General features: G+C 30.9%; 42 protein-coding genes (2 of these 42 cut by a window edge). 22 read left to right on the top strand and 20 right to left on the bottom strand.

What is annotated here, in order from left to right; translation table 11 throughout:
• The 3 genes in view from L0U72_RS09665 to L0U72_RS09675 are tightly spaced (at most 36 nt apart) and all read right to left on the bottom strand, a layout consistent with a single transcriptional unit that may run on beyond the window.
• Positions 1 to 8,343, bottom strand: partial view of a T9SS type B sorting domain-containing protein gene (locus L0U72_RS09665; RefSeq protein WP_233898996.1) — the beginning only. It extends 14,310 nt beyond the left edge of the window; 8,343 of the gene's 22,653 nt are visible here — the first part of the coding sequence; its start codon is at positions 8,341 to 8,343; its stop codon lies off the left edge, out of view.
• Positions 8,344 to 8,379: 36 nt separating this feature from the next.
• Entirely contained in the window at positions 8,380 to 10,245 is a 1,866-nt protein-coding gene (locus tag L0U72_RS09670; protein ID WP_233898997.1) for a PorP/SprF family type IX secretion system membrane protein, read from the bottom strand.
• Between the two features lie 5 nt (positions 10,246 to 10,250).
• Positions 10,251 to 12,461 (bottom strand): T9SS type B sorting domain-containing protein, encoded by a 2,211-nt coding sequence (locus L0U72_RS09675; protein WP_233898998.1) that lies wholly within the window; start codon positions 12,459 to 12,461, stop codon positions 10,251 to 10,253.
• A 298-nt stretch (positions 12,462 to 12,759) separates the two neighbouring features.
• On the opposite strand from L0U72_RS09675, the gene cmk reads away from it, so the two are divergent.
• Positions 12,760 to 13,449: a (d)CMP kinase gene (gene cmk, locus L0U72_RS09680; RefSeq protein ID WP_233898999.1), complete on the top strand. Its 690-nt coding sequence runs from the start codon at positions 12,760 to 12,762 to the stop codon at positions 13,447 to 13,449.
• Between the two features lie 100 nt (positions 13,450 to 13,549).
• On the opposite strand, the gene L0U72_RS09685 is transcribed toward cmk, so the two are convergent.
• Positions 13,550 to 14,596, bottom strand: coding sequence for an RluA family pseudouridine synthase (locus tag L0U72_RS09685; RefSeq protein WP_233897180.1), 1,047 nt, complete (start codon positions 14,594 to 14,596; stop codon positions 13,550 to 13,552).
• Positions 14,597 to 14,623: 27 nt separating this feature from the next.
• The gene (locus L0U72_RS09690; protein ID WP_101917135.1) at positions 14,624 to 15,205 is read right to left on the bottom strand and encodes a PASTA domain-containing protein; all 582 of its coding nucleotides are present in this window, start codon (positions 15,203 to 15,205) and stop codon (positions 14,624 to 14,626) included.
• Between the two features lie 201 nt (positions 15,206 to 15,406).
• Here L0U72_RS09690 and L0U72_RS09695 point away from each other — a divergent pair, with 201 nt between their 5' ends.
• Both L0U72_RS09695 and coaD read left to right on the top strand, forming a co-directional pair.
• The gene (locus L0U72_RS09695) at positions 15,407 to 16,384 is read left to right on the top strand and encodes a D-alanine--D-alanine ligase (RefSeq protein ID WP_193700028.1); all 978 of its coding nucleotides are present in this window, start codon (positions 15,407 to 15,409) and stop codon (positions 16,382 to 16,384) included.
• 25 nt (positions 16,385 to 16,409) lie between these two features.
• Positions 16,410 to 16,862, top strand: a complete 453-nt coding sequence (gene coaD, locus L0U72_RS09700) for a pantetheine-phosphate adenylyltransferase (protein WP_101917137.1) — start codon at positions 16,410 to 16,412, stop codon at positions 16,860 to 16,862.
• A gap of 211 nt (positions 16,863 to 17,073) precedes the next feature.
• On the opposite strand, the gene L0U72_RS09705 is transcribed toward coaD, so the two are convergent.
• Complete coding sequence (locus tag L0U72_RS09705; RefSeq protein WP_233899000.1) at positions 17,074 to 18,882, bottom strand: hypothetical protein; 1,809 nt, start codon at positions 18,880 to 18,882, stop codon at positions 17,074 to 17,076.
• Positions 18,883 to 19,043: 161 nt separating this feature from the next.
• Entirely contained in the window at positions 19,044 to 19,547 is a 504-nt protein-coding gene (locus L0U72_RS09710) for a c-type cytochrome (protein ID WP_193700029.1), read from the bottom strand.
• A gap of 430 nt (positions 19,548 to 19,977) precedes the next feature.
• Between L0U72_RS09710 and L0U72_RS09715 the strand changes: the two genes are divergently transcribed.
• Positions 19,978 to 20,553, top strand: coding sequence for a helix-turn-helix domain-containing protein (locus tag L0U72_RS09715; RefSeq protein WP_101917140.1), 576 nt, complete (start codon positions 19,978 to 19,980; stop codon positions 20,551 to 20,553).
• A gap of 11 nt (positions 20,554 to 20,564) precedes the next feature.
• Here L0U72_RS09715 and L0U72_RS09720 read toward each other — a convergent pair whose 3' ends face one another.
• From L0U72_RS09720 to L0U72_RS09735, 4 genes are all read right to left on the bottom strand, one after another.
• A complete protein-coding gene (locus tag L0U72_RS09720; RefSeq protein WP_394801459.1) occupies positions 20,565 to 21,248 on the bottom strand; it encodes a phosphonatase-like hydrolase in 684 nt (227 codons plus the stop codon).
• An 18-nt stretch (positions 21,249 to 21,266) separates the two neighbouring features.
• Positions 21,267 to 22,424 (bottom strand): TIGR03364 family FAD-dependent oxidoreductase, encoded by a 1,158-nt coding sequence (locus L0U72_RS09725; RefSeq protein ID WP_233899002.1) that lies wholly within the window; start codon positions 22,422 to 22,424, stop codon positions 21,267 to 21,269.
• Entirely contained in the window at positions 22,414 to 23,676 is a 1,263-nt protein-coding gene (locus L0U72_RS09730) for a DUF5690 family protein (RefSeq protein ID WP_198912857.1), read from the bottom strand. Before L0U72_RS09730 ends, L0U72_RS09725 begins: the two co-directional genes overlap by 11 nt.
• A gap of 71 nt (positions 23,677 to 23,747) precedes the next feature.
• Positions 23,748 to 26,600, bottom strand: coding sequence for a TonB-dependent receptor (locus L0U72_RS09735; RefSeq protein WP_233899003.1), 2,853 nt, complete (start codon positions 26,598 to 26,600; stop codon positions 23,748 to 23,750).
• A 266-nt stretch (positions 26,601 to 26,866) separates the two neighbouring features.
• Between L0U72_RS09735 and L0U72_RS09740 the strand changes: the two genes are divergently transcribed.
• The 7 genes from L0U72_RS09740 to L0U72_RS09770 all read left to right on the top strand — a co-directional run bounded on the left by L0U72_RS09740 (position 26,867) and on the right by L0U72_RS09770 (position 36,492).
• Positions 26,867 to 27,226, top strand: coding sequence for a hypothetical protein (locus L0U72_RS09740; protein WP_233861906.1), 360 nt, complete (start codon positions 26,867 to 26,869; stop codon positions 27,224 to 27,226).
• Between the two features lie 7 nt (positions 27,227 to 27,233).
• Positions 27,234 to 27,620 carry a YchJ family protein gene (locus L0U72_RS09745; protein WP_233861908.1) on the top strand — a complete coding sequence of 129 codons (387 nt, stop codon included), beginning with the start codon at positions 27,234 to 27,236 and terminating at the stop codon, positions 27,618 to 27,620.
• 300 nt (positions 27,621 to 27,920) lie between these two features.
• The gene (thrA, locus tag L0U72_RS09750) at positions 27,921 to 30,362 is read left to right on the top strand and encodes a bifunctional aspartate kinase/homoserine dehydrogenase I (RefSeq protein ID WP_233899004.1); all 2,442 of its coding nucleotides are present in this window, start codon (positions 27,921 to 27,923) and stop codon (positions 30,360 to 30,362) included.
• Positions 30,363 to 30,454: 92 nt separating this feature from the next.
• On the top strand, positions 30,455 to 31,387 hold the full coding sequence (locus tag L0U72_RS09755; protein WP_233899005.1) for a homoserine kinase: 933 nt from the start codon (positions 30,455 to 30,457) through the stop codon (positions 31,385 to 31,387).
• A gap of 72 nt (positions 31,388 to 31,459) precedes the next feature.
• Positions 31,460 to 32,746 (top strand): threonine synthase, encoded by a 1,287-nt coding sequence (gene thrC, locus L0U72_RS09760; RefSeq protein ID WP_233899006.1) that lies wholly within the window; start codon positions 31,460 to 31,462, stop codon positions 32,744 to 32,746.
• A 247-nt stretch (positions 32,747 to 32,993) separates the two neighbouring features.
• Positions 32,994 to 34,766 (top strand): AMP-dependent synthetase/ligase, encoded by a 1,773-nt coding sequence (locus L0U72_RS09765; RefSeq protein WP_233884899.1) that lies wholly within the window; start codon positions 32,994 to 32,996, stop codon positions 34,764 to 34,766.
• Between the two features lie 106 nt (positions 34,767 to 34,872).
• On the top strand, positions 34,873 to 36,492 hold the full coding sequence (locus L0U72_RS09770; protein ID WP_233899007.1) for an RluA family pseudouridine synthase: 1,620 nt from the start codon (positions 34,873 to 34,875) through the stop codon (positions 36,490 to 36,492).
• A gap of 36 nt (positions 36,493 to 36,528) precedes the next feature.
• Here the strand turns inward: L0U72_RS09770 and L0U72_RS09775 are convergent, their stop codons facing one another.
• Together L0U72_RS09775 and L0U72_RS09780 are read right to left on the bottom strand one after the other, a co-directional pair.
• The gene (locus L0U72_RS09775) at positions 36,529 to 37,824 is read right to left on the bottom strand and encodes an MFS transporter (protein WP_233899008.1); all 1,296 of its coding nucleotides are present in this window, start codon (positions 37,822 to 37,824) and stop codon (positions 36,529 to 36,531) included.
• Positions 37,825 to 37,901: 77 nt separating this feature from the next.
• On the bottom strand, positions 37,902 to 38,711 hold the full coding sequence (locus tag L0U72_RS09780; RefSeq protein ID WP_101917151.1) for a M48 family metallopeptidase: 810 nt from the start codon (positions 38,709 to 38,711) through the stop codon (positions 37,902 to 37,904).
• A gap of 174 nt (positions 38,712 to 38,885) precedes the next feature.
• Between L0U72_RS09780 and L0U72_RS09785 the strand changes: the two genes are divergently transcribed.
• Together L0U72_RS09785 and L0U72_RS09790 are read left to right on the top strand one after the other, a co-directional pair.
• Entirely contained in the window at positions 38,886 to 39,752 is an 867-nt protein-coding gene (locus tag L0U72_RS09785; protein ID WP_233861920.1) for an alpha/beta hydrolase, read from the top strand.
• 217 nt (positions 39,753 to 39,969) lie between these two features.
• Positions 39,970 to 42,825: a TonB-dependent receptor gene (locus L0U72_RS09790; RefSeq protein ID WP_233899009.1), complete on the top strand. Its 2,856-nt coding sequence runs from the start codon at positions 39,970 to 39,972 to the stop codon at positions 42,823 to 42,825.
• Positions 42,826 to 42,928: 103 nt separating this feature from the next.
• On the opposite strand, the gene L0U72_RS09795 is transcribed toward L0U72_RS09790, so the two are convergent.
• A complete protein-coding gene (locus L0U72_RS09795; RefSeq protein WP_101917154.1) occupies positions 42,929 to 43,279 on the bottom strand; it encodes a 4Fe-4S dicluster domain-containing protein in 351 nt (116 codons plus the stop codon).
• A gap of 70 nt (positions 43,280 to 43,349) precedes the next feature.
• Here L0U72_RS09795 and L0U72_RS09800 point away from each other — a divergent pair, with 70 nt between their 5' ends.
• The 9 genes from L0U72_RS09800 to L0U72_RS09840 all read left to right on the top strand — a co-directional run bounded on the left by L0U72_RS09800 (position 43,350) and on the right by L0U72_RS09840 (position 52,566).
• A complete protein-coding gene (locus tag L0U72_RS09800; protein WP_233899010.1) occupies positions 43,350 to 44,411 on the top strand; it encodes an acyl-CoA reductase in 1,062 nt (353 codons plus the stop codon).
• 80 nt (positions 44,412 to 44,491) lie between these two features.
• Entirely contained in the window at positions 44,492 to 45,580 is a 1,089-nt protein-coding gene (gene serC / locus L0U72_RS09805; protein ID WP_233899011.1) for a 3-phosphoserine/phosphohydroxythreonine transaminase, read from the top strand.
• Between the two features lie 54 nt (positions 45,581 to 45,634).
• The gene (locus tag L0U72_RS09810) at positions 45,635 to 46,591 is read left to right on the top strand and encodes an NAD(P)-dependent oxidoreductase (protein ID WP_233861927.1); all 957 of its coding nucleotides are present in this window, start codon (positions 45,635 to 45,637) and stop codon (positions 46,589 to 46,591) included.
• 66 nt (positions 46,592 to 46,657) lie between these two features.
• Positions 46,658 to 47,905 (top strand): DUF1015 domain-containing protein, encoded by a 1,248-nt coding sequence (locus L0U72_RS09815; protein WP_101917158.1) that lies wholly within the window; start codon positions 46,658 to 46,660, stop codon positions 47,903 to 47,905.
• A 60-nt stretch (positions 47,906 to 47,965) separates the two neighbouring features.
• Positions 47,966 to 48,676 carry a YggS family pyridoxal phosphate-dependent enzyme gene (locus L0U72_RS09820; RefSeq protein ID WP_233899012.1) on the top strand — a complete coding sequence of 237 codons (711 nt, stop codon included), beginning with the start codon at positions 47,966 to 47,968 and terminating at the stop codon, positions 48,674 to 48,676.
• A 30-nt stretch (positions 48,677 to 48,706) separates the two neighbouring features.
• Positions 48,707 to 49,795 (top strand): exonuclease domain-containing protein, encoded by a 1,089-nt coding sequence (locus L0U72_RS09825; RefSeq protein WP_101917159.1) that lies wholly within the window; start codon positions 48,707 to 48,709, stop codon positions 49,793 to 49,795.
• Between the two features lie 57 nt (positions 49,796 to 49,852).
• Complete coding sequence (locus L0U72_RS09830; RefSeq protein ID WP_241426938.1) at positions 49,853 to 50,668, top strand: ion transporter; 816 nt, start codon at positions 49,853 to 49,855, stop codon at positions 50,666 to 50,668.
• A 15-nt stretch (positions 50,669 to 50,683) separates the two neighbouring features.
• Positions 50,684 to 51,586 carry a tRNA (adenosine(37)-N6)-dimethylallyltransferase MiaA gene (gene miaA / locus L0U72_RS09835; protein WP_233899013.1) on the top strand — a complete coding sequence of 301 codons (903 nt, stop codon included), beginning with the start codon at positions 50,684 to 50,686 and terminating at the stop codon, positions 51,584 to 51,586.
• Positions 51,587 to 51,705: 119 nt separating this feature from the next.
• Positions 51,706 to 52,566 carry a DUF1853 family protein gene (locus tag L0U72_RS09840; protein ID WP_193706481.1) on the top strand — a complete coding sequence of 287 codons (861 nt, stop codon included), beginning with the start codon at positions 51,706 to 51,708 and terminating at the stop codon, positions 52,564 to 52,566.
• 140 nt (positions 52,567 to 52,706) lie between these two features.
• On the opposite strand, the gene L0U72_RS09845 is transcribed toward L0U72_RS09840, so the two are convergent.
• The 6 genes from L0U72_RS09845 to hisA all read right to left on the bottom strand — a co-directional run.
• A complete protein-coding gene (locus L0U72_RS09845; RefSeq protein ID WP_233884881.1) occupies positions 52,707 to 53,624 on the bottom strand; it encodes an EamA family transporter in 918 nt (305 codons plus the stop codon).
• 109 nt (positions 53,625 to 53,733) lie between these two features.
• Positions 53,734 to 54,390, bottom strand: a complete 657-nt coding sequence (locus L0U72_RS09850) for an NAD-dependent epimerase/dehydratase family protein (RefSeq protein WP_233899014.1) — start codon at positions 54,388 to 54,390, stop codon at positions 53,734 to 53,736.
• A gap of 123 nt (positions 54,391 to 54,513) precedes the next feature.
• Complete coding sequence (locus L0U72_RS09855; protein WP_233884878.1) at positions 54,514 to 55,665, bottom strand: class I SAM-dependent methyltransferase; 1,152 nt, start codon at positions 55,663 to 55,665, stop codon at positions 54,514 to 54,516.
• Positions 55,666 to 55,688: 23 nt separating this feature from the next.
• A complete protein-coding gene (gene hisIE / locus L0U72_RS09860) occupies positions 55,689 to 56,273 on the bottom strand; it encodes a bifunctional phosphoribosyl-AMP cyclohydrolase/phosphoribosyl-ATP diphosphatase HisIE (RefSeq protein ID WP_233899015.1) in 585 nt (194 codons plus the stop codon).
• Positions 56,270 to 57,022, bottom strand: a complete 753-nt coding sequence (gene hisF / locus L0U72_RS09865; RefSeq protein ID WP_233897159.1) for an imidazole glycerol phosphate synthase subunit HisF — start codon at positions 57,020 to 57,022, stop codon at positions 56,270 to 56,272. Before hisF ends, hisIE begins: the two co-directional genes overlap by 4 nt.
• A protein-coding gene (gene hisA, locus L0U72_RS09870) for a 1-(5-phosphoribosyl)-5-[(5-phosphoribosylamino)methylideneamino]imidazole-4-carboxamide isomerase (protein ID WP_233899016.1) crosses the window boundary here: on the bottom strand, positions 57,016 to 57,671 show its 3' portion. 58 nt of this gene lie beyond the right edge of the window; the window shows 656 of its 714 coding nt (coding positions 59-714); its start codon lies off the right edge, out of view — the gene reads right to left on this strand; its stop codon occupies positions 57,016 to 57,018. Before hisA ends, hisF begins: the two co-directional genes overlap by 7 nt.

Raw genomic sequence — 57,671 nt, forward strand, 5'->3', positions numbered from 1 at the left:
TTTAAATTTATCAACTATAACCAAACCAAAAGAAGCCGTTACTTCAATTTCTCCATTCGATTCTCCAATACATTTTGGATGAGAAACTAAACTTGCCGTTGCCGTAAAACTCTGACCAGCTTTAACCTCAACAATAACATCCGTAGAACAATTACTTCCATAACTTACAGATACCGTGTGAGAACCTTCTGATAAATTTTCAAATTTCCCTGTTGTATTATTTGTTTTATTAGTATCATCTAAAGTATAAGTATATGTTTTTGGCGATACTAAAGCAATATCTGGCGATAAAGTAAAACTTCCTTTTCCTTCACAATTATAGGTAATTGTTGGTGCATTAAAAGTTGGTTTTGCTGGTAAAGCTTTTATTGTAATTGGATTTGTAACTGTGTTTAAATCTAAAGAACAACCTTCATAATCGACTACTTTCGTTAAATAATCTCCTGCCGATAAATTTGTTACTGTAACCGTATTTGTATTATTTCCTAAAACTGGTGTGAAATTTGCATCAGTTGTAAGTTTATAATAAAAAGTATAATTTCCTGTTACTGGGTCTGGTGTTCCTCCCGTAGGATTTGTAAACGTAATACTTCCTCCTGATACGCCACAAGCTAAATCAGTAGATACAGCTTTACCATCTTTTAATACTGATGGAACTTTAATTTCTTGCGTTTTTTCTGCGGATGCACAAGTATTTACATCCGTAACTTTAATTGTATAAGTATCTGCAACTAAATCTTTAAATTCATAGTTTAATGAATTTCCTGTTTGTGGTTGCACTGATGTTGTTCCCAATAAACCTGTTAAAGTTACTGTGTAATCTGTTGTTCCTCCTGAAACTGTTACATTTATTGTTCCTTTTTCACCAAAACATTTAGGTTGTATAGCCGTTACAGTATCTATTGTCGGGTTTGGTATTTTAGTTACTTTATTGGTCGTAAATGCTTGACAATAATCCGTTCCTAAAGTTCCTGTTCCTCCATTATCTCTTACATAAATATCCCAAATTCCTGCGGTAATTGTTGTAGGTTTTACACCAAAATCTGCATCTTTTACTGCTGTATTTTCACTTACAACCGCATAAACATAATTTACGCCACTTCCTCCTGATGCTGTAATTGTTAGATCTCCAGGATTACAAGTTTGCTGTGTTGTTGTTGCTGATACTTTTAATTGTGGATTAATTATAACATCTTCTGTTTCTGAACAACCAAAACCATCAGTTACAGTTACTTTATATGTTCCTTTTGATAAATTTTCAAACGTATATTTATTTGGCGTTGTTGCATCTGGAGTTTGTTTTAATCCATCATCAATACTAAATTGATAATTTTTATTTCCTTCTGTAACATCTACGGTAATTGTTGCATCACTTCCTTTATGACAAACTGATGGTGTTGCGGTAAATTTAATGTCTTTTGGTGCTTCAACTTCTACATCTATTGGTGCTGACTTACAACCTAAAGCTCCAGTTTCAGGACCATTTCCTAACCACGTAGCTACAATTTTATATTTTCCTACGGGTATATTTGTAAAGCTATTAGGTCCTGTATAACTTGATATTGTTTTTTTAGTAGGAAATGAATTTCCTGAACTATCTAATAATTCATAATCTAAAGCTGTAAAATAATTATTTTTCACTTTTGGCGTAATAGTACTTGTTGATGTATTACACCTAATTAGTGTAGCCGTTGCTTCTATTTCTATAACAGGTAATTCAACTACTTTTTTATTTAATTCTATCTCACAATGTTCTTCTCCTGTGGCTAAATCTAGTTGGTTTTTTCTTATTTTTATTTTATTATCTCCTATAATAAGACCTGTAATTGTATAAGGATTCCCAACAGACTCCGTCCAATTTGCTCCGTCATCTAATGAGTATTCAAAATTTGCTGGGTATAACTCATCACCAGTATTTTTTTTAATAAAAGCTTCTACTTTTACACTTCCTGTTTTTTCTCCTGCACATACAGGCACAGGGTAAGGTTCTATTATTTTTGCTTTAAAGAAATTGTATTTCTCAAAGCCTGAATCATTATATTTATAAAAAAGCATACAACCCTCTGCTGAATATATCGCATAGGTAAAATTAATCGAAGTCAGTGTAGTTTGACCATTAAAATAATACCTAGCAGGAATATTATAAAACTTATTAGCATCTACCCCTGTTTGTGCAGGTTGTCCCGTAATTACATAAATATAACTAGGGTCATGAGGTTTTAGTACTACATCAACAGTTGTTCCATCGCCACAATTTTCGGTGTATTCATAATCTTGTGTATGTTTTGGCTTTTTTATAGTAACATCATCTAAAGGAATACTACAACCTTTTGCATCTACTACTTTTGTGTTATAAGTAGTATCTTCATAAGTATTATAACCATTTAAAGGCAAACCAGATACCTCATTCCCTTGTACTACTGTATAATCAGTATCACTATCTTTTTTATAGTAATAGGTATAAGATGCTGTACCTCCTGTTACTCCTGAAAAAGTTATTTTACCTGTACCAGGCATACCATTACCTGGTGTAAATGGAACAGTACCAGTACCATCATACGCTTTTATAGCATCAACATCTCCCTCACAATTTGAATCCGTACCCTCAGCCAAACCACCAGTTAAAGAAACTAACGCCTCAATTTTTTGAGTTATTTCTGCGGATGCACAACTATTTGCATCAGTAACAATAATTTTATAAGTATTTGCATCTAAATTAGGAATGGTAGCAGCATTTCCGTTTGATGCTATTGTTACAGGAGTTCCACCATTTACGGTATAACTAAACGGTGCTTTTCCTTCGGATACTTCAAAAGAAATACTCGCTTTTGTATTTACTGTACAATCTAATTCTGTTGCAGTTATATTTGTTATTATTGGGTTATCTGTTTTTGTAATTGTTCTTTGTATTTTTAATTCACAAAAACCAGTATTCCCACCATTATCTCTTATATAAATATCAAAATCTCCTGCCGATAAACCACCACTTTTTGTCGATGGATTCGTTATTGGTTTAAAATCGGTAGTTGTTGGTGTTGCATCTTTTAGAACAACAGCATATACATAATTTGTAGTTGTTATATTTCCTCCTTTTACATCTGTAATTGTAAAAAATCCTTTTTTACACGTTTCAGGTGTTGGTGTTACTGTAGCTGTTAACTTCGGATAAACAGTAAGCGTACTTACTGGCGATTCACAACCGCCCCCATTTTTTGTTTTTACCTGATAATCTTTAGCCGTAGTAGTTGGCAATGCTAATCCGTTGGTAGTATCAAATACAAACGTTGCATTATTTGATGTTTGCCAAGTAGCTCCATTATCAATACTAAATTGATATGGCGCTGTTCCTGTTGCTGTAATTTCAATTTTAGGGTCGGTACAGCTATTTGTAACTGTTGCCGTATGTGTTGCATTTGCTGGAGCTTTTACCTCAACCTCTTTAATATCACATTTTAATCTATTGATATCTATTTTTACAGCATCAATAAAGTTACCAGTACTTTTAACATTTGTAAATGTACTTACAGCATCAAAAGCAATTACCGTTGTTGTTTGACCTGCCGGTACGGTATAACTTCCTGAATACTTTTTCCAAGTTTGCCCATCAGACATCGTTTCTTCAATACTAGCAGTGGCAAGACTCTTCCCTATTTTAACAGTAGCTACATCACGTCCTAACCTACCTCTATGGGCTACAGACCAATTAATTACATCACCTGGTTTTGTACAAAATTCTTGATATAATGAACCTGTATCATTTGCATTTAATTCAGCAAAATAATTCCCCTCATAATAGGGTACATTTTCAAAATTATTTTTATACCAAAGTTCTATTTCATTATCATTTGCTGTGGTATTCCAACCAGCAGTGAAAGATTCATCTTTTATTTGAGGGTATTTACCAGTAAAAGAAGCATCTTCAAAACTTCCATTTTCAAAAGGATTATCGGTACAACCACATTCATCACATTTTCTACTATCAAGTAGCATTACTTGATATTTTGTAGCACTTACTGCTACATTAGCATATACATATTGATTACTTGTATTTGCATTTTGCCAAGAAGCGCCACCATCAATACTAAATTTATAAGGTGGTGTTCCTCCTGATGCTTCTACAGTAATTGTTCCTCCTGTTGTACAAGTTGCAGGTGTTGTAACACCTGTATTTATTAATTTTAATTCAGTTGGTTCGCCTATAATTCTTTTACCTAAATTAATTTTACAAGTAAGTTGATTAGGTGCTGTTCCTATTACTTCTCTAATCTTTAAATGATGTTCTTTTGCCTCTAACCCTACAATTCTATACGGATTATCTCCTGTTTCTTCCCAAGTAGTTCCACCATCTATAGAGTATTCATAACTTCCTCCTTGAAAACCACTTGCATTAATAGTTATTGTTCCATTATCTGAACCAGAACAATCACTATCTGTTTGACTCATAATACTTCCACTAAATGGCTGTCCAGAAACATTTACATCAATAGTTCTTGTACATGATTTACCATATTTTACCGTAAAAGTGTGACTTCCTTTAGCTATATTTTCAAATACATTACTAGTTTGAAAATTTGTACCATCGATACTATATTTATAAGAAGAATCATTTGGCATTATAATAACAGTTCCTGTAGTTCCACAAAGTAATACCTCACTACTTAAATTTGGTTCTGTTGGTAAAGCATCAATAGTAACGGTATCTAAAGGTAAAGAGCAACCATTTTTATCTTCTACTTTTGTAGTATACGTTCCTTCTTTAAGAACAATTGCTACTGTTCCTGAGGTTACTGATGTAAAATTAGTATCCGAAGAATGTTTATAAAAATAAGTGTAAGGAATTGTTCCTCCTGTTGGTGCAGTAAATTTAATTTTTCCTTCTGGATTATTTTGAGTACCTGGCGTACTACATTTTAAACCTCTAGGTTCTGCTTTACCTGCCGATAAACCTCCAGTTTCTGTAATTGCAATATCTAATATTTGATAAGTACATGAATACCCATTTTTAGTTGCTCTAATATAAACGGTATATGTATTTACGTCTAAATTAGTAAAATCACCTGTATTTTTCCAAGTAGTATTATCAATACTATATTCTAGAGTATAATTTAACGTATTCGGATTATTGGTAACTGTTATAGTTCCTTTTTTATTACAAACTACGGGAGTTGGTACAGTTTTAAAAGTTAAAGGTGCTTCTACGCTAATTGTTTGTGATGCTTTTGCGGTACAATCATTACTATCAAAAACTAAAAATTCATAATCTCCCTCATCACCATTTGCCACAGAATATGTATTATCTGTAAAAAAGGCAGTACTTGGAATATTTGCAATATCGGTATATAAACTTATTCCTTTTTTTACCCAAAGCACATATTTATATTTTTCTCCTCCAAGAATATCAATCGTTCCTCCTGCTCCTGCTAAGGTTATTATTCCATCCGATGAACCTGCATTACAGGTAATATCTTTAGTTTTGAGGGCTGTTAATGTAAGTGGTGTCGGTTTGATTACCTTTGTTATTACTTCTTCAGAACAAGTTGCGGTTGTTACCTTTACTTTATATAATCCTTCATTTGTTACATTAAAGCTAGTATCTTTATTAAGTGTTGGTGTTTGAGTTTCGATAACACCTCCAAGATTATCTAGTAATGTATAAATATATGGACCTTTTACAGCTCCTTTTACTTGGGCTATTATATTTACATTATCATTACATCCTGTATTAAATTCAGAATCTACAGTTAAGTCTATTATTTTTTTTCTAATTCTTATTTCTGAATCAAAACTACAAGCAGTACCTGTTGAACCTTTTAATTTAATTGTTAACTTATATTTTCCTACTTCTGATAAATTCTTAAATTCATTACTATCTTGAAAACCAATCGTAGTAGTTCCACTAGGATACGTTAATTGATATTCATAACGATCTGGCACACCATTTACGATAATACTTCCATCGGTTCCACAAACAATATGTTTTTTATTAAATGTTGGATTTAATGCTCCAGAAAACACATTAAAATAATACGTTTTTGGACATTGCCCATCGTATAAAACTTCTAATTTATATTGTCCTTTTTGGCTAAATTCTTTTGATAATTCTCTTCCTGTTTTTGTTCCTATTTCATCCCAAGAACAGCCTGTTGCAATATTCGCACAATTACTTGTTGTTGTTGGTAATTCTGTTGGTTTGGTTGGATCACATGGTTTTGTTTCATCTAATTTAAACCATTTTACGGTCGTTGCTAAACTTGCCCCGAATGGTAAATTTATTGTTTTAGATACCCCTGTTCCACATAAATAAATTTCAGCAAGTTCTTCTGTATTACTTGTACAGCTTGTTAAAATTTGATCAGCAAAAGGTTCTAAAGGATTTGTCGCTAAATTATCACCTATTACCTCTATAGTTTCTATTCTATCAGTACAACCATTTGGTGCTATTGCTGTTACCTGATAAGTTCCTGCTTCTATTGCTTTATAATTTTGAGTTGTAGCTAATACTATTGCTGGTTTTGCAATATTTATCCACTCATACGAGTCAAAACCTGCTCCTGCACTTAGTTCAACATCGCCACCACAAAGTAATTGTATAGAACCTTTACAATTACTTGTATCTATTACAAAATTTGTTGTTCCTTGAACTCCTAAATTACACGTAGGTTCTAAACCGGCATAACTTGCTGTTGTTAAGGTATTATATCCAGGAACATAACCTGGGTTTGAAGCATCTAATGTTGAGTCATCTCTTTCATAAGTGGCAACTGCTTGATTTTCAACTTTATTCGCACAAGCATCTCTTAATTTACTACAATCAGAAGTTGCATTTACTTTTATTCTTATCCAATGTTCAGTACTATTTATTTTAACGAAATCATCGGGTACGGTAAAGGTTAATTTTCCACCGCCTCCATTTAAAGTTGTTGATGCTTCGTAGGTATAACTTATACGAGAATCAGAAACTTCAATATTGCCAGGAATATCTTTAAAATCTACTGTTGTTTTTAACTCATCAACGATTACGGTATTTTTCGCATTATCAGTACCAATATTTTGAAAGGTAATATTATAATACACCTCACCTCCTAAGGCTACTTCTGATGTAATAGGTGTATTTGTAGCATCTACGGCTGTTTTCACTAATTTAATTTCAGGCTCGATTACCTCGATTGACATCGCACTTAAAAAAGGGTAATAGAAATCACCTCTAGAAGTAAATTTAACATCTGCTGATGTTTGATTATTCGCAATAACACTATTGTTGGTATTTTTTATTTTAATTTGATCAACATCAAAACCAAAAGTATTTGTACTTTCTGGGTTTTTACCTGTTAGATAAGAATCATAAATAGTTATAGTATTATTAAAAAAATTATTAGCTGGATTTAAGTTATTAAAAAGAGGGTTATAATTCCCATACTTATCTTTAAATTCATATTTATCATTACTCCTACGTCTATCGCCTTCTAAAGCACCTATAATTTGTTCTGCTTTAACATTTCCTGTTGGAATTGTTTTAAACCCTGAATAATTTATAGGAACTTCTGTATTAGTAACATCTGCGTATCCATCAAAAATTGAAATATTTTTTCTTGTTTCACTTTCATTTTCATAAACAACAATCATCGTCCAACCTGCTGCCGAACCTGTTCCTGCTGCTTTTCCTTCTGTCGCTAATATATTCGCGGCAGTATATATTCCATTAGGATTTGATTCTGCCTGTACTAAAGCTGTTATATCTTTAAAACAGGTATAAGATCGTGTTGTACTACTTAAAATTTCTCTATCATTAATACTTGCTCTAATATCAACATAACTAGACGAAGAAGGTAATTTTAATTTTACATTTTTATAATCATCTGATGCTCCATTATATACTCCTGCCCAATATAAACCAGCATATACAACACGTGAACAAGTAGGCAAATTTAAGGTTGCACTACTTGAAGAAAAAGTATCATCTCTACCGTCTCTATTTTCATCAACAAATTTATCTATATCAATGTAATATAAATTATGTTCATTATTATCTTCATTATCATGATAAGGTACATCAGTCCCTATCTGCCAGCCTTGTGGTGTTATATTATAATTCCATACCCAATTTGGATTATATTTATTCAATATATTATTAGCAATAAAAGTCATATTACCTGTAACATTTTGAAAATGACGTAATTCAAAACCATTTGCTTTTTTTTGTGCATTTAAAGGCAATGATTTTCTATTCATTACTTTATCATACCCTGTAAAAGTTTCTGGATATAAAGGTGCTTCTTCTTGCATAATTTGCGAGAACGAAATTACTGTAAAGAATAAACTGGCTAATAAAAGTATTTTTTTCATCATATTGATAAAATTTATTGTTGGGGTAATCTAAAATTATTTTATACGTACTATGGTTTTACGATCGTAAAACGCGCCGTTTAAATTATTGTTATACAAACGAATAGCTTCTTCTTTGCTATCTACTTTAGCGATATATACATGCATATATCCTGTGGTCGGATTTATAAAATATCCTGCTTTGATATCATCATTTCTTAGTTCATCAACATTTCTATCGGCTAATGATTTTTTTGAATTTACGTATACTTGTAAATAATATCCTGGCTCAATTCCTTGTGAGTTCGACATAGTTCTTACTCTAGCGGGTGGTTGTTTTTTAGGTTCTTTATACGAATCACCTGCTTCACCGATGGTTAATTTAACCACATATACCGGATCTTTTCCGCTATTTAATTTTATTGATGATTGATCATTTTTATCATTACTTTCAAATAAACGTGTTTTATCGTTAAAATCGTCTACTTTTTCGATGGCATCTACTTTTTTGGCATATCTGTCAATATACACATAATACCATTTATCGGTAGGATCGAAGATATATTTAGCTTCTGCGCCTAATCTACTCCATTTTTCTATTAAAGCATCGACATTTTCTTTATTTCTGTATCTATCGGAAACCACGTAATACATCGTACCTCCACCTCCAGAATGTGTAATTGTACTTTCACGCCAAGGTGCTTTATTTCTTCTTTTTAAGGAAGTATCTTTTTCATCTCCTTTGATTTCTTTGGGTATAAATGTTTTTGGTTCTTCTATTTTTTGTTTGATTAATGGTGGTTGATTTTTCAAAATTCGAAGCACCTCATCTACTTTTTCATTTAATACATTAATAGAATCTTGAGCCTGTTGAAGTTCATCTGATAAATCATGATGTTCTTCATCTTTATAATCGGTTTTCTTTTTCGTTTTTTTAGGTGTTCTTTTTGGCAATGTTACATTTACGTTACCTGTTCTTCTTTTTGGTCTATTTCTGATGTAATTTTTTTGTCCAAAATTATAGGTTAATCCAACTTCATTGGTTGCTGCAAATTCATTTTTTTCGTAACTAAAACCGATGGATAATTCATCAGAAATATTAACACCTAAACCTGCGGATATTCCATATGTTTTATCGTATCCTGCTTTTATCCAACCTGCTTTTGGTAGGTCTAAAATAAGACTTCCTGAACCATTAAATCCTTGTTCCCCAGCTTTTGATGCGACTACTAAAGCTCTTAAATCGGCACGTTCAAAAATACCTGCGGCATAGCTAAATTCATAAGAATACATAGCGTGTGCCGAAAAGGTTTTTTGACCAAAATCGGTCGCTACTTCACTTTTTTTCAAATTAAAATCGACTAAATTTTCAAAGAACAGACCAACATCAAAACTACCAAAAGATAGTGTTACTGCAGGTTGTAACATCACCATAGGAATATCTTGAAAGTTTGATAAAAACAAATCATCCTGATCATTTACAAGAACTCTCGCCCAATCAATACTACTTCTACTATATAAGAAATTAAATCCAAAAGTTAAATCCATATTTTGATTTAATTGGATTTTTTGTGCATAATTTGCGATTGCTCCAAAATCTTTCATTGCTCCAACTTCTTGTTGATACACTACAAAACCAGCTCCTACGCTTTCACGCATTTTCCCTGAATAGGAAAGTAAATGCAATCTTGGATTATCTTCAAAATCGATATTACTATTGCGCACAATTCCTGTTAAAGCCGTTTTATTTTCTCGCAAAGCGGAAAAAGTAGGCACCGTTAAAAAACGGTTAAATTTCATAAAGTTTCGAGCACTAAAAGAATTATAGTTCTGTCCATTATTCCCTAATATTTGCCCTACTGATGTTACGCTAATTAGAAAAATAAAAAGTACACTAATTTTTTTTAATATGTTGACTATCATTTTCATTAATATAACACGGATATTGTTCCTGCTTTTATAATTTGATTATCACGAATAATTTTATAATAAAAAATTACTTGATTTCCTAAATCTTCTAGCGGCCAATCATTTTTATAATCGGTTGTTTTTACTATTAATTTACCTGTTGAATCATACAATTCTACAGTTATTTCTTCTTGAAAAGCATATCTATTGGATATTTTCCAAGAATCATTTTTACCATCTCCATTAGGAGTTATTACGTTTGGTACAACTTGCTGATTATCCTGTTCAATTGCTTCAATTGTTTTTTGCACAGAACAAGAACCTACTGTCGCAATTACGGTATAAAAACCTAGCGTATTTACGGATAAATTTTCAGTTGTTCCTAGTAAATTAGCATTATTTTGATTTTCACCTGTACCTTTATACCACTTATACGATTCTGCTCCGCTAGCCGTTACAACAACTTCTTCTCCTTCAGGAAGGACTATTTTTTCTGAAGGCGTTACCGTTATCGCAGAATCATCAAACAAAACTACTATTTTTTCTTCAATTATTTTTGAACAACCAAAACCGCTCATTTTCAAGCTATAAGTTCCGATTTCGGTAACTTCTAAATCAGTAATATTGGTAGCGATTAGTGTTTTTTCTGTTGAATCTGCTACTGATTGAAACCATTCATAGGTATATCCTGTTACTAATTCATCAATCGTATAAATAATTTTACCTCCTGAACATAATGAATTTGATGCTGAACTTGCTGTTATCGTAGGGATTTTAGCAATCATTTTAATATCCAATTCATTGGAGGGCATTTTATCCAAACCACCGTGACTAACTTGTATCGTGTACACACCCGATTGTGTATGTGAACTACGTGTTAATTCTTTATTGGTTGCCGATGGAATATCAACTTTATTAAACGTCCATTGGTATGATAATAATGCTAATTGTTCGGGTGTTAAAACATATATTTCATCATCCGAGGCAACAACATTTACTTGTTTCAGACTCAAATCGACTCCTGACGCATTACATTCTTCATAATTTTCATCAGCAATAATAACAGGCAAAAAAGATTTTACACCTAATACGCTCATTATTTTTGAAGCCGTAGATACGGTACATCCTCCAGTACTTGTTTCTACAATATTTGCGATATATTCTCCAGGAACACTAACTTCGATAGAAGTTCCTCCAATACCAAATAATCGTTTGGTATCTTTATACCATTCAATAGTATAATCGGCTGTTCCGTTTACGGTAATCGACAAATCAACTTTTTCTCCTAACAACAGTACTGATACTAAAGGTGTTTCATTAGAAACAGTTACTGTCGCTGTAACTTTTGATGTTAATTCTACTTCATTTGAAGCGGTAATACAAGAAGTTCCTGTATCAATTTCTAAATAATAATTTCCCAATTGCCCTACTGTTGGTGTTGTATATGTTGCTGATGATGAGGATTGCACTAAGTTGGTATTAAAGTACCAATTATAGATATACGATGGATTTTCAACATTTGCTTCGAACGTATGTGCTTGATCGCCACAAATTTCAACGACATCTGGTCCTTTTATTTTTTTTTCTGATTCGGTAACAACAAAAACATCTATTAATGTTGATTCTTTAAAACCACACGCACCGTAATCAATTTTAACTTGATATTTCCCTGGTGTCGAAACTTCCAATACAGGCTGAGTTGTTGTAGCAACGATACCGCCATCTTTAAACCATTTATAATCTCCTTCCTGATTCGTGTTTAATGTTAATTCAGAGGTATCACCATCACACAGAAACACATTTTTAAAATCATTTAAAATAAATGTTCCTGAAATCATTTTATAAGCTTCAAAAGAATCCGATTCGGGACTAATCATCGCTGGTGAAGTAGCAACTAATCTAATTTTATAATTTTTACCGTACGAATTATCAGGTAATTGAAAACTTCTTGAAAAGGTAAATGTTTCATTTTCTGTGGCTACTGTCGCTAAATTTACGGGAGCATCCCAAGTTCCATTACCGTCAGATAATTCTATTGTGAATTCATTATCCGAAGCAAATACCGTCGTTGAATATTTAAAAACAACTTTATAATCTGTAGGAATCTCTGTATCACAAGCTGACACGAACTGTATTTCTGGCTTTAACAGCTCTTGAGAAAATAGTATCGTACTGGCAAAAAAGAGGAATATCCCTAAAAGTATATGTATGCTTTTAATTATTCTTTTCATTTTAAATTATACTTAAAAAATATTGTACTTAAGGGGAAAGGGAAAGCAAATATAAACTTTTAATATAACAAATTATAATGATATTTAAAATCTATCTCGAACATACAAAAAACAACTCAAAAAAGCAAATAAAACCATAAAAAATAAGCACTTAGCTTCTCTTAAAAAAAACTTAAACTTATGTTAAATCTTGAATAAAAATGAACATTATTATTTTAAAAAACCTTTCTTAAAAAATAAAAATCTATTGTATATTCGTAACTATATTTATATTTTTTTATTTATATATTTTTTTAATATGACACAAAAAATCACCATAGCTATTGATGGCTTTTCATCAACAGGTAAGAGTACTATCGCCAAACAATTGGCCAAAAAACTAGGCTATATTTATGTTGATACAGGAGCTATGTACCGAGCTGTTACGCTGTATGCAATGCAAAAAAATTATATTTCAGATACGCATTTCAACCATAATGATTTAATTGCTGATTTACAAAATATTTCGGTTTCTTTTGTTTATAACGATGCCTTAGGTTTTGCAGAAATTTTTTTAAATGGTCTGAATGTTGAAAAAGCGATAAGAAGTATTGAAGTTTCTCGTTTGGTTAGTAAAGTTGCTACGATTTCGGAAGTTCGAAAAAAGCTGGTGAGCGAACAACAGGAAATGGGAAAAAATAAAGGAATCGTAATGGATGGTCGTGATATCGGTTCGGTTGTTTTTCCTGATGCCGAGTTAAAGTTATTTATGACGGCTTCTGCGGATAAACGAGCGACACGCCGTTATAAAGAATTATTAGATCGCGGTGATACAGTAACTTATCAAGAGATATTACACAATGTTCAAGAGCGTGATCGAATTGATGAAACTAGAGCTGATTCTCCGCTGATTCTTACCGATGATGCGATTGAATTTGACAACTCAAACATGGGATTAAAAGACCAATTTGAACGAATTATGACACTAGTTGAAATGAGATTACACTAAAATTTATTTTAATTGATAAAGTATTTATAACGTTTTCATGAAGTAACAAGGGGTTTCAACCCCTTGTTTTTTTTTATATAATTTCATTTAAAATAAGAAATTATTCTTCGTCTAATTCTTGTAATTTAGAATTTTCAGAATAGGTACGCCATTTTGCTAAACAGGCTTCTATATCTGCAGGAATTTCAGTATTAAACTGCATAAATTCTCCTGTTTTCGGATGCGTAAATCCTAATGTTTTGGCATGTAATGCTTGTCTTGGCAATACTTTAAAACAATTGTTTACAAATTGCTTATATTTTGTAAAGGTTGTTCCTTTTAAAATATCGTTACCACCATAACGCTCATCATTAAATAAGGTATGTCCGATATGTTTAAAATGCGCTCTAATTTGATGTGTTCTTCCTGTTTCCAACTTACATTGCACCAAGGTAACATAGGTTAAACGCTCTAAAACTTTATAATGTGTTACGGCATGTTTTCCGTAATCGCCTTCTGGAAACACGTCCATTTGCAAGCGATTTCTAAAACTACGTCCGATATTTCCTTCAATAGTTCCTGTATCTTCTTTTACATCTCCCCAAACGATGGCATAATATAAGCGTTCGGTTGTTCTATCAAAAAATTGTTTTGATAAATTCGACATTGCGTATTCATTTTTAGCGACAACTAATAATCCGCTAGTATCTTTATCGATACGATGCACCAAACCAGGGCGTTCGTTAGAGTTTTTTGGTAAATTTTCAACATGATGAATTAAGCCATTCACCAAGGTTCCTGAATAATTTCCATGTCCTGGATGCACGACCATTCCTGCGACTTTATTAACCACAATTACATCATCATCTTCATAGACAATATCGATTGGTAAATCTTCAGCTACCAATAAATTTTCCGCAGGCGGATATGCCAAAACTACACGAACGATATCGGTTGGTTTTACTTTATGATTCGCTTTTACAGCCACTTCATTTACCAATACATTTCCTGCCTTAGCGGCTTGTTGAATTTTACTTCGTGTTGAATTTTCAATGAAGTTCATTAAAAATTTATCAACTCTTAAAGGCTCTTGCCCAGCGGTTGCTACAAACTTGTGATGTTCGTATAAATCGTCATTTTCTATTTCTAAATTTGTGTCTTCCTGCATGAATCTCTTATATATATTTTATATCAATTAGTTACCATTTCCATCTCCTAAAATTAGAGTGATGGTTGTTTTTTTAGGTAATTTTGTTCCTGGCGTAATTTTTTCGCCCTTATATTTCAATCCTCTAACAACATCTTTTCCGATATCGTTTACCAATGTAACTTCTTTCCCGACAATAAAACCTTGCGATTGTAAGTGTGTTGTTGCTTGTCTTTTGGTACGTCCGTTTAGGTTTGGCACTTCAATATCTCTATATTTAGACGGATTTAATGTTAAGTATAGTTTTCTTTTTTCTTTGACAAAATCACCTACTTCTGGATTTTGTTCTATGACTGATTTCTTTGGATAATCAGGATTATAGGTTGCGCTATCAATAATGATAAAATCTAAATTAAGTTCGTCTAATTTTTTTTCAACTGCCGATAACGACATTTTATGCAAATTAGGAACTTGTATTTTTTGGTCGTGATTTGTTGTCACACCTAACCACCATTGCAATACAAAGACAAGTATCAGTAATGAAACAATAGCGATTCCTATTTGTATAAAAAAGGTTTTACTTTTTAGGAATTGCAATAAATTTTTAAGTTTTTCTGAAAAATTACTCATATTATTTTTTGATATTTTTTTTGATATATTTTGATATTTTTTTTGGAGATAATTTTTTGTATTTTTTTTTGATACGTTTGCAAATTTACAGTAAAAATATTAGTATTTTTAATTCATAAAGACTTAAACTAGTTTTTTTGGTAAGTTTGCATCTTTAGATGTTCAATTTCTTACAATATAAAAAATTCAAACACAGTAAAAGTGAAAAAAAATATAGCTATTATTATGGGTGGATATTCTTCTGAAGTAGCAATATCCTTACAAAGTGGTGCGGTTGTTTACGAGCATCTCGACAAAGAAAAATATAATGTATATAAAGTACATATTTTAAAAGACAAATGGGTTTTAGTTGATAAAAAAAACCTAGAATTCCCTATTAATAAGGATGATTTTTCTGCGGATATAAAAGGTAAAAAAGTCATTTTTGATGCTGTTTTCAATGCAATTCACGGAAATCCAGGTGAAAACGGTACTATTTTGGCTTATTTTGATTTAATCGGAATTAAACATACGTCTGCTCCTTTTTATCAAATGGCATTAACCTTTAACAAACGAGATACGTTAAGTGTTGTAAAAAATTACGGAATTTCAACAGCCATTTCGGTATATTTAAACCAAGGTGATCAAATTAATGTTGATGAAATCATTAAAAAAGTTGGCTTACCATGTTTTGTAAAACCTAATAATGCGGGTTCTAGTTTTGGTATTTCAAAAGTACATACAAAAGCTGAATTTATGCCTGCTTTAGAAATGGCGTATCAAGAAGATTCGGAACTATTGATTGAAAGTTTTTTAGATGGTACCGAGGTTTCGGTTGGTGTAATTCAGCACAAAGGTATTACGAGGGTTTTGCCGATTACGGAAATTGTTTCTGAAAACGATTTTTTTGATTATCAGGCAAAATACGAAGGAAAATCGCAAGAAATAACACCTGCACGCATCAGTAAAAGTCAAGAAAATCGTGTTATCGAAATTTCAAAACGAGTATATGACGTATTAAATATGCGTGGTTTTTCTCGTTCGGAATATATTTTTGTAAATGATGAGCCTCATTTTTTAGAAATGAATACGGTTCCTGGATTAACCGAAGCGAGTATTTTACCGCAACAAGCAAGACATGCTGGTATTTCATTAACTGAATTATTTGGTGATGCCATTGAAACTGCTTTAACACATTAAAAAATGACGTTAATTAATTAAAAATATGAAAAAAGCAGTTTTCCCTGGGTCTTTCGACCCGATTACCTTAGGACACGTTGATATTATTGAGCGTGGCGTTACCTTATTTGACGAATTAGTGATTGCTATCGGGGTAAATGCCGATAAAAAATATATGTTTTCATTGGAAGAACGCAAGCGTTTTATTGAAGAAACATTTAAGAATCAGCCAAAAATTAAGGTTGTTATTTACAGCGGATTAACCGTAAAATTTTGTCAGGAAGAAAAGGCTCAATTTATATTACGAGGTTTGCGAAATCCTGCGGATTTTGAATTTGAAAAAGCCATTGCGCACACGAATCGAAAATTATCAGAAATAGAAACTGTTTTTTTATTGACATCGTCTGGAAAAAGTTATATTTCATCGTCTATTGTTCGTGATGTTATCCGAAATAATGGTGATTATACAGGTTTAGTTCCTGATGCGGTTCGCGTTTGATTTTCGATAAAATTTTAAATAAGAGCTTGTTTAAATTTCATCTAAAAAAAATATAGTTGCAAAAATTTTTAGAATAAAATTTAAACAGGCTCTAAGAAATAATAATTTAGATCAATAAAAAAACTATCAGTTCAAGTGGTTTTTATTCAAAAAGAATCACTCGAATGATAGTTTTTTATTTATTTTATTATCATAAAATAAATTATAATTTTTATAGGGTTAAAATTGCCAAACTTAGATTATTTATTTTTTGTTCATTTAGTTTCAAATCGGCTAAAATAGTTGGTGAATATGTCATGGCATTTTGATATTCTTTATCAAATAATTGTTGATAATACGCGACACCTTCTTGCAAATTTTTAGCAAATGTTTTTAGATATTTAATTTCTTTTAGAGAAGCTTCCGCGGTGGTTTCTTTTACTTTTTTCTTTAAAAAATCGATATAAATTGTTAATTCTTTGATGAAAAAATTAGGTCTTTCATTCGTCGTTACGTTTTTAGATTGTCCGTAAATTGCCTTTGTAATTTCGTTTAAACTCATCATTTTAGAGAAGTAAGCGATATTTGGTCCAGGGCAAACCGACACTCCAGCACCTTCAGTTTTGGTATCTAAATCGTAGGCTAATAAAGCAGAAGTTCCTAAACCAACACAGGTACAGCTTTTTTCGGTTATTTTGTTGAATTTTTCAGTATACTCTTCTTTTGATATTTTTTTTGATAATTTTTCGGTATCTAATTCTTTAATTTTCAGATGTTGAAATTGCCTTGATGCGGTACAAACACCTTTTTCATTAAATTCTTTATTTAAGGCGACAAATTTCTTTGGACAAGCACTTCCAGGTCTTCCTTTAACGATATTTGAGGCTTTTTCTTGGTCTTTTGTATTTCCTTTTAAATTATTAAATGGCACGCCTAACGGAGAAATATCACTTAAATAAACATCGTCTTCTTTGGCTTTAATTAATTTATGGAGTGTTTGTTTATCAACCGTTGTTGCTTCTGGAACTAATAAAAAAGGCGTTCCCCAGCCCACAGAATCGATATTATAATGCTCCAATAAAAACTGATGTTCATCGGCAGTTCCTACGCCTCCTTGTGCCGAAATTTTAAAGGTTAAATCTTGTGTTGGAATTGTATATTCTTTTTGTTTTAAGGCGTTAAAAAGTAAACTTTGAATTGATTCATGCAATTCTTTTCGTTTGATTTTGAATTCTTCTAAAACAGGTCCTAATAAATAACCATCGGTTGCAAAAGCGTGTCCGCCACAGTTTAAGCCCGATTCGATACGATATTCTGATACCCAAATTCCTTTTTTCGCCAAAAATTTCCCTTGAATTAATGCCGAACGATAATCACTTACTTTTAGAATAATTCTTTTTTTAATAGCACCTTTTTCATCAGGATAAAAATCTTTAAAACGTTCTAAATAAGCATATAATCGAGGATTCATTCCTGCAGAAAAAACGACTGATGAATTAACATCACTATTTGCAAAACCTCTTAAAGCGGCATGTGCATCGTTATATTCAATGCCTAATTTTTCATCTTTTTGATAATTATCTTTATCAATTTTGGTCATGATATTTACATCAATTTGCCCCATTGATAAATTTTCTTTTAACCAATCAGCAACTTTTTTAACATCAAAATTAGTACTTGTTACTTTTAAAAACTCTTGTTTTAATGATGATGAATCTGGAAGGTCTTCAAAAAATGCCGTAATATCTTGTTTTGTTTGCGTGATATTCTTTTTAAATTCTTCAAATTTTTCTTCAGAAAGTGTTTTCATCAAATTCAAATAAGAAGTAACTCTTTCAGCTCTAAAATCTTCCATTTTTTCGGTGATTTCATCGTATGGAATTTTAAATTTTAAAGAATACATTTTTCGTATTTTTTCCAACAAAATATCATCAACTAACGAAATAACAGAGTCTATTCCGAATCTCGAAACTTTTAAGGGCGAATCTATGGTGAATCCAATTCCCATCACTGGAATATGAAATGAATGTGTTTTTAACATACTTTATATATTATAGTTTAAAAAACGCAAGCTATTAGTATCTAAAATAGTATCATATGATAAATATCATACAAAAAAAACACAAAAAACCTTTTCAAAAAAGCTACAAAATTGCAACTATATTGAAAAGGTTTTATTTTTTAAATCTAAAAAAAGATAATTTATATTGTTCTAAAATATTCTAAAACCTGCCTTGCATCTTCTTTTGTTAAATGCTGATTTGCCATTGGAACGCCTTTAAATTTCACTAATAACTCTTTAGCGATAGGATCTTTTTTAAGCATTTCTTCAGGATTTAAAATCATATTCATTACCCATTCAGGCGAACGTCTTTCTAAGATTCCCGCAGGACTTGGCCCAATAAATTTCTTACTTGCTTTATGACAAGAAGAACATTTGTTTTTAAATACTGATTTTCCTTTTTCAGCCATTGCCTTATCAATAGTTGTGGCAAGTTCTAACGATTTTACAGGACCAATTCCTTTATTTTTTAAATCGATAATCCCTGGTTTTTCTACCTTCTTTTCAGGTGCTTTTTCAACTGTTTTTTCAACTGCTTTTGTTACTGTTTTTCCAGAGCTATATGAAGGCGCTTTTTTCTCTTTTCCGCCACAACTCATAAATAATGCTACTAATAGTACTAAAAATACGTTTTGTAATTTCATCTGATTTTGTTTTATAGTATTTGTTAATTTTTGATTTTTTTTAGCTACTTATTTACGCTTTCGTACCTCAAATTTAAAAAACTCGATTCCTTAAAAACATGACAAATGTCATAAAAAGATAACAAAATGTTATCAGCTATAAAATATTTTTTCTTTAAAGAATATTAATTTTACATTATATAATTAAACAGTAACACTATTCCTATAATTATTGAAAATGATTATTTTTATTACATATATGATAAATATCATAAAAAAACATACTATTATTTAGAATAAAAATAAATTATTTTAATTTAAATTATTTTTTAATATAAATACACATCAACTAAAATGATAGTTATATCAATAAAAAACACGCTTTATTGATACGAAAAGAGCTTGTAAAAATTTTAAAATAACAAAAAGCCTTATTTTAGCAGAAAAAAGCATGAATAATTTTTTAATTGGTATTGGTAAACGCATCAAAATCATCAGAAAAGAACAAAAATTGACTATTAGCGAAGTTGCTTCAAACGCAGGTGTATCGAATGGCTTAATTTCTCGAATAGAAAATGGAAGAACAATACCTTCTTTACCTGTTTTATTAGAGTTAATAAATGCTTTAAAAATTGATGTTAGTACTTTTTTTAAAGATATAGAAAATTCTCAATCAAGAAAATATATTCATATATCAAAAGAACAACAGCAATTAATTGAAAAAGAAGTTGAAGCGGAAGGATTTACTTACAATCATATTTTTAGTAAAAGTTTATCTGCCATGGGTTTTGAAGCTGTTATTTTAAATATAAACCCAAATTCTAAAAGAGAAAAAGTAGTTACTGATGCTTGGGAATTTAAATATATTATTAGCGGAAGTTGTACATACTATATTGGTGAAGATGAAATTGTTGTAAATAAAGGTGATTCGTTATATTTTAATGGAAAAATACCTCACGTACCTTTTAATCATACAGCACAAGACTGTACAATGCTTGTGCTGTATTTTTTTATTGATGCTAGTTAAATTTCTTATTCTTATAAAATATCTTTTAAATTTACCAACGATTCTAAAATATACGTTGGTTTTTCTTTTTCTAATTGTGCTTTTGTTTGTGCTCCTGATAAAACACCTACTGTAATTCCACAGCCTGCATTTTTCCCTTCTTCAATATCAATAGCAGAATCACCAGCTTTTAAAACTTTTGAAGCATCAGTTACACCTAATAACTCCATTGCTTGAAATATCATATCTGGGTGCGGACGTCCGTTTACAACATCGCTTGCTGTAATTAGAGCATCATAATGTATTTTTTCATCCCACTCTAATTTATCTAATAATAAAGTAGCTGTTTTTCTATCATACCCTGTATTTAGAACTACTTTTATACCTTCCGATCGTAAATCTAATAAAACATTTTCAACTCCTTTTATCGGTTTTACTTCTAAATTGGCGTACGCAACTGCTAACAATTTTTTAAAATTTTCAAAAATTATTTGAGAATCTTTTAATTTATCAGACTTTAAATGTGTTAAAACATCTTTAATTGCTTTGTGTTTTTCTTTTCCTGCACCATATTCTAAAACAGTTTCTAAAGAAACCTCAACATTAAAATTTTGTATTGCTTTATGTAATGTTTTATATACTACGTTTTGCTCGTCTACTGTTGTTCCTGCCATATCAAAAACAACCATGTCTATTTTTCTATTTGTTTCACTCATCATCATCATTATTATTTATTAGTTATTAAATATTTTATTGATATTTTCTTTTGAAAACCCAGCACTTCCTGTCATTCCTTTTCCACCGATACCCGTTACAACATGCACATTATCACTTACAGCATATTCAAAAATATCTTTTTCTTTACATTGACTGTAAAAACCTGCCCATTTATATTGAATATCGTAAGTAGGTAAGTCTATTATTTTTTTAGCTTCTGCAATCATAAAATTATCAATATCCTCATTTAAGTCAAAACCTAAATCATCGCTATTTTTTGCAGTGGCATATTCGTGAGAATCTCCTAAGATTACCGAACCATCTGTAGCTTGTTTAAATAAAATATGAACTCCATATTTTTTTTGAAAACTATCAGGATCTTCTTTTGCTTTAATTTGATCCCAAGAAGCACATTCTTCAAAAGACTCATACCTTCGGATTGTTGAACCTGTTAAAATAGAACCATCTAAAGTGTAATTTTTTTGAGGTTTGGTTTGCATCATTTGTAATTTAGCAACTACTAAATCACTATTATTATAAATTGATGGATACAATGTTTTAAAATCTACTCCGTTACAAATAATAACTTTTGATGCTTTAAATTCTATATTATTTGAAGCTGTGGCAACTACTTCATTATTTATTTCTTCTGTATTAATAACAGTGGTGTTATAATAAATATCAATATTTTTTTCTGCGGATAAAAAAGAATGTAAACGATGAATCATCGTTTTTGGCTCTACGGTTACTTCTTCAGGAAAAAACAATCCTGCTTTACAATAATCTGCACGTAATCCTGCATATTTATCTAAACATTGTGCCTTTGTTAATAGATTTGAAGTATAATTATTGTTTTTATTAATTTGATGCAATTCTTCAATTAACTGAACCTCTTCATCATTAGAAGCTAAATAAACCGTACCATTTTGACGAATTGTTACGTCAAACTGACTTTGAATATCTTTATAAATAGCTAAACTTTCTCTTCCATAATTTTGCCATTTTTGATTCATTCCCGAAGGTACTACTTGTCCAAAATTACGAACCGTTGCTCCTTGAGGCTTACTATCTCTTTCTAAAATAGCTACTGATAACCCTTTTTTTGCTGCGTGAAAAGCATGAAAAGTTCCTAAAACTCCTCCACCTATAACTATTAAATCATACTTATTGTTCATATACTAAATCTTTTAATTGTACTGGTTTTTTGTATTTGTTTTTAAAAAACTGAAAGCAATAAATTGTTATTGCTAATCCTATAAATGCTAGAAAATATAATGCTTGTGTAAAAAAGGAAAGCCAAGAAATATCTCCTTTTCCAAAATTTTTATAAAGAAGAATCAGAATGCTTCCTAAATATCCGAAGGCATCGGCTATGTAAATTAAGAAGCCTACGTTTCCGTTAATTTTAAAAGTTGCAATCATTCTATCAAAGAAAATTCCGTTAAAAGGTACGTAACAACTGTACAATCCTATTCCTGAAACGACCATCCAAACTAATGGTGTAATAACTTGTTGTTGATATAAATATGTTGATACCAAAATTGAAATACATCCAATAATCAACACATAATGATAATACATAAAGGCTTTATAATTTTTAGTAACACTGCCTATCATCCCTAAAACAACCAATACAATAATCGCTATTGGTATTTCAGAAATACTATAAATAGAGGCATCTGTATAGCCTAAAGAATCCCATATTTCTCTGGCAAAATTGTCTCTAAAATCTCTAATTGATGTTAATAACATAAAGAAAAATACAATGAAAGTTAAAGGCAATGCGTATTTTTTAAACAACAGCTTTCTTTCTTGTTTATTTAATGGATTTCTTACTGCTTTTAATAATTGATCTTCGGTTGTTGGTGGTGGTAATTTTTCTAACATCCAGGCAAAAAATAATAATGGAAGTATAAAAAATAATCCTGTAATAAATGGCATCCAATATTCATCAAACTGAAATTTATCTAACACCATTTTCCCTATTGTTTTAACAGCTCCTGAGGAAACTATAAAACTAGAGGATAAGATTACTCCTAATAATTCGGTAGCTTTTCTTCCTTCTAGATAAGAAAATACAATTCCCCAAATCATTCCTAAAGGTAATCCGTTTAAAAATAAAAAGAGAATATTATAAGGTGCTGGAATAACAGCAAAACCTAACAATGCTAATTCTGCTGAAAAAATAAAACCAACTAAATAAAGCATCCTTTTATATGATTTCATTTCTGAAATTACTTTTATACCTATAAATTTTGATAATGTATAGCCAATCACTTGAGCTACGATTAATAAAATTTTATAATCAACTCCCCAAAAAGCTAAGTTTTCAAATGTTGCTACCGTAAAAGGCTTTCTAAAAGCGTACATACAGAAATAAGTACCAAATGCCGCTATCGAGGCTTGTAATAAAAAACGTAAACGCATGAGTTCTTTTTTTTGACAGAATTTAGCTCTCAATTTCTTGAGAGCCTACTTCCGCGTTTAATTCAAAATACTTAAAGACTAAACTTAACACCAATGTTTCCTTTAACACCGTAGTATTCTACTTGTTTCGGGCGGTCTTGGCTTTTACCGTAATGATAAATAAGGGGGTTATTTAAAATATTATTGAAATCAGTATATATTGTCCATTTTTTTCCTATTTGATAAGATGCTGAAAAATCTAACGTATTATATTTTCCGTAGTACACATCATCAATATCTCTTTCTCCGTAAGCAATGGCATATTTTCCTTTATGATTAAAAGCTAATCGAGTATTAAATCCACCTTTTTCAAAAAATAATTGCGCATTAAATAAACTACCCGCTTGATAAGCCATCGCTACTTTTCTACCACTTGCTTTTGTCATTTCAGAATCCATAAACGTAGCGTTTAATTGTGTTCCAAAATATTTTAAAAAGCCTGGTAAGAAATCAAAACGTCTGTTAATTCCTAATTCTACACCACCAATCCATGATGCTGCTCCTCCGTTTACAGGAGTTGTAAATTCAACACCTTCTTTTCCGTTATAAGTTCCTTGATAAGTATCATTATAAATAATATCTGTAATCGATTTATAAAAAACACCTGCATTTACAACACCTACATTCTGAAAGTAATATTCTCCTAATAAATCAAAATTCCATGAAAATGTTGGATTTAAATCCGGATTCCCTCCTTTAAATTCATTATCATAAGAAATAAAAGTTCCTGATGGAGAAATATCTCCAAAATTAGGTCTTGAAAAACTTCTTGTTGCTGCAAAACGGATATTTAAATCTCTTTGAGGAGAATATTTAACGTGTAACATTGGTAATACTGCCCAATATTTTTTAGTCTTTATTGATTTTTTCAAAGCATCATTTTCAACAACATATCCTGATACTTTTGTTTCAGTTTTCGTTGCTCTTAATCCTCCTAAAATAGTCCACTTTTCAGAAGATTTTAAAGTTCCCATACCATAAAATGATAAATGAGTTTCATCAACATCAAAATTTCTTCCTAATCCACTATTATATTGTAAAGCTGATGAATCATCTTCTAAAACGCTTAAATTTTCTTTATTTGATGTCCAGAAATTATTCATTCCTTGGGTAGATAAAACAGGTCCAAAAGTTGATTGAATATTAGAACCCATTTCATTTAAATAATCTGCACGACCTGGTTGCTGAATAACATATTGAGAAGAATCTGATAACATTGGAGTTTCTCCTGCGCCATTCCATCCGTAGTATAAATCTTCAAAAGTTGCTCTACGATCTTTATCTCTATATTTAGTTCCTACTTTAATTTTGAAGTTATCATTAACAGTATGTTCATAATTTAATGAGGATACAATGTTATCTCTTTCTTTTATTGATATTTTATATAATTCTAAATCTGAAAACTTCATTTGAGTTGCATCCATTTTAAATTTAGAATCGCTAAAAAATCCAAATAAAGCATCGGTATCATTATAATCTAACTTACCGCCATCTGCTTTCCAATAAGCTCTATCATCACCAGCTCCTCCATTTTCTTTAGAACGATTATCTAAATAATCAGCATTAATACCAACACCATCTTGTTTAAACTTTACAACAAAATAACTTTTATCTTGAGCTGTTGGTGTATTTCCGTATTTAAATTCATTAGCATAAGAAGCAATACTCCAATCGAATTTTCCGTTTTCAACAAGATGTCTTCCTCCTATTTCTTTTCCAAAAAGCTCTGTAATTAATTCATTATGTATATTTTGTAATTCTACTCTTGTAGTACTTGTTCCTGAATCAAATTTATCAAAACGAATTCTATGTTTATAATGTTCTTCAGTATCCGATAAAGTTCCATAAACTCCTCTAAAATATATTTTATGAGCAGGTGTAAAATTATATTCCATCGCTGCATTTATACCAGTAGTAATTCTTACCCCATTATAATCTCTTAATTCCATTCTAAAAACACCTTCGTCTCCTTTTCTACGTGCTTCAAAATTATCAGTACCCCAACTTCTATTCCAATAAGAACCGTTTACGATATATCCGAATTTACCATCTTTACTTTTGTTACCAATGGTTAAAGAAGCATTGTAAATTGGTTCACCCGATTTTTCATTAAAACCTCCACCAATATTTACATTTAAAAGTTTTTTAGCAGGAGCTGTTTGTGTGATGAAGTTAACACCTCCACCAATACCATCTGATTCCATATCAGGCGTATATGCTTTAGCTGCTTGTACGTATGAAATTAATTCTGATGGAAAAAAATCAAAAGCCGTTGCACGTGAAGTGGTTTCTTCTTCGGCTGTTGGAAGTCTATTTCCATTAATAGTTGTTGATGTCCAAAAAGGAGGCAATCCTCTTACGGATACAAAACGTCCTTCACCTTGATCTCTTTCAATAGATAATCCTTGAATACGTTGTACTGTTTCGGCTGCATTACGATCTGGTAATTTACCAATACCATCCGAAGCAATCACATTCATTATACTCATTGATCTTTTTTGAATACTTAAAGCTTTCGCTTCACTATTTCTTCTTGATCCTACATTAATAACAACTTCCTTTAATGCTTGTGAAGATGGTAATAACGCAACTACACCTATATTTTTACTAGCACTACCAATGATAGAAACGTCTACTATTTTTGTTTGAAAACCGATATAAGAAATTTCTAATTTTATAGTACCATTTTTCATTTTATTTATCACAAATTTACCATCAAAATCTGTGTAGACTCCTTTTGTCGTTTCTGCTACCGAAACACTAGCTCCTGGTAACGGAAAATTACCATCAGTTATAATCCCTGTAATAATTGATTCTTGTGAAAAAACAGCATTACTAATAAAGAGAATTAGTATCGTATTTAATAAAAGTTTAAAATTATTCATTTGTTTAGTTTTACAATAGTTAAATTACCTGATACAAATCACGCTATTTTTTTACTATTTGTAAACTTTTGAAAGTTAAGAAAACTTTTATAAAAAGATATTTTAATGTTAGATAATTGTTAATTAAGTAATTATATTCTTTAAATTAACAATTCTAATATTAGCTTTTTTACATAAAGTTACGCCTGTTAAAATAAATCATATAATTAGTTCGTACTTTTGTACGCTACATAAACTATAGTAATTTTACACTTATTAATACAATAATGATAATACAAGACTTAGTGGGTAGTTATACTATAATTGGTAATAACCAAGATGCAGAAAAACATTCTTATAAAGGAGTACTTTCTTTACAACTTGATATGAATAATCGAATAGTTGCTAAATGGTTCATCAATAATGAACAAGAACAAACTGGTTCAGGTTTTTTTAATGATAATATATTAGTTATCAATTTTAACTATAAAGGAGAAGATAACAATACTTATAAAGGAGTTGTGGTTTACAAATGTATTTCTAAAGATATTTTAGACGGATTTTGGTCTGAAAAACATGGAAATCCTTTATTTTTAGGAAAAGAACGTTGTTTTAGAATTGATACAGAAAATACTCACTTAAATTAATAATACTATGAAATGTCCTTGTAACCCAAACAAAAATTATACTGATTGTTGTGAAATAGCACATAAAAACATTCAAAATGTTTTAACTGCAGAACAATTAATGCGCTCACGATACAGTGCTTTTGCCTTAGCTAATGTCGATTATTTACATAAAAGCCATCATTCAAGTACTCGCCCATCGAAAGAAGAAAATAAAGAAATTTTACTTTGGACAAAATCTGTTGCTTGGGTTAAATTAGAAATCATCAATACAAATAAAGGTGCAGCTTCCGACATTATAGGAAATGTAACATTTGAAGCTTTTTTCAAAGAAAATAATAAAATTAATAGCATAAAAGAGAATTCTTCTTTCTGTAAAGAAGATAATCATTGGGTATATTTAATAGGAAAATAAATATTTTTTGGATAAAAAAGGATAAAAGATATAGATTCTTTTTAAAAAAAGTTTATATTTGACACCGTGTTAAACAACAGAACAAATATCACTTCTTTACCTATCGTAGCTCCTACGATAAATTCTGTTGGCTTAATTATTTCTACAATTATTATTTCTATTATCATTATTACCCTTTAGGGGTTAATTATACACATATCACTTTCGCACCTATTTATTTTTTCAAATACTTGAAAAACAGGTAAATAACAACTTATATTTTTTATTCTATTATTAAAACATTAAAAACATTTTTTTAAGATGAAAATTTTAAAATTTGGAGGCTCATCAGTCGCTAATAGTGAAAACATTCAAAAAGTAATTCAAATCGTTTCAGCTGCTTCAGCAAAAGATAAAGTAGCTGTTGTGGTTTCTGCATTTGGAAAAACGACTAATAAATTAATTGCCGCAGCAAACAAAGCTGCCAATAATGACCCATCGTATATTGTACTTTTTAACGAAGTTACCGAGCATCATACACAGGTAATTTCCGATTTAATTTTTAAAGAAAAGCAATCAGAGGTTCAAGAAAAAGTAAACACCTTATTTAATCAATTACAAACTTTATTAGAAGGTTGTTTTTTACTAAGTGAAGTTACGCCAAAAACAATGGCTACTATTAGTGGTTTTGGTGAGCGTTTATCATCTTATATAATTTCTGAAGTTGCTAAAAACACTTTAAATGCTACTTATAAAGATAGTCGTCAGCTTATTATTACCTCAAATATTTTTGATAAAGCACAGGTTAAATTTACACTTACCAATAAAAATTGTCAAGATTTTTTTAAAAATAACCCGCATCAAGTTACGGTTTTACCAGGTTTTATTGCCAAATCTGAAAATGGCTTAACCACTACTTTAGGAAGAGGTGGTTCTGATTATACAGCAGCTATTTATGCGGCAGCGTTACAAGCAAACGAACTTCAAATTTGGACAGACGTAAGCGGAATGTATACCGCAAACCCAAGTATTGTAAAACAAGCCTTTCCGATTCCTGAAATTTCGTATCAAGAAGCTATGGAATTATCACATTTTGGCGCAAAAGTTATTTACCCACCAACCATACAACCTGCACTCGAAAAGGAAATTCCTATTGTTATCAAAAATACTTTTGAGCCAAGTAATCCAGGTACTTTAATTGCAAAAGATGTAAAAAGCACCAACCTTGTAAAAGGAATTAGCCATATTGAAGATATTACCCTGTTAACCCTAGAAGGTACAGGAATGATTGGCGTATCAGGGATTTCAAAACGCTTGTTTGAAACACTTTCGAACCAAGATATTAGCGTAGTTTTAATAACCCAAGCTTCTTCGGAACATTCGATTTGCGTTGGAATTTACGATCAAGATGCTCAAAAAGCAACCAAAGCAATTAATGATGCTTTTGAAATTGAAATTGAACGCAAAAAAATAAAACCCGTTATTGTTGAACAAGGCTTGGCTATTTTAGCTTTAGTTGGTGATAATATGAAAAATCACCAAGGATTAAGCGGACAAATGTTTAGCGCTTTAGGAAGAAATAACGTAAATATTAGAGCAATTGCTCAAGGTGCTTCTCAAAAAAATATTTCGGCAGTTATCGATAGTAAAGATGCTAAAAAAGGATTAAATACCTTGCACGAGCAGTTTTTTGAAGAAAAATTAAAACAACTGAATTTATTTGTAACAGGTGTTGGAAATGTTGGTGAACGCTTTTTAGCACAAATACATCAGCAAAAAAAGTATTTGAAAGAACATTTAAAAATGAAAGTTAGAGTGATTGGTATCGCAAACTCTAAAAAAATGACTTTTGATACCAATGGTATCGATTTAAATAATTGGAAAGATGCTTTAAATAACGGAGAACCTGCTACTTTAGATGATTTTTTCAATAAAACAAAAGATTATAACCTACGTAACGCTGTTTTTGTAGATAATACAGCAAATCAGCAAGTATCTGAAATATATGAACAGTATTTACGCAATAGTATTGCCGTAGTTACTTGTAATAAAATAGCGTGTGCATCTAGCTTAGAAAACTACAAAATATTAAAAGCTGTTTCTAGAAAATATAATGCACCATTTTTATTTGAAACCAATGTTGGCGCAGGTTTACCAGTTATTGATACACTTAAAAACTTAATTGCTTCTGGTGATAGAGTTCAAAAAATACAAGCTGTTTTATCTGGAAGTTTAAATTTTGTTTTTAATAACTTTAATGAAAATACTACCTTTCATGATGTTGTTGCTCAAGCTCAAAAAGAAGGATATACTGAACCTGATCCAAAAATTGATTTAAGTGGTGTTGATGTTGCTCGAAAAATATTAATATTAGCTCGTGAAAGTGGTTATGAATTAGAATTATCTGATATTGATAATAATGCTTTTTTACCTGAAAAAAGTTTAAACACGACTAATAATGATGATTTTTACGCTAGTTTAACAGAATTTGAAGCTCATTTTCAAAATATTTTTAAAGAAGCTAACGATAAAAACTGTCGTTTAAAATATGTAGCTGAATTTGCTGAGGGTAAAGCTAAAGTAGGTTTACAGCACATTCCTGCCGATCATCCTTTTTACAATTTAGAAGGAAGTGATAATATTGTGTTATTTTTTACTGATAGATATCCTGTAAATCCTTTATTGATAAAAGGTGCTGGAGCTGGTGCAGATGTTACTGCTTCTGGTATTTTTGCTGATGTAATTCGTATAGGAAATCGTTAATATTATTTTTATATCAATAAAAAATCATACAAACACATCAACTAAAAAATGATTATTATTGTTTTTTAGTTGATTTTAATTGCAAAAAAAAGATGGAATATATAAAAATATTTGCTGCAGCAACAGTTGCTAATGTTTCTTGCGGATTCGATTCTATGGGATTAGCCGTAGATACCATGGGAGATGAAATGACTTTTACCAAAACAATAGAAAAAGGCGTAAAAATTACAGCAATTACTGGTGCTGATGGTTTAAGTTTTGATGCTACTAAAAATGCTGCAGGAGTTGTTGCTTTGGCAATGCTAGAAAAACATCCTGTTGATTTTGGTATTGAAATAACCATGCATAAAGGTTTCTCTCCAGGAAGTGGATTAGGTAGTAGTGCAGCAAGTTCAGCTGGTGCTGCTTTTGGTGTAAACGAACTGCTAAACAGGCCTTTTTCTATATTAGAGTTAACTAAATTTTCTATGATAGGCGAAGAAGCTGCTTGCGGTACTCCAATTGCCGATAATGTTTCGGCGGCTATTTATGGCGGTTTTGTGCTCATCCGAAGTTATGAACCTTTAGAAATCATAAAATTACCTGTACCTAGCGAATTACGATTAGTAGCTATACATCCACAAATTGAAGTAAAAACTAAAGATGCTCGTGAAGTTTTACCTGATAACGTATCTTTAAAAAATGCCGTTACTCAATGGGCAAATGTTGGCGGATTAGTTAGCGGTTTATATACAAACGATTATCAATTAATTAGCAATTCGTTAACTGATGTAATTGTTGAACCTGCCAGAAAACACTTAATCCCTCATTTTGATTTAGTTAAAAGCGAAGCCATTAAAGCAGGTGCTTTAGGTGCTGGAATTTCAGGTTCTGGACCAACTATTTTTGCTTTATGTAAAGGTGATGATGCTGTTAAAAAAGTACACAAAGCCATCCAAAATGCTTATGCTGATAAAAATATTGACTTCACATTATTTTCATCAAAAATAAATACTGAGGGAATTAAAATTTTAGAAACTAAATAAAACAATGTTATCGTAAATAAACAAAGTAAACTTTATTTTGTTTGATTTAAAATGACAATTAAAAAAATAAAAATGAACTATTATAGTCTTAATAAAAAATCGTCAAACGTTAGTTTTCAAGATGCTGTAGTTAACGGATTAGCTCCAGACAGAGGTTTGTATTTTCCTGAAAGTATAACGCCTCTTTCTTCTGATTTCATCAAAAATATTGATAACTATTCTAACGAAGAAATTGCTTACGAAGCAATTAAACAATTTGTTGGTGATGAAATCCCTAAAGATGTTTTACAGAATATTATTAAAGAAACTCTTTCTTTTGATTTTCCTGTTGTTTCTATTGAAGAAAACGTAGCAACTTTAGAGCTTTTTCATGGTCCTACCATGGCTTTTAAAGATGTTGGCGCTCGTTTTATGGCACGTTGTTTAGGATATTTCAACAGAAATAATAACGACCAACTTACTGTGTTAGTGGCAACTTCTGGTGATACTGGTGGTGCTGTTGCCGATGGATTTTTAGATGTAAAAGGTGTAGACGTTGTTATTTTATATCCAAGCGGAAAAGTAAGTAATGTACAAGAAAAACAACTAACAACTCTAGGCAAAAACATTACTGCTTTAGAGGTTGATGGTGTTTTTGATGATTGTCAAGACATGGTAAAAACAGCTTTTTTAGATGCTGAAATTAGCCGTACTTTAACTTCAGCAAATTCGATTAACGTTGCACGTTGGTTACCGCAAATGTTTTACTTTTTCTTAGCTTATAAGCAAATACACAAACAACAAAAAGATGTTGTATTCTCTGTACCAAGTGGAAATTTCGGTAATATTTGTGCAGGAATGATGGCTCAAAAGTTAGGATTACCTATTAAACATTTTGTTGCTTCAACAAATATTAATGATACTGTTCCTAATTATTTAAAAGATGGAATTTATACGCCAAAACCATCAAAAGCAACTATTTCAAATGCTATGGATGTTGGAAATCCTAGTAATTTTATCCGTATTCAAGAAATTTTTGAAAATAATATCGAAGCTTTAAAAAACACATTTTCTTCATATTCATTTTCTGATGATGAAACTCGTGAGGCTATGAAATTAATCCATAAAAATAGTGGATATGTTGCCGATCCTCATGGAGCCGTTGGTTATTTAGGAGCTAAAGAATATCAAAAAATAAATGCAGATGCCTTGTGTATTTTCTTAGAAACTGCACATCCTGTGAAATTTTTAGAGGTTGTTGAAAATACTTTAGATATAACTGTTGCCATTCCTGAACAGATTAAATCGGTTATGGATAAAGAAAAAACAACTATCAAAATGAGTACTTATAACGATTTAAAAAGTTTTTTAAATTCGTAACATTTTTCACATAAAATTATTTTTTAAACCGTTGGTTATTTAAAAATTAGCCAACGGTTTTTTAATTCTTTATCTTTTCGACTAAAAATAAGGGCAAAAAGTAAAAAATAGCTCAAAATAAATTGCTTTAAAAATAATAGTAGCTCTTAAAAAAACCATAAAAAACTAACAATCAAACAGTAAGATTAAATTTGTACAATCGATGGAATTTACCTAATTTGCAATACGCAAAAAAAACAACAACTTTATGTCGATTGAAATCACCCGTCTTTTTGACTTCCCATATCACTTGAAAGAAACTTATAATTTAGATAAAGCTTTTAGCACTAAATATAATGGTACATGGGAATCTATTTCTACTCAAGAATATATTGATAAAGCCAATACAATTAGTAGAGGTTTACTACGTTTAGGCGTACAACCGAATGATAAAATTGCGGTAATTTCTTCAAGCAATCGTACAGAATGGAATATTTGTGATATCGGTATTTTACAAACTGGTGCGCAAAATGTACCTATTTATCCAACTATTTCAAAAGAAGATTATGAGTATGTTTTAAATCATTCTGAATCAACATATTGTATTGTTTCTGATGAAACCGTTTTAGAAAAATTAAATCAAATTAAAGGAAATACAAAGTTAAAAGGTGTTTTTACTTTTGATGCTATTGCCAATGAAAAAAGTTGGAAAGAAATTTTAAAACTTGGTGAAGATACAAGCAACCAAAGCCAAGTAGAAGCGAGAAAAAAGAAGGTTACCTCTGATAGTTTAGCAACCTTAATTTACACCTCTGGAACTACAGGAAAACCTAAAGGTGTTATGCTTTCTCACGGTAATATTGTTGCCAATGTATTGGCGAGTGAAAAAAGAGTTCCATTAACATATGGGCAAGAACGTGGACTGAGTTTTTTACCTGTTTGTCATGTTTTTGAACGCATGATTTTATACTTATATCAATATTGTGGAGTTTCTATTTATTTTGCAGAATCGATTGAAAAACTAAGTGAAAACGCTCAAGAAATTAAGCCACATGTTATGACAGCAGTTCCTCGTTTATACGAAAAAATTTACGATAAAATTTATGCCAAAGGAGCTGATTTAACAGGTATCAAAAAGAAATTATTCTTTTGGGCTATTGATTTAGGACTTCAATATGAACCATACGGAGCGAACGGTTGGTGGTACGAAAAACAATTAAGTATTGCTCGTAAACTCATTTTCTCTAAATGGCAAGCTGCTTTAGGAGGTGAATTAAAATTAATGGTTTCTGGTTCAGCTGCCTTACAACCTCGATTAACCAGACTATTTACCGCCGCTGGAATGCCTGTTATGGAAGGCTACGGACTTACCGAAACCTCTCCTGTAATTAGTGTAAATGACCTTAGAGATGGTGGTTTTAGAATAGGAACCGTTGGTAAAGTTTTAGATGGAATCGACTTAAAATTTGCTGATAGTGGCGAAATTTTAGTAAAAGGTGCTAACGTAATGTTAGGCTATTATAAAGATCCTGAAAAAACTGCAGAAGTTATAAAAGATGGTTATTTTTATACCGGTGATAAAGGAGAATTAGATGCTGATGGTTTCTTAAAAATTACAGGACGTACCAAAGAAATGTTTAAAACTTCAGGAGGAAAATATATTATTCCACCATTATTAGAAGGTGAATTAAAAGAATCTCGTTTTATTGAACAAGTAATGGTGATTGGTGAAGGCGAAAAAATGGCCTGTGCTCTTATTCAACCAAATTTTGATTTTGTAAAAGAATGGGCTTTAAGACATGGAATTGAATTAAAGTCAAATGAAGAATTAATTAAAAATCAACAAGTTATTGATCGTATTGAAAAAGAAGTCGCTTTATGTAATACACATTTTGGAAAATGGGAAACCATTAAAAAGTTTGAATTAACTGCCGATGAATGGTCTATAGAAGGAGGACACCTTACCCCTACTTTAAAAATGAAACGTAACGTTATTAAAGAAATTTATAAAGATTTATACGAAAAAATTTATAGAAGTTAAATTTTTATTATTTGATATACTTTTCAAAAGTGTACTCAAAAAAATTAAAAAAGTGTTGTGATAAGCAACACTTTTTCTGTTTTTATTTATTATTTTATTTAAAATTATGCCTAAATTTATTGAATTTACTTCGGATATTAGTAATATTGAAATTCCTGAAAAATTTGATTATCCTCATAATTATACGCCGCATATTTTAGCCAAAATTGCTTCAGAAGAATTACAAGAATATTTAAAAAATCAAACGGATTTTTCTCATAATTTTCAAGATTTAGGAAAAATGTTTGGCGTTTTAATCGTTAAAAACAAGCAAAATAAAATCGGTTATTTAAGTGCTTTTTCAGGAAAAATTGCTCAAAGTACACAGCACAAACACTTTGTTCCGCCCGTTTATGATGTTTTAAAAGAAAATGGTATTTTCCTAGAAACAGAAAAAGTAAACATTCAAATTAATCAAGAAATTTTAATTTTAGAAAATAATTCAGCGTATCTAAAAACTAAAAAAAACTTCCTAATTCAGCAAAAATCTAACGAAAATTTATTTCAAGAAGAACAAAAAATCCTCAAAAAAAGACGACAACTAAGAAAATTAGAAGCAAAACAAGATAATCAACAAAATATTAATGAAGAATTTTATCTGCGAGAATATCAAATTTATTTAAAAGATAAAATTCGTCCTTTAGAAAAAAAATACACCGATTTTCAGCAGCAAATTGAGCAATTAAAACAACAACGAAAAGAACTTTCAGCATCAGGACAGCAAGAAATATTTAAGCAATATCAGTTTTTAAATGCTGAGAAAAAAACAAAAAATTTAACCGATATTTTTAAAAATTCAACCCAAAAAATTCCCGCAGGTGCAGGCGATTGTTGCGCGCCAAAATTATTACAATATGCGTTTTTAAACAACTTCACTCCTATTTGTATGGCGGAATTTTGGTGGGGAAATCCGTTAGCTACATCAGTTCGAAAACATAAAAATTATTACGATGCTTGTTCTGGAAAATGCAAACCGATTTTAAAACACATGCTTCAAGGAATTGCAGTACATCAAAATCCTTTACTTCTCGAGAATCAAGAAAATACAAAAAAAGACACACAGAAAGACAGAAAGACAGAACTCAAAATTATTTTTGAAGATGCTTATTTAGTCGCTATTAATAAACCAACAGGATTATTATCCGTAGCTGGAAAAGAAATCAGTGATTCAGTGGAAAATCGTATTCAAAAAAAACACCCAAATGCCTTGATCGTTCATCGATTAGATAGGCAAACTTCTGGAATTTTACTGATTGCAAAAACATTAGAAATCTATAAAAAATTACAAATACAATTTATCAACAAAACAATTAAAAAGCGTTACATAGCGGTTTTAGATGGGGTTTTATCCGAAGAAAATGGCGAAATAAATTTGCCATTAAGAGTCAATTTAAATGACAGACCCAAACAATTGGTTTGTGAACTTCACGGAAAAAAAGCACTTACAAAATGGGAAATTATCAAAATTAAAAATGCTAAAACCTACGTTTATTTTTATCCAATTACAGGAAGAACACATCAATTACGAGTACATTCGGCACATTATTTAGGTTTAAATTCGCCCATTATTGGCGATGATTTATATGGAAAAAAAGCAAATCGCTTATATTTACACGCTCAAAAAATTAGCTTTATACATCCTGTTTCAAAAAAAATCGTAACTTTTAAAACTCCTACACCTTTTTAATTATTTCTTAGAACCTGTTTAAAGTGTAGAAAATAATTAAGCGACATATTTTGTTTTTTTCATGGTACTTAACACTAATAATGACGCTAAAAAGAAAACTGCCAAACATAATACACTCCATTGCATCGAATCTGTAATGGCATATAATGCTCCGTAAACCGAAGTTCCTAGAACAATGGCTATTTTTTCCGTAACATCATAAAAACTAAAATAAGTGGCGTTATCTTGCGTATCTGGCAATAACTTTGAATATGTTGAACGAGTAAGCGTTTGAATTGCACCCTGAACCAATCCTAATAAACCGCCTAATCCATAGAAATACATTCCTACATTTTCTTGTGATTTATCCAACGAAAAAGCGAAAAAACATACTAGCATCCAAATGATAATCGTTATTTTTAAAGCAGTGATATTTCCAAATTTCCCTGAAATCCTCGAAAAAATATAAGCCCCCAAAATAGCGACAACTTGCACCAATAAAATAGTCAAAATCATATTAAAAGTTGGTAAATTTAATTCTGATGAACCAAAAATTGCTGCCATTAAAATAATCGTTTGTACTCCGATACTCAAAAAGAAAAAGGATATTAAAAAACGCTTTAAAGTCGGATAATTTAAGACTTCTTTATATACCATTTTTAACTCACTGTACCCTTTCCAGATATAATCGTTATCGGGCTGTTTATTGTAAATATCGTCGGGTAGTTTTTTAAAGGTAATTTGTGCAAAACCAATCCACCAAAGCCCCACCATCACAAAAGAAATACGAGATGCCATACCCGATGTAATCCCAAATAATTCAGGTTTTTGAATCAATATTAAATTGATAATCAACAAAATAACAGAACCAACATAACCATAAATAAAACCTTTTGCACTGGCTTTATCTTGTTGTTCTGGCAAGGCTACTTCGGGTAAATACGCATTGTAAAATACCCAACTTGCCCAAAAACCAATACTTGCTAAAATGGTAAATAAAATACCAATCCAAACAGTAGCAACACCTTCAAAAAAGAATAAAGCGATTACCGATAAACCACCCATCCAACAGAAAAATTTCATAAATTTTTTCTTACTTCCTGTGTAGTCGGCAATTCCTGATAAAATTGGCGAAATAAGTGCCACCACTAAAAAAGAAAATGACAACGCATAGCTATATAAACTATCAGGATGTTCCCAATCCATCCCTAAAAAACGGACTGTTTTTCCTTTGGTTACCGCACTGTAATATAACGGAAAAACTGCCGTACTAATCACTAGTGAATATACTGAATTTGCCCAATCGTAAAACGCCCACGCATTGATTAACTTTTTATCGCCTCTTTTATACATATATCTTAAAATAAAAAAACCGTTCGTAATAACAATAAATTATTACGAACGGTTTGCAATATAAAAAATTTATGATACTATCCTTTTACGCCTCTGTTAAATTTAGCGGCTAATTGTTTTGCTTCTGGCAAATAAGCTCTAAGTGTTCGAATACGTGTTTGATTCGAAGGGTGTGTACTCATAAATTCTGCAGGTGCTTTTCCTTTTGACATTTGACTCATTCGTACCCAAACCTCAGCGGCTTCACGACCGTTATATCCTGCCATTATCATAAAAACCAATCCTAATTTATCGGCTTCTGTTTCATGACTTCTACTAAAAGGCAACATAATTCCGACTTGTGTTCCTAAACCATATGCGGTGTTAAAAAGTTGTGCATTTTTGCTATTCGCCGTTCCTAAAGCAACCGCAGCACCACCTAATTGTTGTAATTGACCAGTAGACATACGCTCTTGACCGTGTTTTGCAAATGCATGTGCAACTTCATGTCCCATTACTGCTGCAATCCCATCTTCATTGGCACAAATTGGTAAAATTCCTGTGTAAAAAACTACTTTTCCACCTGGCATACACCAAGCATTTACGGTATTATCTTCTACTAAATTAAATTCCCAACGATATGAATTTGCTTCTGATGTCATTCCGTTGGCTCTCATAAAACGATCTACTGCTGAAGAAATATTTTTACCAACTCTTTTTATTTGGTTTGATTTTGTAGCGTTTGTAGATAATTTATTTTCCTGTAAAAAACCTTTATACTGTGCAAAACTTGCTGGTAATACTTGCGCATCGCTTACAAAATTAAGACGTTTTCTACCTGTAATTGGCACGGTGCTACATTGTACTAAAAATAAAGCGACCATTCCTAAAGCTATAATTTTTTTCATTTTTTAATTTTTTTGATGATTTTTAGTTGTTATTTATATTTTTAATATTGGTTGTTCTATTATGACACATTTTAAAAATAATGTCACAAAAATAGCAAACTAATTATATCTTTATCCCGATAAAAATCATAAAATCTATTTTAAAATAAGTCTAAAATAAACTTAATAAATTTAATGAAGTTAAAAAATACATTACTGTTTCCTCCAACACTTGTTATTCCAAAACCGATTACTTTTTTAGCAAAGGGAATACAGTTATTCTCGACACATTTAACCGCCAAGTTTGCTACGGTTCTTTTTAGCACTCCTGTAAAATTCCCAATTCCGAAAAGAGAAAAAATAATGTTTGAAAGCGCACAAAAGAAAACAATTTTTGTGCCAAGTATTGCTAAAAATATCGAAGTTTTATCCTATGGATATTCTCAAAAGAAAGTATTATTAGTACACGGTTGGGCAGGTAGAAGTACGCAATTGTATATGATTGCCGATAAATTATTAGAAAAAGGCTATATGGTTATTTCTTTTGATGGTCCTGCGCATGGAAACTCATCAGGAAAAACAACATCAATGCCCGAATTTATAGCAACTATAACCGAAATTAATAAACAATTTGGTTCTTTTGAAAGTGCTATTGGACATTCTTTTGGTGCAATGTGCTTATACAACAGTGTTTCTACTGATTTTAAAATCAATAAATTAGTGACTATTGGAGCTCCTGATAGCATTTCTAACGTACTTTTTAATTTTGCAAATAGTTTGAAAGTAAAGCCTGTTATCGGTGAAAAAATGAAGCAATTTTTTGATGAAAAAGCACAAACAAATATCGATAAGCATTCTTCAAGTATTGTTGCCAAAAAAATAACGATTCCAACCCTAGTTATTCATGATGCAAATGATGGTGATGTCGCTGTGAATTGTGCGATCAACATTCGTGAAAACTTACAGAAAGGAACACTTTTAATCACCCAAGGATTAGGACACACTAAAATACTACGCAATAAAAAAGTAACTGCTGATATTGTCAATTTTATCAATCAATAACTCATCAACAAAAACTAAAAAAATAACAAATAAAATCCCTGAAAATTACCTAAAATTAGCCTTAAAATATCTTTTTTTTTATTTTTTTCTAAAAAAAATGTTAAAATAACGAGTATATTATTTCAACAGACTCCTTATTAATAATATAACCAATCATTAAAAAAACAGCTTTACCTGTAATTTGAACGTTAAATTATTACTAACTAAACACATTTTTATGAAAAAATTCACTCTTTTATTTTTTGCTACACTATGTAGTAGCCTGCTATGGTCGCAATCACAAATTTCAGGAACTATTGTCGATAGTACTAATGAAGCGCTTCCTGGAGCAAATGTTATTGAAAAAGGAACTTCCAACGGTACAAATTCTGATTTTAACGGAGCATTTAAACTAACCGTTAAAAATGATGCTATTTTAATTATTAGTTTTTCAGGATTTGAAACACAAGAAATTCCTGTAAATGGAAAAAAGAATTTTAAAATCATCTTAAAAGAAGGATTAGAATTAGACGAAGTTGTTATTACAGGTTCTCGAACGCCATCACGAAGCAACACGACAAGTGCTTTACCAATCGATGTAGTATCGGCTAAAGACCTCCAATCAACAGGGCAAACGTCTTTTGATAAAGCGTTACAATATAAGATTCCTTCTTTTAATACGGTTCAAACACCTGTTAATGATGCAACTTCTTTATTAGATCCCTACGAAATTAGAAATATGGGACCTAGTAGAACCTTAATTTTAATCAACGGAAAACGTAAAAATTTAAGTGCATTATTATACACACAAGCCGCTCCCGGACGTGGGGAAACAGGTTCTGATATTTCTGGAATCCCTACGGATGCTATAAAAACAGTGCAAGTTCTTAGAGATGGCGCTTCGGCACAATATGGTTCTGATGCAATTGCAGGAGTTATCAATATTATTTTAAAAGATAATGCTAAAGACGGTTCAGCGACTTTTAGAACTGGAATTACTAGCGAAGGCGATGGCGAAATGCTTGGCGTAAGTTTAAACAATGGTTCTAGTATTGGTGATGATAAAGGTTTTGTAAATTATACGGTTGATATTTCAAAAACAGCGTCTGCAAATCGAGCAGGAACTGTTAGTGCCGAAGGAGAATTTGCTGATTTTTATGATTCAGAAGCAACTACGCCACTTACCTTGGCTGATGTTCAAGAGTATTTAAAAAGAAACTCAGATGCCAATAATATTAATGGAACTCCAACAATGGCAGCTTCTAAGTTTTCAATAAATGCAGGATATTCACTTAGTGAAGCTACTGAAATATATGCAAATGCCGCGTATGTATTCAAAAAAGTAAATTCTTTTGCAAACCACAGAACACCGTATTGGAGAACACTTGACACAAAAGATGGATACCCATATTTAGCAGATTTTTATCCAGGAAATCATCCTACAAATGCTGGCGGTTATGACGGTTATACCCCAACTTTTGAAGGTGATTTAAATGATTATAATGCTACTGTTGGTTTTAAAACCAAAAAAAATGACTGGAATATTGACGTAAGTTTTACCACAGGTGGAAATTCACAAACTTATAGAGTGAGTGAATCTCATAATGGAAACAAAGTATATTCTCCTTCTACTTGGATTGATGCCAATAATAATGGCGATGTTGATACAGGAGAAATAACACAAGGTTCAGAATTATATAGAGAAAATAGTAAGAAATCCTACGATACAGGAGGAACAGCTTTTTCTCATAAAGTAGGGAATATCGATATTTCAAGAATACTTTCAGACCAAGTAAGTGTTGCCTTTGGTACAGAATTTAGATCGGAAGAATTTGAAGTAATCGAAGGAGAATTAGGATCTTATGATGGTGGCGGTGTCGATTCTTTTTCGGGAAATAGCCTTAAAAATTCAGGGAAATTTAGTCGATATAATTTAGGAGGATACGCAAGTTTAGATTGGGATATCAACAAAGATTTCTTGCTTAGCGGAACAGCAAGAGTTGAAAATTATTCTGATTTTGGAAGTACTTTTATCTGGAAATTAAGTTCTCGTTATAAATTTGCAGACGATAAATATACGGTAAGAGGTTCGCTTTCTACAGGATTTAGAGCGCCAACATTACATCAAATTTATACACAAAAATCACAAAATAGTTTCGTTCCAGGACAAGGAATACAAATTGGTGGTTTGGTTAGTAATGTATCATCTCAAAAAGGATTGTTAGGTTTAAAAGATTTAACAGCAGAAGAATCAACTAATTACACCATTGGAATTGGAGGAAAACCTTTTAGAAATTTCTCTTTTACGGTAGATTATTACAGTATTAAAGTAGAAGATAGAATTATTTTAAGCACGGAAGTAAAACCACCTAACACACCTGTTTTCAAAGGATTATCAGATGTTAGTTTCTTTTTAAATGCGATGGATACTCAAACTGATGGTTTAGATGTTGTTCTTGGATATAAAGGAATTGAAATCGGTGATGGTAAATTAGGACTTAATTTATCAGGAAATTATACCATTAAAAATGAACGTGTTGGAAAAGTTAAAAATCCTGCTTTTGTTACTGCTTCAAACCAATCGGTTGTAAATGAAACGCAAGAAGCCTTATTTTTCACTTCAAGACCTGAAACAAAATGGATTTTAGGAGCGAATTATAGTATCGGGAAATTTGGGTTTTCTTTAAACAATACGTATTTCGGTAAAACAAAATTTGCACAATTAGGCTTACAAAATCTGGAAGATATTTTTATAAATGCTTCGGATATTCCTACTGATGCTCTAACCGATGGAGGTTCTGATTTAAAAACAGAATTTACTCCGAAAATCGTAACGGATTTAGGAATAAATTTTACAGCTACTGATAGAATTACCATCGCGTTGAATGTTAATAATATTTTAAATGTATTACCTGAATGGAAATTTACAGATGCGACCACTACAGGACAAGCTATTTTAGATGGAGCTTCTGTTACAAGTTCTCCTTCAAATTTAATTACCTTTAACCAACGTTATTCACAAATGACCTATGATGGTTCACATTTTAGTCAATTAGGAACGATGTTTAATTTATCTGTAAATTACCAATTTTAATATAAAAATTTAAAATTTTTGTTTCTATTTTTTATTTGTTTTTTTAACAAAAAGCCAAAATCATGATGATTTTGGCTTTTTAAATATTCTAAAATTAGAAATATTATTCGTTGTGTAAAAAACGTTTTTTTGCTAACAATTCAGCTTCCGTTTCTACATTGTCATCATCAGGAACACAACAATCTACTGGACAAACTGCCGCACATTGTGGCTCTTCATGAAAACCTTTACATTCCGTACATTTATCTGCTACGATGTAATATATTTCATCTGATATTGGTTCTTGATCAGTATCTGCGTTTTCTTTTTTACCATTTGGTAACACTACATTTCCTTGTAATTCAGTTCCGTCTGCATATTTCCAATCATCTGCTCCCTCGTAAATTGCCGTATTAGGACATTCTGGTTCACAAGCACCACAATTTATACATTCATCAGTTATTATAATTGCCATAATTAATCTGTTTCAGTTTTGTAACTTTGCATTGCAAAAATAGTTCCAAATTAATTTAGAAACAAAATAAATGGATACAATCCAAAATAGAATTGAAGCTTTTATAAAACTAGGTGTCTTTTTAGGACAATTTTCTCAATCGGAAGTTAAAAAGAAAGAAAATATTCCACATAATGAATTATTTTTTGATGGTTTTAAACATCAATTAAAAATAGCCGAAGAAAATAATAAATGGTTTACTACCGATAATTTATTATTTGCAACTCAAAATTGGAGCAACGCATTATCCGAAGAAAAAATACAACAATGGATTACCAATGAAAAACTAGGAACTAATACGCCTCAAAAAGTTGCCATTATTATGGCTGGAAATATTCCATTAGTAGGTTTTCATGATTTTTTATCTGTTTTGATTTCTGGACATTCAGTTGTTGTAAAACAATCATCAAACGATAAACATTTACTGCCTTTTTTAGCCAAATATCTAGAATATATTTCGCCTGATTTAAAAGGAAAAATAAGTTTCACAGAAGATAAATTATCGGATTTTGATGCCGTTATCGCAACAGGAAGCAATAATACGGCCCGTTATTTTGAATATTATTTCAAAGGAAAACCAAACATTATTAGAAAAAGTAGAAACTCGGTAGCCGTTTTAACAGGAAACGAAACATCCGAAGATTTTGAGAGTTTAAGTACCGATGTATTTCGTTATTTTGGCTTAGGATGTCGTTCGGTTTCCAAATTATTTGTGCCTAGAAATTATAATTTTGACGCTTTTTTTAACGGAATGTATCAGCAACAAGAAATTATCAACAACGCCAAATACGCCAATAATTACGATTATAATAAAACCGTATATTTAATGAGTGAATTCGATATTTTAGAAAATGGTTTTTTAATGATTAAAGAAGATGCCAGTTACTCCTCGCCTATCGCCACCATTTTTTATGAATATTATGATACTATCGCCGATTTAAAAATAAAGATTTCGCAAGAAAAAGAAAAAATTCAATGCGTTGTTGCTCGTGATGTTTTCGAAAATGAAATCGCTTTTGGACAAACCCAACATCCCGAATTATGGGAATATGCCGACGGCGTAAATACCTTAGCTTTTTTATCGGAAATTTAAAAAAAAGAACTCGCTATAAAACTCGCCATAAATTTTGCACCTTTGTTATCTCTTAAAAATTATCCATAAAAAAGCACCAAATGAAAAAACATAACTTTAGTGCAGGTCCGTGTATTTTACCTGAAGAAGTTTTACAAAAAGCTTCCCAAGCAATTCTCAATTTTAATGATGATGATTTATCATTAATTGAAATTTCTCACCGAAGTAAACCCTTTGTTGATGTCATTGAAAAAGCACGAAATTTAGTTTTAGAATTATTAAATTTAGAAAATAAAGGCTACACCGCATTATTTTTACAAGGCGGTGCAAGTGGGCAATTTTTAATGACAGCCTATAATTTATTGAACAAAAAAGCAGGATATTTAAATACAGGAACTTGGAGTTCAAAGGCGATAAGAGAAGCAAAACTATTTGGCGAAGTTATAGAAATTGCTTCTTCAGAAGATAAAAATTTCTCTTATATTCCTAAAAATTATACCATTCCTACGGATTTAGATTATTTTCATTGTACCAGTAATAACACGATTTACGGAACGCAAATGAAAAATTTTCCAAAGACAAATGTGCCGTTAATTTGCGATATGAGTTCGGATATTTTTTCGCGTCAATTAGATTTTTCAAAATTTGATTTGATATACGCAGGAGCTCAAAAAAATATGGGTCCGGCAGGAACAACACTTGTCGTTATCAAAAATGAAATTCTAGGAAAAGTGGAACGAGAAATTCCATCAATGTTAAATTATCAAACGTTTATCGACAAAGAAAGTATGTTTAACACGCCTCCCGTTTTCGCAATTTATACCTCGATGCTAACCCTTGAATGGTTGAAAAATTTAGGCGGAATCCCGTTTATTGAAAAAGTAAACGAGCAGAAATCAGCACTTTTATATGCAGAAATTGATAGAAATAAACTCTTTGAAGGAACTGCCCAAAAAGAAGACCGAAGCCACATGAACGCTACTTTTAAACTTAAAAATGAAGCGTTGAAAAATGAATTTGATACGCTTTGGAAACAAGCAAATATCAACGGATTAGAAGGACATCGAAGCATCGGCGGATACCGCGCAAGTATGTACAACGCACTGCCTTTATACAGCGTACAAGCACTTGTCGATGTAATGCAAGAATTTGAAAGAACACAAAATTATAGCATCAGCATCAAAAAGTAAAAGAGTAAAAGAGTAAAAAAAGTAAAGAATAATTAAAGCGTAATTCAGCATACAATGAAAATATTAGCAAACGACGGAATTTCTGAAAGTGGAAAAAATACGTTAGAAAATGCAGGTTTTGAAGTAATTACAACCAAAGTTGCACAAGAACAATTACAAAACTTTATTAATGATGAAGCGATTAATGCAATCATTATTAAAAATAATATTCAAATACATTCCGAACTTATCGATAATTGCCCAAGCTTGAAATTAATAGCAAATGCAAGTACAAATAATGATAATATCGATGTTATATACGCTCAAGAATGTGGCGTAGAAGTCGTAAATATCAATGATGCAAGTGCCAACGCAATTGCAGAACTCGTTTTTGCACACCTTTTAGGAATGGTGCGTTTTTTACATCAAGCCAATAGAGAAATGCCGTTAGAAGGCGATATGAATTTTAATTCACTGAAAAAACATTTTTCTGAAGGAACAGAACTTCGTGGAAAAACATTAGGAATTATCGGCATGAATATCGACGGACAACAAGTAGCAAAAATTGCTCTCGGATTAGGAATGAAAGTAATTGGTTTTGATGTAGAATTTAATGATACCATAACAATTCCTGTAGAATTTTATAATGGTCAAGTGATTGATATCGAAATTGAAATGACAAATTCTGATGAACTTTTAAAAGATGCCGATTTTATAACCCTGCATCTATCATCCGAAGAAAATCATGTAATTGGTGCTAAAGAATTTGAAAAAATGAAAAATGGCGTTGGTTTTATTAACGTAGCTCAAAGTGGTTTAGTCGATGAAATTGCACTTGTAAATGCCATCGAAAGTGGAAAAGTAAAATACGCAGGTTTAGATACTTTTGAGAATCAACCAACACCTGAAATTCAATTATTAATGAATCCTGAACTGTCTTTAAGCCCTAATATTGCTGCTTTAACACAAGAATCACAACATAAAATAAGCACCGAATTAGCAGATAAAATTATCAATTCATTACATATTTAAACATTTTTTTGATATTTAAGCTTCTCGCTTTATTAAAAAATATCTTTAGCACTAAAAAAATTATCAATGGCAATCGTAAAACCATTTAAAGCCGTTCGAGCCACTAGAGACAAAGTGGCGTTGGTTTCGGCAAAATCACATGAAATTTATACGCCAAAAATGCTAGATGCAAAATTAGCATTCAATCCGTATAGCTTTTTACACGTCATAAATCCTGGATATAAATATCATAAACAAGATGTTAGTGGCGAACAACGCTTCAAACTCGTGCATAATCGATATTTAGAATTTAAAGAAAATGACGTTTTTAAACAAGATGAAATCCCAGCATTTTATCTCTATCAAAAAACAACCGCTACCAACTCTTTTTGCGGAATTATTAGTGCAACTTCCGTAGAAGATTATCATCAAAATATCATCAAAAAACACGAAGGAACACTCAAAGAAAGAGAATTATTATTTGAAAATTATCTGAAAAATACAGGATTCAATGCAGAACCTGTGCTTCTTACCTATCCTGATAATCCAATTATTAATAAAATTGTAGCAAAATATCAGCAAAAAAGAGCCGAATATGAGTTTTCAACCACCGATAAAGACCATCATTTATTGTGGGTTATTGATAATCAAAATGATATTCAACAATTAATTGACGCTTTTAAAGACATCGAAACCTTATATATTGCTGATGGTCATCATCGTTCAACTTCAGCGTGTTTGCTTGCCAAAAACTTAGCTAAAAAAAATCCGAAGCATACAGGAAAAGAAGCGTATAACTTTTTTATGAGCTACTTATTGCCCGAAAGTCAATTGAGTATTTATGAATTTAATCGGTTTATAAAAGATTTAAACGGACTCACTCCCGAAGAATTTTTAATCGAATTAGATACTTTTTTTAGAATCGAAAATAGAGGACAGGAATTATACAAACCCAAAGAAAAACATCATTTTAGCATGTATTTAAACGGCGAATTTTATGCCCTATACTTGCGAAAATCAAGATATAATTTTAAAAATGCCCTAAGTAAATTAGATGCACAAATTTTGTATAAAACCATTTTAAAACCTATTTTAGGAATTGAAGATATTCGAAATGCCTCTAAAATTTTATATTCTCAAGATAAATCCGATAGTTTAGAACTGAAAACCAAAGTCGATACAGGCGAATTTAAAGTTTCCTTCGGAATGTTGCCAACCTCTATCAATGAAATCAAAGAAATTGTAGATGCCGATATGTTAATGCCTCCAAAAACAACGTATATCGAGCCAAAATTAAGAAGTGCTTTAACGATTTATGAATTTGATTGTCAATAAAAAACAGCCAAACAAATCAAAAAAAATCAGCCAAAAAATTAAAAGAAAAATTTAAAAGAAATGACAGGAATTAAAGAAAATTTAGCCCAAATAAAAACTAGCATTCCAGCAAATGTAACACTCGTTGCCGTTTCTAAAACAAAACCAATCGCCGATATTCAAGAAGCCTACAACGAAGGACAACGTGTATTTGGTGAAAATAAAATTCAGGAAATGGTCGCCAAATTTGATGCTTTACCTAAAGATATCAAATGGCATATGATTGGACATTTGCAAAGTAATAAAGTGAAATATATGGCGCATTTTGTCGATTTAATTCACGGAGTTGATAGCTTTAAAACACTCAAAGAAATCAACAAACAAGCCAAAAAACACCACCGAATTATTAACTGCTTATTACAAGCCAGAATCGCCAAAGAAGATACGAAATTCGGACTGTCATTTCAAGATATTGATGCCATTATTACATCCGAAGAAATTGTAGCATTGCAAAATATTAAAATTGTCGGACTTATGGGAATGGCTACTTTTACAGACAATCAACAACAACTCGAAGAAGAATTTTTATCGCTAAAAAACTTTTTTGAAAATAAAAAACAGCAACAAGAAAATCAACAGGAAAATCAACAAGAAAAACAAGAAGTAAAAAATATTAACTTAAAAATAATATCCATGGGAATGAGTGGCGATTATCCATTAGCCATAAAAAATGGTAGTACTATGGTACGAATTGGTAGCGCTATTTTTGGAGTTCGAAATTATATTGTTTAGATTTACAGTTATCAGTTTAAAAAAAAAGATTTGTACGCAATTTTAGATATTGAAACCACAGGAGGAAAGTTTAACGAAGAAGGAATTACAGAAATTGCGATTCATAAATTTGATGGACATCAAGTTGTAGATCAATTTATTAGCTTAGTGAATCCTGAACGAGAAATTCAGGAATTTGTCGTGAAATTAACAGGAATTAATAGCAATATGTTGCGTAACTCTCCTAAATTTTATGAAGTTGCAAAACGAATTATTGAAATTACCAAAGACTGTATTATTATCGCACATAATGCGAGTTTCGATTATCGAATTTTACGTACCGAATTTGACCGATTAGGATTTGATTATCAACGAAATACCATCTGTACTGTAGCACTTAGTAAAAAATTAATCCCCGAAGCACCTTCGCATAGTTTAGGAAAATTATGTCGATTTGTCGGTATTCCGATGAGCGACCGACACCGAGCAAATGGCGATGCACTTGCTACAATTCAATTGTTTAAACTTTTACTGGAAAAAGATATTGATAAAAATATCGTGCAACAATCCATAAAATATGCCGATAACAGACATATAAAACAACGCTATCTAAAATTATTAGAAAAATCACCCGAAAAAGAAGGACTTTTTTATGTGCATAATCAGCAAGGCACCATTATTTTTATCGGACGAGGACAAAATATAAAAAAAGAAGTCAATAAATTATTTTTAAAAGAAAGCCCAAAAGGCGTAAATATTCTAAAAAGAATACACGAAATAACGTTTCAAGAAACTGGAAACCTGCTTTTTACACGCTTAAAATATCATTTAGAATTGCTTAAATTACGTCCTAAATATAACGTTATTCGCAAACCAAAAATATCTGGTAAACATTTTAATCATGATACTTTTTTAATTCTTGATAAAGGAAGAAGCCCTGAAGAAAATGCCGTTATTTTAATCGAAAAAAATACCGTTTTAGGATATACCTACACCAATTTAGCCTTTCAAGAAAATAATTTATCCGTTTTAAAATCGATGCTAACGCCTATTGAAAATCGTGAAATTGCAAAAACAATTATCAAAAATTATTTACTTAAAAACAACGTTTCCAAAATTGTACGATTAGAAATTGAGTAAAAATAAATTGAAAATCTAGACACTAAAAAGTAATTACATAATAATATTGCTCCTATTTTGAAAAATACAAAAAACTGGAAAGAAAAATTACATGAAATAATTTATGAAGCCGATACACCCGCTGGTAAATTATTTGATATCATTTTATTAATTGCCATTCTTGCCAGTATTTTACTGGTCATGCTCGAAAGTGTGGAAAGTATCAATTCCAAACATGGCACACTTTTAAACATTTCAGAATGGATAATTACCATACTATTTTCTGTGGAATATATTATTCGCGTAATTTCGATAAAAAAACCAGCGAAATACATTTTTAGTTTCTATGGAGTTATTGATTTACTTTCTACAATTCCGAAATATTTGGCGATTTTTTTTACAGGAACGCACAGTTTAGTTGCCTTAAGAGCCTTACGTTTACTACGGATTTTCAGAATTTTAAAACTTGCTCGTTTTGTTGGCGAATCGAATAATTTTATGAAAGCCTTAAAAGCTAGTAGAACAAAAATTACTGTTTTCTTGTTTTTTGTATTGATATTATCTGTTATTTTAGGAACCGTTATGTACTTAATTGAAGGCGGAGAAAACGGATTTACAAGCATTCCAAGAAGCGTTTATTGGGCAATTGTAACCTTAACCACCGTTGGTTATGGCGATATCGCACCACATACGCCTTTTGGACAATTTGTAGCGAGTATTATTATGATCTTAGGATATGGAATTATTGCCGTTCCTACGGGAATTGTAAGTTCTGAAATGGTCAAAGTAAACGACCTAAATTTAAACACACAATCTTGCCCAAACTGTTCGCATGAAGGACATGATGACAATGCCATTTTTTGCAATCATTGCGGAAATAAACTACACGATTAAAATTACACAATTAAAATGAAAAACACCTTAATAACCATTGTTGGTGCTACCGCAATCGGAAAAACAGCATTAAGTATAAAACTTGCACAGCATTTTAATTGCAGTATTATTTCTTGTGATTCTCGTCAGTTTTTTAAAGAAATGAGCATCGGAACTGCAGTTCCTTCTTCGGAAGAATTGGAAGCTGCGCCACATCATTTTATTCAAAATAGAAGTATTTTTGATAACTATTCTGTCGGTCAATTTGAAAAAGATGCTTTAACTAAACTAGACGAATTGTTTATCGAAAATCCTGTACAAATTATGGTTGGCGGTAGCGGTTTATATATTGATGCCGTTTTAAAAGGCTTGGATTATTTCCCTGAAGTTGATGCTCGTATCAGAGAAAAATTAACCCAAGAACTTGAAGAAAATGGCATCGAAAAACTTCAAGAACAACTCAAAGAACTCGATATTGAAACGTATAATTCCATTACTATTGATAATCCGCATCGGGTAATGCGCGCTTTAGAAGTGTGTATTGGTAGTGGAAAAACATACAGTTCTTTTAAAAATAAACCCAAAGCACCTCGTAATTTTGAAGTTATCAAAATCGGTTTAACTGCCGACAGGCAAATTATGTACGACCGAATTAATAAACGTGTTGATATCATGTTAGAAAATGGTTTGCTTGAAGAGGCTAAAAAAATGCAACCTCATAAAGATTTAACCGCATTAAAAACCGTTGGATATCGCGAATTATTTGAATATTTTGAAGGGAATTTTACCAAAGAATTTGCCATCGAAGAAATTAAAAAAAATACCCGCCGTTTTGCAAAACGACAAGGAACTTGGTTTCGTAGAGATACCGAAATTAATTGGTTCGATTTTCAAGATGATATTCAAAAAATTATTACTTCTTTAGAAGATAAAATATAAAAATAGAATCCGTCAACCTGAATTTAGTTCAGGTTCTCATCATAATTTGCCGTAGTTACCTCTTTTAATGCGATGCTGAAATAAATTCAGCCACAAGGCATATCAAAACTTTTTCACTGATGGATAAAAAATCTAAAGACTTGCAATTACAATACGAAGGCTTTTTAAAAACACCTTTTCTATGGAACGGATTATGGAATATAAAAGATGAAAAAAATATCTTTGACTTACAACAATTTGAAATAAATGCTACAAAAACAGCCTCTTTTTTAGTAGAAATTACAAAAATACCACGCTTAGGAAAATTAGTCGAACGGTTTGTTTCTTTTGAATTTCAACAAGATAAACACCTTAAAATATTAGCCGAAAACATCCAAATTCAACAAGAAAAAATAACCCTTGGCGAACTAGATTGCTTACTTTTAAAAGATGAAAAACCAATTCATGTAGAAATAATTTATAAGTTTTATTTATATGATATTTCAGCAAGTAATACAGAAATTGAACGCTGGATTGGTCCTAACAAACAAGATTCTCTAGTTCAAAAATTAACCAAACTTAAAGAAAAACAACTACCACTACTCTATTCTGAAGAATGTGAAAACTACTTAAAAACACTAAATTTAGAGGCTAAAAACATAGCACAGCAACTTTATTTTAAAGCACAATTATTTGTTCCATTAAAAGATTATGGAAAAGAATTTCATCAAAAAAACAACAAAAAATATTCTTTAATTAATACCGATTGTATTATCGGTTTTTATGTTACTTTACTTGAATTAAATCAATTTAAAGATTGTAAATTTTACATTCCAACAAAACATAATTGGCTCGTAACACCTCACACAAACATTAATTGGCATACTTTTAATGATTTTATTACAAAAATAACACCCGTTTTAACAGACAAAAAATCGCCACTTTGTTGGTTGAAAAAAACAAATGGCGAATTATTGAAATTTTTTGTTATCTGGTGGTAACTGCCTATTTAAAATATAAAAATAGTCTTTCAAGCAAAAAACCCTAGCCCCGATTGAAGCAATTGTTTGAGCTCCTTTTTTGATTTTTCTTCAAAAAAGAGCGAGTGCGGAAAGCGGGAAATAGCTCCAAAAAATAATCGCTAAAAACTCCCTTTTTTAGGAAGAACTTTTACCAATCTTTTTCTTGATGTTATAAAATAAACACCCGTTAAAAGTACCATAGAAGCAATAACCGATTGTAGCGTTAACGTTTCATCTAACAATGCCCAACCTAAAAATAACGCTATTATCGGGTTTACATACGCCGATGTTGCAACCTTTTCAGTAGCCACAACTTTTAACAAATAATTAAAAGACGTAAAAGCAACAATACTTCCCAAAATAATTAAAAATAACATCGCTCCCTGAGTTTTTTGTGACCAATTTAAAGGCGATGTCCACGTTTCTTTAAAAACTAAACTCGATATCGCCAATATAAAACCTGCGACTAACATCTGATAACCTGTGCTTACTAAATGATTTTTTGGTAAATCAGCTTTTGATACAAATACACTTCCGTAACTCCAACTCAAAACACACGTTAAAATCATGAAAATCCCTAAAACACTGCCTTCTGAAGTAGTGATTTCCTGCTGACTAACCAATAAATACATCCCTATTAAACCTAATAAAACACCTATCATTGATTTTTTTTGCAATCTTTTCCCGTCAATTAAACGCAGTAAAAATAACACAAATAACGGTTGTGTCGAAGCTAATAAAGCCGCAAAACCACTATCGACATATTTTAACGCCCAGACAAAAACACCGTTTCCATACACCAAAAATAAAAATCCTGCAATTCCTGAATTTACAAACTGATTCTTAGTGATTTTTAACGATAATTTCATAGATTTAGCCAGTATCATAATTAAAATTCCCGCTATTGAAAAACGTATCGACGCTAAAAATAATGGCGAAATTTCTGTTACCGCTATTTTATTAAACAAATAGGTAGAACCCCATATAATGTATATCGAAAAAAAAGCCGCTATAATTAAAAATTTTGAATTTTTCATCTTTTGAATATTTTAAATATTTTTCACATAAAATAAACTATTATTTGAATTTTTCAGAAAAAAAATAAAAATATTTTTAGTTGATAAAATTTAAACAGGCTCTAACAAATTATACTTTTGAAAGTGCTTTAATTGTGTCCGAAAAAAGTATGGTTTCCGTTGGTTTTAATGCTGAAATATTTTTCATCGCTGCTGCTATTGTTTCTGCTTTTATATTTTTATATTTCGCCAATTTCCCTATTAAAAAAGGATTGATTATTCGGGCAATACAATTCCCTAAATCTTCCGCAAAACGAGTTTCAGTACGATTTCCTTTAATTAAAGAAGGACGTAAAATATAGGTGTTTTTAATATTTTGAGCTAAAACAGCTTGCTCCATTTCACCTTTTGTTTTATTATAAAAAACACTACTTTTTTCATTCGCTCCCATAGCTGATATTACGACAAAAAAAGGAATATCATTTTCTTTGGATAATTTTGCAGCAGCAACAGGAATACCGTAATCAATGTTTTTATAACGTGTTTTATCTTTCGTTTTTTTCGCTGTAGTGCCGATACAACAATATACCTCATCAGCAAAAAAATCTTCTTTAAAATTTTCTAACAACAGTAAATCACCTATAAATTCTTTTACTTTTAGCGACGCTTTTCCTGTTGATTTTCTTGTAAAAACTTTAATCGTTTTGTAATTTTCATCGGCGATTAACTTATCTAATAACAAACCTCCTGTTAATCCTGTTGCTCCTAATATAATTGCTGTTTTCATCTTTTTTGTTGCTTAAAATTAATTGAAAATTATTTTAAAGATATTATTTACACAAAAAAACCACCAATATTTGGTGGTTTTTAAGATACTATTTTAAAATGAACTTTCGTACTATTTTTATTTTTATACAAGTGTTTCTAAATAATGACTTTCAATAGCATACGCTTCTTTTAAACCTGCTATTTTAGCATCAATTTTAGATATATCATTCTTTTTTATTGATTTACTTGCTACTAACATTACGTTTTTACGAGTATGTTCGTTACTTATAAATTCAAAAACTTTGGTGTTATAATTACTTTTTTCTAAAATTAACGCACGAATGGTATCTGTGACCATTTCAAACTGACGTTCTTTAAAAATTCCGTATTTTAATAACGGGCTTTCTTGTTCTTTTCCTTTTACTTGCTGACGAATTTGTTTATGACAACAAGGCGCACAAATAATCAGTTCTGCTTTTGCTGATAAACCTTTATAAATAGCATCATCAGTAGCAGTATCACAAGCATGTAAGGCTATTAAAATATCAATTTTATTATTATCGTACTCTTGAATTGGCTGTGCTACAAACGATAAATTAGTAAATGCTGATTTATCTGCAACATCATTACAATAATCTACTAATTCTTTACGTAACTCAATACCTGTAACGGTTGCACTGTATTTTTTTTGATTTACTAAATAATCGTACAAAGCAAATGTTAAATATCCTTTACCCGATCCCATATCAACAATATTAATATGTTTTGGTAATTTTGTCGATTTTAATAAGCCTTCAATAATTTCTAAATACTTATTAATTTGACGATATTTATCTGCCATTTTATGAATAACCTTTCCTTCTTTATCGGTAATTCCTAAATGATGTAAATAACTTCCTGCTTCGGCTAAACGCTCTTTTGGTTTATCGTGTGTTTCGGGTAATTTATGCTTAAAACTAGCTGCATTTACTCGATAAGAAACTAGTTTTCTTTTAGATATAAATATCAATAAATCTTTAGATAATGTAAACAACGTTGCTGCTCTAAAATTATCCATCAATAAAATTTCTATTTCGGTAATAGCTTCAGAAATTGTATAGTTTTTAACCTTATCATTTGTGTTATAATGATACGTAAATTGAAACATTTCTGTTTCTTTTATTTTTACCAAACGAACATATACATTTGGCAATCCATCACTTTTTTTGATAGGTTTACTTAACGTTAGTTTTACAAAATTAGCTTCTAAAACGCTTTCGTTTAAGGTATCTTTTAATTGTTGAAATTCATTCATTTTACAAAAATACTATAAATCATTTAATTCCTTTCTTTTAAAACTGCTTCAATTTCACTTAACGTAAAACCTTTTGCTTTTAAAAGAATTACAATATGATAAAATAAATCGGCAGCTTCATTTTTAAATAAATCGGCATCATTATCTTTTGCTTCAATAACAAGCTCTACAGCTTCTTCTCCAACTTTTTGAGCAACTTTATTAATTCCTCTTTTATACAATTTATTTGTATATGAAGTTGGATGATCAGTATCAATTCTATCAGAAACAATACGTTCTAATTCATATAAAAAACCTTTTGGAGTTTCATCTGCAAAGCAAGAAGTCGTTCCTTTATGACAAGTTGGTCCTGCTGGTATTGCTTTTATTAAAATAGTATCGTTATCGCAATCGATTTGAATATCTTTTACAACTAAAAAATTACCAGACTCTTCGCCTTTTGTCCATAACCTACTTTTACTTCTGCTAAAAAAAGTAACTTTTTCAGTTTCTTTTGTCTTTAAAAAAGCTTCCTCATTCATATACCCTAACATTAAAACTTGTAATGTGGTATCATTCTGAATTATTACAGGTACTAAACCGTCTCCTTTTGTAAAATCTATATTCATCGTACTGGTATATTTTGTTCTTTTAAGTATTGTTTAAGTTGTGGTACTGGTATTTCAGCAAAATGAAAAATACTTGCTGCTAAACCTGCACTAGCTTGTGTTTTGGTAAAAACATCTTTAAAATGGACTTCTTTACCTGCTCCGCCTGATGCTATAACTGGAATATTAATTGCACTACTTACAGAGTTAGTTATATCAATTGAAAAACCAGCCTTAGTTCCATCACTATTCATAGAAGTTAGTAAAATTTCACCTGCTCCTAATTTTTCCGCTTCTTTAGCCCAAGCAACTGTTTCTAATTCAGTTTCGTTAGTACCTCCTTTTGTAAATACTTTCCATGTATCATTTACATGTTTAGTATCAATAGCAACCACTACAAACTGACTTCCAAATCTGTTTTTTAAATCGGTAATTAACTGCGGATTTTTTACTGCCGATGAATTAATACTCACTTTATCTGCACCTGCTTTTATTAAAGCTAATGCATCATCAACAGTACTAATTCCACCTCCAACAGTAAAAGGAATGTTTATTTCTTGCGCTATTTTTTCAACTAAATCAACTAATGTTTTTCTGTTTTCTAGAGTAGCTGTAATATCTAAAAAAACTAATTCGTCAGCGCCATCTTTTACATATTGTTTTGCTAATTCTATTGGATCACCAGCATCTTTAATATCAACAAAATTAACACCTTTTACAGTTCTTCCGTTTTTAATATCTAAACAAGGTATTATTCTTTTTTTTAACATAGCTTTTGTAATTCTTTTAAGCTGATATAACCTTCGTAAATCGCTTTTCCTAAAATAGCACCTTCACAACCAATTTCTTTCAACTCTATTAAATTATCAATACTAGCAACACCTCCACTAGCAATTAAATTTACATCACTTTTACTTAAAATTTCTTTATATAAATCTACAGAAGCACCTTGTAACATTCCATCTTTAGCAACATCTGTACAAATAGTATTTTTTACACCTATTTTTTCGTACTCTTTTATAAAGTCAACAACATCTACTTCTGATGTTTCTAACCAACCGTGAGTTGCTATTTTTCTGTTGATACAATCGGCACCTAAAATAATTTTATCGCTACCATATTTAGTTAACCATCCTGTAAAAATGTCAGGATTTTTAACAGCAATACTACCTCCAGTTATTTGACTAGCTCCGTTTTCAAAAGCAATACGTAAATCTTCATCAGATTTTAATCCACCACCAAAATCAATTTTTAAATTGGTTTTAGCTGCAATTTGTTCTAATATTTTATAATTTACAATATGTTGCGATTTAGCACCATCTAAATCGACTAAATGTAAATACTCAATTCCGTTGTCTTCAAATTCTTTGGCTACTTCAACAGGATTTTCGTTATATATTTTTTTGGTTGCGTAATCAC

It is taken from the genome of Tenacibaculum piscium (genome assembly GCF_021390755.1).
GTDB classification, from domain to species: domain Bacteria; phylum Bacteroidota; class Bacteroidia; order Flavobacteriales; family Flavobacteriaceae; genus Polaribacter; species Polaribacter piscius.

What these genes read in the sequence shown, in the direction of transcription:
- miaA (WP_233899013.1), top strand. Translation starts at nt 50,684, where the DNA reads ATGAAAAACACCTTAATAACCATTGTTGGTGCTACCGCAATCGGAAAA.
- coaD (WP_101917137.1), top strand. Translation starts at nt 16,410, where the DNA reads ATGAAAAAAGCAGTTTTCCCTGGGTCTTTCGACCCGATTACCTTAGGA.
- L0U72_RS09705 (WP_233899000.1), bottom strand. Translation starts at nt 18,882, where the DNA reads ATGTTAAAAACACATTCATTTCATATTCCAGTGATGGGAATTGGATTC.
- L0U72_RS09845 (WP_233884881.1), bottom strand. Translation starts at nt 53,624, where the DNA reads ATGAAAAATTCAAAATTTTTAATTATAGCGGCTTTTTTTTCGATATAC.
- L0U72_RS09725 (WP_233899002.1), bottom strand. Translation starts at nt 22,424, where the DNA reads ATGAACAATAAGTATGATTTAATAGTTATAGGTGGAGGAGTTTTAGGA.
- L0U72_RS09675 (WP_233898998.1), bottom strand. Translation starts at nt 12,461, where the DNA reads ATGAAAAGAATAATTAAAAGCATACATATACTTTTAGGGATATTCCTC.
- L0U72_RS09785 (WP_233861920.1), top strand. Translation starts at nt 38,886, where the DNA reads ATGAAGTTAAAAAATACATTACTGTTTCCTCCAACACTTGTTATTCCA.
- L0U72_RS09745 (WP_233861908.1), top strand. Translation starts at nt 27,234, where the DNA reads ATGAAATGTCCTTGTAACCCAAACAAAAATTATACTGATTGTTGTGAA.
- L0U72_RS09720 (WP_394801459.1), bottom strand. Translation starts at nt 21,248, where the DNA reads ATGAGTGAAACAAATAGAAAAATAGACATGGTTGTTTTTGATATGGCA.
- L0U72_RS09855 (WP_233884878.1), bottom strand. Translation starts at nt 55,665, where the DNA reads ATGAATGAATTTCAACAATTAAAAGATACCTTAAACGAAAGCGTTTTA.
- thrC (WP_233899006.1), top strand. Translation starts at nt 31,460, where the DNA reads ATGAACTATTATAGTCTTAATAAAAAATCGTCAAACGTTAGTTTTCAA.
- L0U72_RS09780 (WP_101917151.1), bottom strand. Translation starts at nt 38,711, where the DNA reads ATGAAAAAAATTATAGCTTTAGGAATGGTCGCTTTATTTTTAGTACAA.
- thrA (WP_233899004.1), top strand. Translation starts at nt 27,921, where the DNA reads ATGAAAATTTTAAAATTTGGAGGCTCATCAGTCGCTAATAGTGAAAAC.
- L0U72_RS09755 (WP_233899005.1), top strand. Translation starts at nt 30,455, where the DNA reads ATGGAATATATAAAAATATTTGCTGCAGCAACAGTTGCTAATGTTTCT.
- L0U72_RS09840 (WP_193706481.1), top strand. Translation starts at nt 51,706, where the DNA reads ATGGATAAAAAATCTAAAGACTTGCAATTACAATACGAAGGCTTTTTA.
- L0U72_RS09690 (WP_101917135.1), bottom strand. Translation starts at nt 15,205, where the DNA reads ATGAGTAATTTTTCAGAAAAACTTAAAAATTTATTGCAATTCCTAAAA.
- L0U72_RS09770 (WP_233899007.1), top strand. Translation starts at nt 34,873, where the DNA reads ATGCCTAAATTTATTGAATTTACTTCGGATATTAGTAATATTGAAATT.
- L0U72_RS09740 (WP_233861906.1), top strand. Translation starts at nt 26,867, where the DNA reads ATGATAATACAAGACTTAGTGGGTAGTTATACTATAATTGGTAATAAC.
- L0U72_RS09795 (WP_101917154.1), bottom strand. Translation starts at nt 43,279, where the DNA reads ATGGCAATTATAATAACTGATGAATGTATAAATTGTGGTGCTTGTGAA.
- L0U72_RS09685 (WP_233897180.1), bottom strand. Translation starts at nt 14,596, where the DNA reads ATGCAGGAAGACACAAATTTAGAAATAGAAAATGACGATTTATACGAA.
- L0U72_RS09765 (WP_233884899.1), top strand. Translation starts at nt 32,994, where the DNA reads ATGTCGATTGAAATCACCCGTCTTTTTGACTTCCCATATCACTTGAAA.
- L0U72_RS09715 (WP_101917140.1), top strand. Translation starts at nt 19,978, where the DNA reads ATGAATAATTTTTTAATTGGTATTGGTAAACGCATCAAAATCATCAGA.
- L0U72_RS09850 (WP_233899014.1), bottom strand. Translation starts at nt 54,390, where the DNA reads ATGAAAACAGCAATTATATTAGGAGCAACAGGATTAACAGGAGGTTTG.
- L0U72_RS09820 (WP_233899012.1), top strand. Translation starts at nt 47,966, where the DNA reads ATGACAGGAATTAAAGAAAATTTAGCCCAAATAAAAACTAGCATTCCA.
- L0U72_RS09800 (WP_233899010.1), top strand. Translation starts at nt 43,350, where the DNA reads ATGGATACAATCCAAAATAGAATTGAAGCTTTTATAAAACTAGGTGTC.
- L0U72_RS09730 (WP_198912857.1), bottom strand. Translation starts at nt 23,676, where the DNA reads ATGCGTTTACGTTTTTTATTACAAGCCTCGATAGCGGCATTTGGTACT.
- L0U72_RS09735 (WP_233899003.1), bottom strand. Translation starts at nt 26,600, where the DNA reads ATGAATAATTTTAAACTTTTATTAAATACGATACTAATTCTCTTTATT.
- L0U72_RS09670 (WP_233898997.1), bottom strand. Translation starts at nt 10,245, where the DNA reads ATGATAGTCAACATATTAAAAAAAATTAGTGTACTTTTTATTTTTCTA.
- cmk (WP_233898999.1), top strand. Translation starts at nt 12,760, where the DNA reads ATGACACAAAAAATCACCATAGCTATTGATGGCTTTTCATCAACAGGT.
- L0U72_RS09775 (WP_233899008.1), bottom strand. Translation starts at nt 37,824, where the DNA reads ATGTATAAAAGAGGCGATAAAAAGTTAATCAATGCGTGGGCGTTTTAC.
- hisF (WP_233897159.1), bottom strand. Translation starts at nt 57,022, where the DNA reads ATGTTAAAAAAAAGAATAATACCTTGTTTAGATATTAAAAACGGAAGA.
- L0U72_RS09710 (WP_193700029.1), bottom strand. Translation starts at nt 19,547, where the DNA reads ATGAAATTACAAAACGTATTTTTAGTACTATTAGTAGCATTATTTATG.
- L0U72_RS09810 (WP_233861927.1), top strand. Translation starts at nt 45,635, where the DNA reads ATGAAAATATTAGCAAACGACGGAATTTCTGAAAGTGGAAAAAATACG.
- L0U72_RS09790 (WP_233899009.1), top strand. Translation starts at nt 39,970, where the DNA reads ATGAAAAAATTCACTCTTTTATTTTTTGCTACACTATGTAGTAGCCTG.
- L0U72_RS09815 (WP_101917158.1), top strand. Translation starts at nt 46,658, where the DNA reads ATGGCAATCGTAAAACCATTTAAAGCCGTTCGAGCCACTAGAGACAAA.
- hisIE (WP_233899015.1), bottom strand. Translation starts at nt 56,273, where the DNA reads ATGAATATAGATTTTACAAAAGGAGACGGTTTAGTACCTGTAATAATT.
- serC (WP_233899011.1), top strand. Translation starts at nt 44,492, where the DNA reads ATGAAAAAACATAACTTTAGTGCAGGTCCGTGTATTTTACCTGAAGAA.